General features: G+C 50.6%; 50 protein-coding genes and 2 pseudogenes. 15 read left to right on the top strand and 37 right to left on the bottom strand.

The window, feature by feature from the left end; genetic code table 11:
* Positions 1 to 17 precede the first annotated feature (17 nt).
* Together DXA74_RS13015 and DXA74_RS13005 are read right to left on the bottom strand one after the other, a co-directional pair.
* Entirely contained in the window at positions 18 to 524 is a 507-nt protein-coding gene (locus DXA74_RS13015) for a hypothetical protein (RefSeq protein ID WP_147401113.1), read from the bottom strand.
* A 1,249-nt stretch (positions 525 to 1,773) separates the two neighbouring features.
* Complete coding sequence (locus tag DXA74_RS13005) at positions 1,774 to 2,070, bottom strand: hypothetical protein (protein ID WP_075317796.1); 297 nt, start codon at positions 2,068 to 2,070, stop codon at positions 1,774 to 1,776.
* Between the two features lie 30 nt (positions 2,071 to 2,100).
* Between DXA74_RS13005 and DXA74_RS13000 the strand changes: the two genes are divergently transcribed.
* From DXA74_RS13000 to DXA74_RS16235, 10 genes and pseudogenes are all read left to right on the top strand, one after another.
* Entirely contained in the window at positions 2,101 to 2,322 is a 222-nt protein-coding gene (locus DXA74_RS13000) for a hypothetical protein (RefSeq protein ID WP_005650250.1), read from the top strand.
* 18 nt (positions 2,323 to 2,340) lie between these two features.
* Complete coding sequence (locus DXA74_RS12995; RefSeq protein ID WP_118528270.1) at positions 2,341 to 2,598, top strand: hypothetical protein; 258 nt, start codon at positions 2,341 to 2,343, stop codon at positions 2,596 to 2,598.
* Positions 2,599 to 2,605: 7 nt separating this feature from the next.
* On the top strand, positions 2,606 to 3,016 hold the full coding sequence (locus DXA74_RS12990) for a PcfK-like family protein (RefSeq protein ID WP_118528288.1): 411 nt from the start codon (positions 2,606 to 2,608) through the stop codon (positions 3,014 to 3,016).
* Between the two features lies 1 nt (position 3,017).
* Positions 3,018 to 4,298 (top strand): PcfJ domain-containing protein, encoded by a 1,281-nt coding sequence (locus DXA74_RS12985; RefSeq protein WP_118528268.1) that lies wholly within the window; start codon positions 3,018 to 3,020, stop codon positions 4,296 to 4,298.
* Between the two features lie 26 nt (positions 4,299 to 4,324).
* The gene (locus DXA74_RS12980) at positions 4,325 to 4,582 is read left to right on the top strand and encodes a hypothetical protein (protein ID WP_022232584.1); all 258 of its coding nucleotides are present in this window, start codon (positions 4,325 to 4,327) and stop codon (positions 4,580 to 4,582) included.
* A 12-nt stretch (positions 4,583 to 4,594) separates the two neighbouring features.
* Positions 4,595 to 4,816 (top strand): annotated as a pseudogene (locus DXA74_RS12975) (DUF3873 domain-containing protein).
* Positions 4,813 to 5,052, top strand: coding sequence for a hypothetical protein (locus DXA74_RS12970; protein WP_005650234.1), 240 nt, complete (start codon positions 4,813 to 4,815; stop codon positions 5,050 to 5,052). The pseudogene DXA74_RS12975 and the gene DXA74_RS12970 overlap by 4 nt, the downstream one beginning before the upstream one ends.
* Before the next feature lie 62 nt (positions 5,053 to 5,114).
* Positions 5,115 to 5,318, top strand: a complete 204-nt coding sequence (locus DXA74_RS12965; RefSeq protein WP_021908424.1) for a hypothetical protein — start codon at positions 5,115 to 5,117, stop codon at positions 5,316 to 5,318.
* Between the two features lie 53 nt (positions 5,319 to 5,371).
* Positions 5,372 to 5,677 (top strand): hypothetical protein, encoded by a 306-nt coding sequence (locus DXA74_RS12960; RefSeq protein WP_005650230.1) that lies wholly within the window; start codon positions 5,372 to 5,374, stop codon positions 5,675 to 5,677.
* A 263-nt stretch (positions 5,678 to 5,940) separates the two neighbouring features.
* Entirely contained in the window at positions 5,941 to 6,504 is a 564-nt protein-coding gene (locus tag DXA74_RS16235) for a hypothetical protein (RefSeq protein WP_147401111.1), read from the top strand.
* 60 nt (positions 6,505 to 6,564) lie between these two features.
* On the opposite strand, the gene DXA74_RS12950 is transcribed toward DXA74_RS16235, so the two are convergent.
* From DXA74_RS12950 to DXA74_RS12855, 20 genes are all read right to left on the bottom strand, one after another.
* Entirely contained in the window at positions 6,565 to 7,083 is a 519-nt protein-coding gene (locus DXA74_RS12950) for a lysozyme (protein ID WP_118528264.1), read from the bottom strand.
* A 7-nt stretch (positions 7,084 to 7,090) separates the two neighbouring features.
* Complete coding sequence (locus DXA74_RS12945) at positions 7,091 to 7,609, bottom strand: DUF3872 domain-containing protein (RefSeq protein ID WP_118528286.1); 519 nt, start codon at positions 7,607 to 7,609, stop codon at positions 7,091 to 7,093.
* Between the two features lie 5 nt (positions 7,610 to 7,614).
* On the bottom strand, positions 7,615 to 8,538 hold the full coding sequence (locus tag DXA74_RS12940) for a toprim domain-containing protein (protein ID WP_118528262.1): 924 nt from the start codon (positions 8,536 to 8,538) through the stop codon (positions 7,615 to 7,617).
* Positions 8,535 to 9,428 carry a DUF4116 domain-containing protein gene (locus DXA74_RS12935; protein ID WP_118528260.1) on the bottom strand — a complete coding sequence of 298 codons (894 nt, stop codon included), beginning with the start codon at positions 9,426 to 9,428 and terminating at the stop codon, positions 8,535 to 8,537. The genes DXA74_RS12940 and DXA74_RS12935 overlap by 4 nt, the downstream gene beginning before the upstream one ends.
* 8 nt (positions 9,429 to 9,436) lie before the next feature.
* Entirely contained in the window at positions 9,437 to 9,994 is a 558-nt protein-coding gene (locus DXA74_RS12930) for a conjugal transfer protein TraO (RefSeq protein WP_118528258.1), read from the bottom strand.
* Positions 9,991 to 10,989 (bottom strand): conjugative transposon protein TraN, encoded by a 999-nt coding sequence (traN, locus tag DXA74_RS12925; RefSeq protein ID WP_370448512.1) that lies wholly within the window; start codon positions 10,987 to 10,989, stop codon positions 9,991 to 9,993. The genes DXA74_RS12930 and traN overlap by 4 nt, the downstream gene beginning before the upstream one ends.
* Positions 10,990 to 11,052: 63 nt before the next feature.
* On the bottom strand, positions 11,053 to 12,375 hold the full coding sequence (gene traM, locus DXA74_RS12920; RefSeq protein ID WP_118528256.1) for a conjugative transposon protein TraM: 1,323 nt from the start codon (positions 12,373 to 12,375) through the stop codon (positions 11,053 to 11,055).
* The gene (locus DXA74_RS12915) at positions 12,350 to 12,652 is read right to left on the bottom strand and encodes a TraL conjugative transposon family protein (RefSeq protein ID WP_199666176.1); all 303 of its coding nucleotides are present in this window, start codon (positions 12,650 to 12,652) and stop codon (positions 12,350 to 12,352) included. Before DXA74_RS12915 ends, traM begins: the two co-directional genes overlap by 26 nt.
* Before the next feature lie 4 nt (positions 12,653 to 12,656).
* Complete coding sequence (gene traK / locus DXA74_RS12910) at positions 12,657 to 13,280, bottom strand: conjugative transposon protein TraK (protein ID WP_118528254.1); 624 nt, start codon at positions 13,278 to 13,280, stop codon at positions 12,657 to 12,659.
* A 92-nt stretch (positions 13,281 to 13,372) separates the two neighbouring features.
* Positions 13,373 to 14,401: a conjugative transposon protein TraJ gene (gene traJ / locus DXA74_RS12905; protein WP_005650205.1), complete on the bottom strand. Its 1,029-nt coding sequence runs from the start codon at positions 14,399 to 14,401 to the stop codon at positions 13,373 to 13,375.
* 3 nt (positions 14,402 to 14,404) lie between these two features.
* A complete protein-coding gene (locus DXA74_RS12900) occupies positions 14,405 to 15,043 on the bottom strand; it encodes a DUF4141 domain-containing protein (protein WP_117673135.1) in 639 nt (212 codons plus the stop codon).
* A gap of 38 nt (positions 15,044 to 15,081) precedes the next feature.
* Positions 15,082 to 15,504: a DUF3876 domain-containing protein gene (locus DXA74_RS12895; protein ID WP_005650202.1), complete on the bottom strand. Its 423-nt coding sequence runs from the start codon at positions 15,502 to 15,504 to the stop codon at positions 15,082 to 15,084.
* A gap of 95 nt (positions 15,505 to 15,599) precedes the next feature.
* Positions 15,600 to 16,277, bottom strand: coding sequence for a hypothetical protein (locus DXA74_RS12890; RefSeq protein ID WP_118528252.1), 678 nt, complete (start codon positions 16,275 to 16,277; stop codon positions 15,600 to 15,602).
* A 43-nt stretch (positions 16,278 to 16,320) separates the two neighbouring features.
* Positions 16,321 to 18,837, bottom strand: coding sequence for a TraG family conjugative transposon ATPase (locus tag DXA74_RS12885; RefSeq protein ID WP_118528250.1), 2,517 nt, complete (start codon positions 18,835 to 18,837; stop codon positions 16,321 to 16,323).
* On the bottom strand, positions 18,834 to 19,166 hold the full coding sequence (locus DXA74_RS12880) for a DUF4133 domain-containing protein (protein WP_018709714.1): 333 nt from the start codon (positions 19,164 to 19,166) through the stop codon (positions 18,834 to 18,836). The genes DXA74_RS12885 and DXA74_RS12880 overlap by 4 nt, the downstream gene beginning before the upstream one ends.
* 36 nt (positions 19,167 to 19,202) lie before the next feature.
* Positions 19,203 to 19,514, bottom strand: coding sequence for a DUF4134 domain-containing protein (locus tag DXA74_RS12875; protein WP_018709713.1), 312 nt, complete (start codon positions 19,512 to 19,514; stop codon positions 19,203 to 19,205).
* 178 nt (positions 19,515 to 19,692) lie between these two features.
* Positions 19,693 to 20,391 carry a conjugal transfer protein TraD gene (locus DXA74_RS12870; protein WP_118528248.1) on the bottom strand — a complete coding sequence of 233 codons (699 nt, stop codon included), beginning with the start codon at positions 20,389 to 20,391 and terminating at the stop codon, positions 19,693 to 19,695.
* Positions 20,392 to 20,394: 3 nt separating this feature from the next.
* Complete coding sequence (locus DXA74_RS12865; protein ID WP_118528246.1) at positions 20,395 to 20,583, bottom strand: hypothetical protein; 189 nt, start codon at positions 20,581 to 20,583, stop codon at positions 20,395 to 20,397.
* Between the two features lie 29 nt (positions 20,584 to 20,612).
* Positions 20,613 to 21,023, bottom strand: coding sequence for a DUF3408 domain-containing protein (locus DXA74_RS12860; RefSeq protein WP_018709710.1), 411 nt, complete (start codon positions 21,021 to 21,023; stop codon positions 20,613 to 20,615).
* A gap of 4 nt (positions 21,024 to 21,027) precedes the next feature.
* Positions 21,028 to 21,789 (bottom strand): ParA family protein, encoded by a 762-nt coding sequence (locus tag DXA74_RS12855; protein WP_018709709.1) that lies wholly within the window; start codon positions 21,787 to 21,789, stop codon positions 21,028 to 21,030.
* Between the two features lie 89 nt (positions 21,790 to 21,878).
* Here DXA74_RS12855 and DXA74_RS16230 point away from each other — a divergent pair, with 89 nt between their 5' ends.
* The 4 genes from DXA74_RS16230 (at position 21,879) to mobC (ending at position 26,291) form a co-directional block, all read left to right on the top strand.
* Positions 21,879 to 22,373 carry a hypothetical protein gene (locus DXA74_RS16230; protein ID WP_147401110.1) on the top strand — a complete coding sequence of 165 codons (495 nt, stop codon included), beginning with the start codon at positions 21,879 to 21,881 and terminating at the stop codon, positions 22,371 to 22,373.
* A gap of 155 nt (positions 22,374 to 22,528) precedes the next feature.
* The gene (gene mobA, locus DXA74_RS12845) at positions 22,529 to 22,981 is read left to right on the top strand and encodes a conjugal transfer protein MobA (protein WP_118528280.1); all 453 of its coding nucleotides are present in this window, start codon (positions 22,529 to 22,531) and stop codon (positions 22,979 to 22,981) included.
* Positions 22,978 to 24,249, top strand: coding sequence for a conjugal transfer protein MobB (gene mobB, locus DXA74_RS12840; protein WP_118528242.1), 1,272 nt, complete (start codon positions 22,978 to 22,980; stop codon positions 24,247 to 24,249). The genes mobA and mobB overlap by 4 nt, the downstream gene beginning before the upstream one ends.
* A gap of 32 nt (positions 24,250 to 24,281) precedes the next feature.
* The gene (mobC, locus tag DXA74_RS12835) at positions 24,282 to 26,291 is read left to right on the top strand and encodes a conjugal transfer protein MobC (RefSeq protein WP_118528240.1); all 2,010 of its coding nucleotides are present in this window, start codon (positions 24,282 to 24,284) and stop codon (positions 26,289 to 26,291) included.
* 178 nt (positions 26,292 to 26,469) lie between these two features.
* Here the strand turns inward: mobC and DXA74_RS12830 are convergent, their stop codons facing one another.
* The 14 genes from DXA74_RS12830 to DXA74_RS12770 all read right to left on the bottom strand — a co-directional run bounded on the left by DXA74_RS12830 (position 26,470) and on the right by DXA74_RS12770 (position 40,271).
* A complete protein-coding gene (locus DXA74_RS12830) occupies positions 26,470 to 27,075 on the bottom strand; it encodes a GNAT family N-acetyltransferase (protein WP_087405814.1) in 606 nt (201 codons plus the stop codon).
* A 2-nt stretch (positions 27,076 to 27,077) separates the two neighbouring features.
* Entirely contained in the window at positions 27,078 to 27,236 is a 159-nt protein-coding gene (locus DXA74_RS16470) for a hypothetical protein (RefSeq protein WP_164470529.1), read from the bottom strand.
* A gap of 89 nt (positions 27,237 to 27,325) precedes the next feature.
* Entirely contained in the window at positions 27,326 to 27,943 is a 618-nt protein-coding gene (locus DXA74_RS12825; protein ID WP_118528238.1) for an RteC domain-containing protein, read from the bottom strand.
* Positions 27,944 to 28,162: 219 nt separating this feature from the next.
* A complete protein-coding gene (locus tag DXA74_RS12820) occupies positions 28,163 to 28,606 on the bottom strand; it encodes a dihydrofolate reductase family protein (protein ID WP_233550546.1) in 444 nt (147 codons plus the stop codon).
* A gap of 296 nt (positions 28,607 to 28,902) precedes the next feature.
* Complete coding sequence (locus DXA74_RS12815) at positions 28,903 to 30,213, bottom strand: sigma-54 dependent transcriptional regulator (RefSeq protein WP_118528234.1); 1,311 nt, start codon at positions 30,211 to 30,213, stop codon at positions 28,903 to 28,905.
* Complete coding sequence (locus tag DXA74_RS12810; protein WP_233550545.1) at positions 30,201 to 32,144, bottom strand: hybrid sensor histidine kinase/response regulator; 1,944 nt, start codon at positions 32,142 to 32,144, stop codon at positions 30,201 to 30,203. The genes DXA74_RS12815 and DXA74_RS12810 overlap by 13 nt, the downstream gene beginning before the upstream one ends.
* Before the next feature lie 346 nt (positions 32,145 to 32,490).
* Positions 32,491 to 33,294, bottom strand: a complete 804-nt coding sequence (gene tatC / locus DXA74_RS12805; RefSeq protein ID WP_118528230.1) for a twin-arginine translocase subunit TatC — start codon at positions 33,292 to 33,294, stop codon at positions 32,491 to 32,493.
* Positions 33,287 to 33,490 (bottom strand): twin-arginine translocase TatA/TatE family subunit, encoded by a 204-nt coding sequence (locus DXA74_RS12800; protein ID WP_118528228.1) that lies wholly within the window; start codon positions 33,488 to 33,490, stop codon positions 33,287 to 33,289. Before DXA74_RS12800 ends, tatC begins: the two co-directional genes overlap by 8 nt.
* A 2-nt stretch (positions 33,491 to 33,492) precedes the next feature.
* A complete protein-coding gene (locus DXA74_RS12795) occupies positions 33,493 to 34,002 on the bottom strand; it encodes an ECF transporter S component (RefSeq protein ID WP_118528226.1) in 510 nt (169 codons plus the stop codon).
* A 15-nt stretch (positions 34,003 to 34,017) separates the two neighbouring features.
* Positions 34,018 to 35,925, bottom strand: coding sequence for a TonB-dependent receptor (locus DXA74_RS12790; RefSeq protein ID WP_118528224.1), 1,908 nt, complete (start codon positions 35,923 to 35,925; stop codon positions 34,018 to 34,020).
* A 14-nt stretch (positions 35,926 to 35,939) separates the two neighbouring features.
* Complete coding sequence (locus DXA74_RS12785) at positions 35,940 to 36,347, bottom strand: DUF1893 domain-containing protein (RefSeq protein ID WP_118528222.1); 408 nt, start codon at positions 36,345 to 36,347, stop codon at positions 35,940 to 35,942.
* Positions 36,348 to 36,359: 12 nt separating this feature from the next.
* Complete coding sequence (locus tag DXA74_RS12780) at positions 36,360 to 37,883, bottom strand: 4Fe-4S binding protein (protein ID WP_118528220.1); 1,524 nt, start codon at positions 37,881 to 37,883, stop codon at positions 36,360 to 36,362.
* On the bottom strand, positions 37,880 to 39,298 hold the full coding sequence (locus tag DXA74_RS12775) for an aldo/keto reductase (protein ID WP_233550544.1): 1,419 nt from the start codon (positions 39,296 to 39,298) through the stop codon (positions 37,880 to 37,882). The genes DXA74_RS12780 and DXA74_RS12775 overlap by 4 nt, the downstream gene beginning before the upstream one ends.
* A 70-nt stretch (positions 39,299 to 39,368) precedes the next feature.
* On the bottom strand, positions 39,369 to 40,271 hold the full coding sequence (locus DXA74_RS12770; protein WP_118528218.1) for an NAD(P)-dependent oxidoreductase: 903 nt from the start codon (positions 40,269 to 40,271) through the stop codon (positions 39,369 to 39,371).
* Between the two features lie 270 nt (positions 40,272 to 40,541).
* Between DXA74_RS12770 and DXA74_RS12765 the strand changes: the two genes are divergently transcribed.
* On the top strand, positions 40,542 to 41,291 hold the full coding sequence (locus DXA74_RS12765; protein ID WP_233550543.1) for an AraC family transcriptional regulator: 750 nt from the start codon (positions 40,542 to 40,544) through the stop codon (positions 41,289 to 41,291).
* A 195-nt stretch (positions 41,292 to 41,486) separates the two neighbouring features.
* Here the strand turns inward: DXA74_RS12765 and DXA74_RS12760 are convergent.
* A pseudogene (locus DXA74_RS12760) lies at positions 41,487 to 42,488 on the bottom strand (DNA methylase); the annotation flags it as partial.

Here is a 42,488-nt window from a genome sequence, read left to right as displayed (position 1 = left end):
GCAGGGTTAAGTATGCGCTAAATTAATTCCGCCAACGGGTACTCTTTAAATAAACTCCCAGTAAAATCAAGATAAACAATATCAAATTTCGTATTCTGTAATTCTGCAAAGTCTTCAATCTTACCCTTGTAAATTTTTAATAAAGGATATGTATTATGGAGTGATTTTACAGCCTGATTAAACAAACTTGAATCACATTCAAAAGCATAAATATTCTCTATTCTTACACCTAACCCAAGCAAATGTTTTACATCATTCTCTGGTTCATTACCGCAGAAGAAAGCAATTTTGAGTTCTTCCGGCTTCTTGGTCTGGTAACAAATATCTGCATATTGCTTCCACTGAATAAAAGCTTCAATATCTAGTTTTTCATTTAATTGCTGCTGACAATACAGCCACAAATGCTCCATATAGGTTGTATTCAAGATGCGATTACTATCCCTGAGAGAAGTCAGCGATTCTACAGCATGATTCCATAATAATATACGGGATTTATCTTTCTCTGGTTGTTTATATGTTGTCATATAAAATTACAAAATGTTTAAGTGATTGAAAATAAATTACAGTTATCAACTCATAGCAGTAATAGGTTATAAATTAATTATCAGCTACTTTATTTTTATGTGTGTGTTGCGCAACCTTTAAACTCTTCGTACACAAAGGTACAAATTTTAATGGCACATATTGAAATAAAATCTAATTTTTGAAGCTCTACAAACAAGTTTTTCCCTAAAATCTTCTTGAACTGTAAGAGCGTCATCATCAATCAATTGACGACCATGTTCCTACTACTATATTGCATAAGCATAGAAAAAAGTTTGCTTCACACCTAAGCAATATTCAGACTGATAAAGCAAGCCCCCTTTCTTTTTTGTTTATGCTACACACAGTAATCTTACGTCTGTTTCCTACCGATATTCTTTTTCAGTTTTATTTAATCAAAAACGGAACTCATTGCCAACCACATATCCTATAAATGAAAAGCGCCATACCCATGACTGCAAACCGAAAATAATTGCAACCGCATATCTAAATTAGTTTAGACTAATTCCCTTCTGAAAACCACTTCTGCCTGATGCGCAAAAGCCGATTTCAGAAACAGTACAAGCAAAAGAAAAGCCCACAGCGACCACAATGTCATAAATGACACTGCCATCGCCGTGGGCACTTCTTTTATATGCTTGTACTAAAACGGTAAAACCGTTCTTATAGTCATTATTTCATCCATATACAAGTAGCCGAAAATGCCACTTCTACAGGACACTCCAAGCGTGGATCTGTTCTTGTGACCATTTTCGGCTACAATGCCCGTGTCATAAAACCAGTTTGCCTTCCATTGCAGACAAAGCAACGGCAGACAATCCCGTTTTACGACAATGTACCACCGGAGGAACACCAGTAACCGCAAGCCATGCACGCATGACAATGACGGTTACAGGACTTCCACACGGCGGTCGGAAAGCCAACTTTCCCCTTATTTGTAGCACAGCCCTTAATCTATCCACATGGCGCTGATGCCAATACATCTGTTCCCTTTTCCTTTCCGCCTCTCTATGCGTATGCCTCTGTTTCCATGCCGCCATCCAGGACGGCATCTGGTGTCATTTTCGTTGCTTGGGGCAAAGGTAAAGACGGGATTAGGAACTCAAATTTTTTGTCGAAAAATCTCCACACCCTTTCAGGGGTAGTATTTTGTCTAAAAAATTTGCTAATCCTAGTCCCTAACCTTTGAGAAGCCCCCGAAACGAAAACGACCAATGCGGTCGGAAGACGTCACAAGAAAACATCGGACATACAGAGAGGCGAAAAGAAAAAGAAACCGCCCACTCCAAATCCGAACAAGGTAATCAACAATCTAAAATCGGAAAATATGAGAATGATATTGAGTGACATCGGAAAGGTATTGTGGAAAGCATTATCCGCAGTAGTAACGACAACATCAAACATAGCCTTTTGTGCTGGCAGTTTGGTAGTAGGTATCATAGGAGAAATCCTATTCGGCATGTTGAGCATCATGTTCGGCATCCTAATCTCCCTATTTTCAGTAATGGCGGCAATCGGCTTTTTCATTTGGTTATTAACTATTTAACAAATAAGGATATGGCAAGAAGATACAGCAAGACAGCAGCGCAGCAATGCAGGTTTTACGAAGTGGACAACATCTTTGAGTATATGGTGGAAACCTACATCAACGGCAACCATTCAACCCTAAGAAGGCTATATCACGAACTCAACAAGGAAGCGAGAAAGGACTTTATCGGTTTTCTTTTGGTGGAATGCCCCCCACAATACCACACAGAGATTTTACAAGAGATTGTCTGACCACATAAAGGAACGGATATGAACAGGACAACGGAAAAGATACCCACATGGAGTTTAGCCTATATCATCAATGGCGATGCAACCGCACTCACAGACGATGAAGTTCAGACAATAGACAGATGGATGAAGCAATGGCAAGTACAAGATGTTTCACCCCTCACAAATGAAGAAGGGAACGCACAGCCTTATTTCACCCATTACCCCCTTTTCGGACTTCCCACAGAAGTGGAAGATTGCGAGATACTTTATTTGAGCGACAACCCGACTAAAATTTGAGATTATGATGAAAGGAACAGACCATTTCAAACGAACCATACAGATGTTTTTGGAGCAGAGAGCAGCGGAAGATGAACTATTCGCCAAAAGCTACCGCAACCCAGCCAAGAACATAGACGATTGTGTCACATACATTCTGAACTATGTGCAGAAAAGCGGTTGCAACGGCTTTTCAGACGGAGAGGTTTACGGACAAGCCATTCACTATTACGATGAAAACGAGATTGAAGTAGGCAAGCCTATACAATGTCAAGTAGTTGTAAACCATGTGGTGGAACTGACAGAAGAGGAAAAGCAGGAAGCAAGAAGAAAGGCGGTTGCCCAATATCAGCAGATGGAACTCCAAAAGCTACAGAACCGCAACAAGCCGACAGCGAAAAAAGAAACACAAGTCCAACCCTCATTATTTGATTTTTGATATGAAACCGAGAACACGCATACAAAAAGAAGTAGTCCGTTTGTCAAGCGGACTGCCCGAACTGACAGACAAGCAGAAAGCATACGCTTTTGAACATTGCTTCAAGCATCATGCCTACCGCACAAAAGGCGGAACTATCACTTGTTCGGAATGTGGACACCGTTGGAAAGGCGGACACACTCTTGCAGAAACTATATGTGGCTGTAGCTGTCCCCATTGCGGAAAGGAACTTGAAATACTTGATACCCGAAAGAGAGTTTTCAGGGACAGCGCATATTATGAAATCATTACGACCCGAAAAGGCTATCAAGTGTTGCGCTACTTTATGGTAGGAGCAACATACAAGGTGGGACAGAAGGCAGAGTATTCCATAAGGGAGGTGGTGCAATGGTGGATTGCCCCAAACGGAAAGACCGAAGTTATTGCCCGACTGAGAGCCATGCACACGATGTACTATGACCTTTGGACTGAATGGAGCGATATGGATTTGCGCAGCAACAAGATGCTGAAAGCATACAACATAGACGCATACAAGACTTATCCGGCAATGCGCATCATTCCCGAATTAAAACGAAACGGCTTCAAGGGAGCATTCCACGAACTGACCCCATACGAATTTTTTACCGCCATTCTGACCGACAGCAAAAAAGAAACATTGCTTAAAGCGGGACAGACAGAAATGTTCAGATATGCCGTCATATCAAATATCAATTTACATGAATATTGGAACTCCATAAAAATCTGTATCCGAAACGGCTATCATATTGCAGATGCCTCCATGTGGTGTGACCTTGTAAGACTGCTCCGACATTTTGGGAAAGATACCCACTGCCCAAAATATGTTTGTCCGACAGACTTGAAAAAGGCACATGACCGACTTGTCAGAAAACGCGAAGAACAGATTGAAAGGGAAAGAGCGGAGCAACGCAGGGAGCAGTTGGTCAAGGACGAAAAGAATTATCTGAAGTCCAAAGGCAAGTTCTTCGGACTTGTGTTTACCGACAACCTTATTCTTGTAAAGGTCATTGAGAGTGTGGCGGAAATGCAACTTGAAGGAAAACTGATGCACCATTGTGTGGGAAGCTATCACAAGAGGACAGACTCTCTTATACTTTCCGCAACCATTGACGGCAAACGCATTGAAACGGTAGAGGTTTCACTGACAACATTCAAGGTGGTACAGAGCAGAGGTGTATGCAATTCCAATACCGAATACCACGACCGCATCATCAGCCTTGTAGAGAGCAATGCCGAACTTATCCGCAAACGGATGAGTGCTTGATTTATAGACTTCAAAATATACATGATATGGAAATAAAGATAGAAAACATACTGATATTATGGGACGAGAAAGTTACCGACATCTTTGTCAGTCTGATAAACACCTTGTCCTTGAGTTTCAGTGAAAAGGAAATCCGCAATTCAATGGCGAAACTTTCAGAAAACGAGAACTTCGGAAGGCTGTTCGCCTACGGCTTCGGAGCGCATCACCTTTGGGTAGCCCAAAGGATGATAACCGACCCCGAAAAGGTAATGGAGAACCGACTGCTGATTGTTGAATTTTAATAAATGACTACCATGACAACAAGAATGACCATCAACGGAGTGAGTACCTGCTAGACGGCAGGTACTGAGAAGTACGAAAAGTACCAAACGACTATCAGACGGAAAAGAACAACCCTTTTCCAGTATGACTACCGACACACGGACGGAGAACTTTTCTCTTGCGTGAGACCGACATTGAAGGAGTGCAGACACCTGCGTGATGAATGGATAAAAGGAAAGGAGGACAGATTATGACAGCATACTATGATACTTTGATTGTGACATTCAGCGACCCTATCAGAATTTTGGATATGATGTGTACCGATACTTGTGATGTGGCAACACTAAAGGAATGGATAGAAAGCTACGAAAGTACAAGAATGACTCCGATAAACGAACATACGGCAGTCATTACTTCCGAATACAACATGGTGCATGTGGTGGAATGGCTCAGAAAATATACCCCCATTGCCGAAATGAAAGAATACTAAAGGTGTGGCGGTACACAATACCGCCCGCACCCGAAACAGATAACCCATAAAACAGAAAGAGCATGAAATACTATTTTATATTGACAGACAGCAGGGACGCATGGATGCAGTTCGTTTACCTCCCTACGGGAGATTATGTGTCCGGCTATATCCGTGACTTGCAGAGTGTGGGAATATCCGTACATGACTATGACCTTTGGACGGAGGAAACACGACCCATTGCCGAGCGCACATTGGAGCATATAAGGCAGAGCATGAACGTATAAAAAAATCGGGTGGCAAAAGCCACCCATTGACAATAACTTAAATTCATATACAGATGATAGCGAATACAATCTTACAGCAGTTGGGTGGTCATGGATTTACAGTCATGACGGGAAGCCGTAACTATATCAATTTGGGCAACGGACTACAAATGAGCCTTGCAAGGAACAAGACGTCAGCCAACAGACTGAAAATCATATTGGATGAGGACACAGATACATACACCATGTATTTCTATCGTCAGACACTGACGAAGTATGCGGACATCAAGGTCAAGGAGATAGCCAAATATGAGGGAGTGTACTTTGATATGCTCCAACAGATTTTCACGGATGTAACGGGACTTTACACCCGACTTTAGGCAGAGGCGGCGAGAGCCGCCCTACTTTCTTTCGGTGAGCAGAAGGCGGACAAAGAAAGTAGCAAAGAAACCGCTGTTTCAAAGACTTCCACTAACGGAAGTCTTTTTCATGGTTCAGCATTTTTTCTACCTTTTAAATGTCAATATGGCACATCGCATGTCGTGTTGTCACTTTTTAAAGGTTTTATATGTCAATATGACATATCTTTTAAAATGGTATTATTTTTGTTTTTTATTAAATATAACTTTAAATGTGTTTAAATATGAAAGCATACGTTCAATACAATGATTTTTTAGGAACAGCGGCAGCTGATATTAGCGATTACACAACATTAGAAAAATACCTTAATGGAATTAATGTTGATACCAATAGATACCACCCTATTGGGGCTAAATTTTATACTTCGTATGGTGATTATTTTTGTAATGTTGAAATTTTATGTCAAGATAGAGAAAAAAATAACTCCTTATCAGCTCTTGTAATAGAGGATATGTCTATACAAGATTTTTTCATATTATTTAAAAGATTTGAAGTTGTTTTGCACTCAAAAACAATCAACATTGATGATTGTGAAGTTGAAGATCACGTTTATGTAAATACAGATCCAATTCTTGAGCAAGAGCTTTTAGATATGGGATTTCTTGAATCGAGTGATAAAACTTATACAAAAGATATTACTCAAAATACAACTTTGACTTTATTTAAAGAAGGGGATGGATTTATTCCTAGCATAAACAAAAACGGGAAATATATACCATGCTCAATACAAAGAAAAATGAAGAACATTAAGGAACTAATAGAAGAAATAGAATTAGGTAAAATCTAAAAAGGAAGAGGGGAAGCGACATTATGAATGTGTTTTTATGACGTTTCCCCTCGTTCGAAGTCATCTCTCATACAGCAGCAAAAACTCCATCTTCCGTCGCCGCTCTATCGAGCGGATTTTCCGTCCCTTGTAGTGGCAGTAGGATATATACTCCTTATAGATGTCCCTGTCACCGGCTTCCAGCTTTTTCAGCAGACGGCTTTTCGGGTGTTTCCCATATCCGAGCAGAGTTCCGTGACCCACATTGTAGCTGAGTACGGTCAGGATCAGGGCATCTTTCCCATACTTGCTGAACAACCTGTAACGCTTCTCCAAATCCCTTATCAGCAGTTTTTCCGCTTCCGCCTCCGTCATATCATAGGACAGTTCCTCTCCCGGAAGTTTACAATGTCCGTAACCGTAGTACGGATAATCAGAACGGTCATGGAGTCCTTCGTATTTCTTAATCAGCTCGACGGCTAACTCCGCCTTCGCTTCATCTTTGAACGAGGCGGGTGTCCCAACCGTACCCGTATTCTGCGCCGGCAGGCTGGCGGAAAAAGCAACCGCCAGCACCGCCGGAGCAAGCAGCCTTTTCATTACCCCCTTACTGATAGACACCTCCTTTCACCGTATTCAGCGTATCGTTCCCGGACGGAACCTCTTCCGCATCCGAATCGTTGTTGAAGTCCGTTTCCCATTCAAAAGAGTTCCCGAAATTATCCTCCACCGTAATGGTCAGGCTCTGTGACTCGTCACACTCCGATGTGTAGTACAGGCGGAACTTCTCGTTCTCCAGCAGATAACGGTCGTTGGGCTGGAACACCAGCCCGTTGTCGAGCTTCAGCGTACCTTCGCCGTCAAACTGGAAATATCGGATGGTATAGACCGCCCCGTCAAACTCGCCCTCACGTACCAATTCGCAGCGGATTTCAGCCGTTTCACCCTTTGCCAGCTCCTTCGGTACGGGCATCGTTTCCACCGTAAACGGATAAGCCTGCGTCACGTCCAGCCCATCATCACAGGCCGTCATGCCGATAGAAAGCAGTCCGGCGCAGAAGACTGCCAGCATTTTTACTGTATTTACCTTTACTCTTATTCCATCTTTAAGTCTGTTCATGTCCATAATCATTATAATTTTATTCCGTTGTTTTTTCCTTTCTTTTCGTTTTCCCGCCATGCCTGCCTTTCGGCAAGCGTCTTTTGCAGATAGTCGTTCAGGTCCTTGCAGCCGCCGTACAGTCCGGAGCAGTCCGTCACCTTTCCGCCGTACCGTGCACGCAGGGCTTCCAGCGTCCTCCGTCCGGCTTCATCATTGTCAAAGTGACATTGCAGCTTCCCGTAACCGTCCAGATGCCTGTATGCCTTCGTCAGGTTCGACACCGAGTTCAGCACGAGGTGGTCTTCACCGTTTCCAATTCCAAGCACACGTGCCGACAGATAGTCCATGAAACCCTCGTACAGGTTGCAGCTTGCCGAACCGTAAGCCAGCAGTGTCACATCCTTGGGCGGCAGGCATCCCTTGAAGAAGCGGTTGCGTATCTCATAGCCGCCCCCTCCGTTACCGAATGCCACGGCAAAATACCGCTTCCCGTGTGTGGTGTAGTGTATCTCCCTGCATCCGCCGATGGCCACCCCCGACGATATGCCCCTTTCCTGCATGTAGCTGAGCAGCGCCCGGTTCTGGAGCGGCATCAGCTCCACGTTCTCGAAGGACGGCTCTACCGGCCGCCTCGCTTCGCATGGGTGGTACACCTTCTTTTCCGGCAGCGGCATACCCGCCACTTCCGCCACATACCTTACCTGCGAGAGGAAATCATCGCAATGGATGAACTCCCCGGCAAGGGCGAAGATATTGCCGCCCTTGCCCAGTCCGTAGTCATACCACAGGTTTCGCTCCATGTTCACCTTGAACGACGCCGTGCGTTCCTCCCTGTACGGAGCCTTGTACCACAGCGCGTTTGTCCTGCGCTGCACGGGCGAATGGCCCAGCCGTGCGAGGAACTCCTCAATCGGTATCCTCTTCATTCTGTCTATTTCCGTTTCCGTACTCATGGCTTCATCCCCCGTTTTATCATCCTGTTCTTATGAGGCTGGTCATACTGGAAACGGCTGTTCTCCTTCGAGAAGCGGATAACCGTATCGTTCATCACTCCTGTCGGTGTGGTGAACTGCTTCACCCGCAGCGGCTTGCCTTCATAGACCCGCTTTACCGTACCTGCATCGAATCTCTCACCGCAGGCCTTTTCCAGCAGATTCCCCAGCGTATATATGTTGCATCCGTTCCTGACCGCCTCCGGTATGGAGTCCGGCCTTGCCCGTACCACGTCCGGATACAGCTTTTCCGCCACGAGGCATATTTCCGGCGTGCGTCTGTCCGGCGGGATATGCAGGAACGACTGGAAACAGTCCTCTTCCATACCTGCCATATAGACCTTTTCCGTTTTGATGTCCTCACGTACGCTGCGGTGCAGCAGCGCCGCATTCCCCGATGTCCTGACTGCCATCAGCGCAAGCTCTTCCGTCTGCAGGTGCACGGGTACATACTGCAGGCAGTGCCCGTCCTTCCCGACAAGAAAACCGGCAATCTCCCTGTCCATGACTTCCGGGCGGACAGTCGCCGCAAGATCCGTCATGTCCGTTCCTCCGGCGGAGTCCTTCAGGCATTCGAGTACCACGTCCGCAAAAGGCATGAAGCCGATGATGGCGCAATGCCCATAATCGAGGTCGGGACTGGCGTTGAACGCTTCCCGGCACATCTCGCGTGTCTTCATTTCTTCCGGCACTATTCCCAGATTGTATCCCCATCCGCGCACCGCCTCCAGACAGAGCTGCGGGCTGCGGTATTCGTGCGGAACGTTATAGAAGGTCTCCGGCTTTTCCCGTACCTGGGCATGGTACTTCTCCGGTACATGCCATTCCTTTTTTATCGCTTCCTTCTTCATGATTGCCGTCAGTTGATGATGAACTTTATACCTATCCCGTACTCCGTGCGGCACACGCCCGTACTGCCGCCCCATAGGAAACGCTCCCTTACCGAAGCCGTCAGTGCGATGAAGTCCGCAAGATACAGCTCCATGTCCAGTGTGGCGGCGCAGCCATAGACGAAGCCGTCCCTGTTGTTCAGCCTTGCCCCGTCATACAGCGTCCTTTCTCCCCAGTTTACCGTCTCGTATCCGGCAAGGGCTGACGCCCCCGCGTAGAAGAACACCGTCTTTTTCACATCCGACAGGAAGTTGTAGTAGAAACCTCCCTCCGCCGTGAACTGTGCCACGGGAACATTCACGCTCCTGTACGGATGGTTGGTCTGCAGGTATTCTGCCCCGTACACCCATTTGTTGCCGCCCCTTGCATAGCTCGACAGTGCGGCTCCCAGCCAGTATCCGTCCGACCCGGTCATTCCGGCTTTCATCTCAATGCCCCGCATCTTCGGCAGGCATCGCTGGGCTTCCGCCCGTCCTGCAAGAAGGACGGACAGAAGCATTGCTAAAAACACTGCCTTGCCTTTCATCGTACACGCAGTTCGTTGATGGTTTCAGCCTGTACCAGGTCTTCGTTCTCCACGGTGAACGTCTGGTGACGCCCGCCGTTCTTCTCGTTCATTTCCACCACCAGCTGCTTGCCGTCGGGGATGGTGAACTTCTGCAGGCAGAAAACCGTGCGCTCGGACTTTTTCCCGGCCACACGCACCGCATAGTTGTACGCGCGGAGCGGAAACAGCACCTGTTCCTGGATGGCGGTTCGTTTCGCCACCTTCTTGTCCACAATCTTGAACGTGATGTAGTCCACGTCAAACGGCACGTTGCTCTGGTTCTTTATCTCCGTGTGCAGGTAAAGCAGGTCGTTGTGGACATATATCCCTTTCAGCAGATACTGGATGCCGAAACGCTTGCAGCCGATGTGCTTCACCTTGCGCTTGTTCTCCTTGTGCAGCGACTTCATGATGAGATGCACCAGCATGGGGCTTTCGCTTCCCAGTTCCTTCAGATAGATTTCCTGCGCGTTGTTCGGACGGTTCACCGTGCTGCCGTCATGGATGAAGTCCTTCATCTCCACATTGAGCAGCAGCGGTTCATCGGCGTATTTCACGTTGAACGAATAGTAGGACCCGTCCTCCGTGATGACGCTCATGTTCGTCTCCGTGCGGAAGTTCCTTACCGTCGCCTTTACGCGGATGACGTTCTCCGCACCGTCAGCCTTGCCCGCTATGAGGTTGGGAGAACCCAAGTCCACATAGCGCACTGCCGAGGGAAACAGGATATGTACCGTCTTGTCATACGTGACCTCCAGACCGTGCGGCGGTATCATGCGGTCAAACATCAGCTTCCTGGTCAGTCCGTGATACAGGTCGCCGTTTTCCTCCGTCTGCGGATAGACATCCTTTACCAGTTTCAGCTCCTCCGCCTTTGTGGTGGCGGTGCTGTCGTTTTTCACTTCCTGTGCGTGTCCTGCACAGACAATGCCCGTCATAAGGGCAAACTTCATCATTACTTTTCTGATACTCATTTTTACGTTGGATTTAGTGGTTGATAAAATTTGACTGTTCTTTTTCCTTTCGTCTCTTGTTGTCTATTTTTCCTGATACAGCAGCACCCTGTATCCCGATTTCAGATGCACCCTTACCGTGCGCATCCTCTTCGATATATACTGCGAGACTCCCTGTATCACTCCCTTTCCCAGATCGGAGGCGAGTTGCGCCCCCGCGTCGGTCGAGATGTTGATGCTACTTCCGAGCGAACTGCCCATGTTCGCCCCGATTTCCTTTGCCGCGTCCGTTTCCATCGAGCCGGGCACAAAGATGCCCGCCTGTCCGTCGCTGTCGTACACCGCCAGTTCCACACCTACGATGGTTCCCTCATGCTCCAGCGAGCCGATGCCTATCTCCAGACGCTCACCCTGCAGGCGTGCCGTCCCCACAAGGGGCGTGTTCCTTGGTATTGTCCGTCCAGACACCCGCATCGGCTCCAGCAGCCGCAGCCTTACCGTCTGTCCGTCCGTTACCGTCTGGTCGCCTTGCACGCAGGCTGCTATGGTGTTCTTTCCCGGTGCCTCCGTACTGCCGATGGCAGTGTAGAACCCGTAGTTCCTTTCGCCCCCGTAGTCCGCTATAAAGGCGGAATCTGTCAGGGGCTGCGGCAGGGCGGACACCGTTGACGGGCGCACGCCGCTCACTGGTTCAGCCTTCATTTTATTTTCGCCGGCATTGCTTTCCGTCATTTCCGTCCCATCGGTACGTGCGGTCTGCCCGGCATTGTTTCCTCCGTTCTGGTACTTCGCCGCCAGCTCGTACGACTTCTCCAGCAGGGCGACCTGTTCCTCCATCCTTGCGGGCTGTTTCTCCTGTTCCATGACCATGCGTTCCAGTTCGTCGATGCGCTGCCTGAGCTCCTTCTTCTCGGCGTCCTCTTTCGGCGGCTCATAGAACGTACCCAGCGAGGTGTTCAGCCGCTCGTTGGCGGCAGCCGAGGAGCGGATGCCTGTCTGTATTCCGCTTCCGCCCGTCTTCGGCAATGTTTCCGGTTGTGCCAGGCGGCAGTCGTCCGTTCCGTCTGCCGTGTCCATTCCTTCCGTCTTGTCGTCCCAGAATGCGGACAGGTCGCCCACCATGCCCCGGCGTTCCTTCTTCCTGTTCTCCAGCTGCTGCTGTTCGTATGCCTTCGCCTTGTCGCCGATGATTCCGGAGTTTTCCGGCAGGGGCATGTCCGTGTTAAATCCCAGTCCCTGCCGTTCCTTTCCGCCGTCCTTCTGCGAGGGGGCAAAGATGAGCCACATGCACCCCAGAAAGGTCAGCACCATCAGCGGATAGACCAGCATCTTCTTTCTCCGCTGGCGCTGTTCCTCCGTCAGCGGTCTTTTCTCTTTTGTCTCATTCCTTTTCTGTTCCTTTTCCATATATCCTGTTTTTATGATAATGTTCATACGCTTCCTGCAAATCCGCTTTTTGCGGCAGTTCCGGTTTCTTCATGTGCCGTATCTCCATCGTCCCGTTTCCTTTCCCGAAGCCGGCAATGGCGGTGGCGGTCATGTACAGACAGCCTGCGGCAAAGGCGGCAGACATCACTGCCACCGTCGCCAGCCTTGCCTTCGGCGACAGTGCGTCCAGTCTCCTGTGCAGTTTTTCCCTGAGAACGGCAGCGCATTTTCCCGTCAGAATATTCATCTTTCCCATACGCCTATCTCTCCATGCTTCTGATGTTCCTGTTCTCCAGTATCGTGAATCCCTCTATGGTGAACCCGTTCGGATTGTCATCCGAGCGGCTCGCGTTCAGCAGCCGGCAGGTCGTTACCAGCGTGCGCTCCGTCACGTTGCTTTCCCTGATGATCATCTGCCTTGCGTAGGTGCGTGCCTCGTAGGGATAGCGGTCGAAGTTGCAGACCACGCTGTCCACCTGGAGCACCTGGTTGATGTTCCCCGCGATGATGCGGTTGTAGAATCCCTTTTCCGCAAAGTCGGCATAGTAGTTGTACGCGCTTCTGTCCGCCAGCAGCAGCGCACGCTTCACGTTGTGCTCGATTGCGCTTTTCTCCGGCGAGAGGGTGAAGAACAGCTCGTGGAAGCGGCGCACATGCTCCCTTGCTTCCGCCGGACGGTTCTGCGACAGATCCTGCGAGAGGGCGAGCATCAGGCTCTTTCCCCCGTCAAGTACGTATATCTTCTGCCTCTGCGCTTCGGCGAAGCGGAAGGCGCATACCACCGAGCAGATGACGATGGCGGCACATACCGCCGTGTAGATGATTCCGAACAGACGTATCTGCCGGAAACTCGTTTCTATGTTATTCAGGCTCTTGAACTCCATTCTTTCTGTTTTTTATGGTTTGTAAAATCATTTTGGTATGCTTTCCCGGGGTGGCACAGCAGCTATGCCAGGGTACCGCCCCGGTTATCAGGCTATTTTCTTTTCAGCAGCCGTCCTGCCTGTTTTCTGATAAACTTGCCCGTGCGTCCCGCCACGTTTCCGGCTGCCGCACCCGCCAGACTGCCGCCAAGGGCGCCCGCAGTACCGATGTTCTTGTTGTAGCTGCCCACTCCGCCACCGGCCTGGATTATCCATCCGGCTACCGTCGGGATGGTGAAGTATCCCACGATGCCGATAACGAGGAACACGATGTACACCCCGTTGCTCGCCTCTACCGAGAAGTTCGGGTCTGCCTGCATCGCCTCGATGTCATTCTGGAGCATCAGTATCTGTATCTTCGCCAGTATCGTGCTGAACAGGTCGGAGACGGGCAGCCACAGGTAAATCTGTATGTAGCGGCTGAACCATGCCGAAAGCGTGGAGTGGAAGCCGTCCCATACCGAGAAGGCGAAGGCGACGGGTCCCAGTATCGACAGCACCACCAGGAAGAACGTCCTGAGCGTGTCGATGACAAGGGCGGCAGCTGCGAACATCAGCTCCAGCAGCTCGCGGAACCAGTCACGCACGCTCTTCTTGATGTTGTACGCCGCACGGTCCATGTACATGCCCGTCATGGTGATCATGTCCGACGGCGACCAGCCCAGCTCGTCTATCTGGCGGTCGAACTCCTCGTCCGAGGCGAGATAGGCGGTTTCCGGGTTGCGCATCATCGCCTCGTATTCCAGCCTGTCTTTCTGTTCCCTGTACTTCTCCATGTCAAAGGTCTGTTCCTCCAGTATCGAGTGCGTCCCCTGTACGATTACTCCCAGAACGGAGTTCATCGTTCCCAGCACGATGGTCGGGAAGAAGAGGATGCACAGTCCGATGGCAAACGGCCGCAGCAGCGGGTACACGTCTATCGCCTCGGCACGGGCGAGCGACTGCCATACGCGCACCGCCACATAGAACAGGGCGCCCAGTCCGGCAAGCCCCTTTGCCACTCCTGCCATGTCCGAGCAGAGCGGCATCATCTCCTCATACAGCGAGAGGAGTATCTGGTGCAGGTTGTCAAACTCTCCCATAGGCTACCAGTATTTTTCGTTGGAGTTCCCGTAGAGTGCCATCACCCGGTCCATGTCGTTCTTCTTTCTCGCCCGCAGGTACGACACCGATATGGTCTTGTTCGTGTAGTAGCGCACGAGGTTGCGGTAGTTCATCAGGCTGCGGTAGGCATTGTCTATGACGGCGAGCCTTTCCGCATCCGTCAGTGACATGCCCGTCACGTTCACCACATTCTTCAGGTCCTGCAGCACGTCCGAGCTTTCGTCTATCAGCATCGCATAGCCCGACGAGATGGCGGCAAGCTCCTCCGGCGTGTAGTTCTCGTCCGAAAGCATCTTCTGGTAGTTGTCCACATAGATTTCCGATATTTCCATTACCAGAGAGATGCTTTTCGCCACCTTCGCACCGCCCTTTACCACGTCGTGCACCGATTTAAGTGCGTCGTAATACGCCTTTCCCTGCTCGAACACCTTCTTCGTTTCCAGAAAGCCGTTCAGGGTGTTGGCTTTCGTCCCGGCTGTCTCCACCATCTCCTTGGCGGAGTTGATGATGCTCTGCGCAAGATTTCCGGGGTCGGACACCACCCATTGGGCATTTGCCCCGCCTGTCCCCGCAAGGCACAGGCAGACCGCAATCAGCGGTATTTTCAGTTTCTGTCTCATTCTCATTCTTTTTTTGGATTTAGTGGTTCGTTAAGTTGCTATTGCATATTCTCTTTCTCCTTTGTCCTTTCGCCGTCACCTGCATCCGTGTTCACCCGGACATAGTCACCGCCCGGCGAAAATGTCAGCACATCCGTCTCCTCGTTGTATGCCACGTCAATGCGGAACCCCGTGTTCATATACAGGTTGCCGTTCTCCTCCCTCTGCAGCAGATAGGTCTCCGGTCTCAGTACGCGGCGTACGCCCTTGCGTCTGAACAGTGTCACCTTATATGATTCTCCCTCCCTGTACACCAGTATGTCGGGACCGGCTTCCGCGTTTTCCCAGTTTCCGCAGATTCTGTCGCGGGTGTCGCCGTCTTCTTTTGCCATTATATCACAGGCTTGCAGCATCAGCGATGCCATGCCTATCAGACCGCCGCACAGCAGCAGCCTTTCGGTCTTTGTCAGTTTGATGTTCATTTTCTTGTCTTCTTTAAGTTTTGTTCTTTCATTTTTTCAATCCTTTTTTCTTTTCGTCTTTTCCGTAGCCGGAGTCCGCCCGGTTTCCTTTTCCGTCAGAATCCCGGTCTTCTGCCTTTACGCCTGCACATGCGGTTTTCCCTTGCGCCATTCTCCGGCGCCTCCTTCTGTGCAGGTACCGACTGCCGTACTGCGGGTTTGCCGAACAGTTCGTCCGCATCCGGCTTCTTGCCCGTCATCCGGCAGAATCGGGCATCCAGTTCCCTGTATGCCTTTTCCACCTGCTTGAGCACCGTTTCGCGCGGTCCCTTGTGGTCAATGCCGTATTTGTTCAGGATTTCCGGCTTGTACCACATCGGGTCGTCATAGTCTTTCCGGTACACCATACCTCTCAGATAGAGCAGTTCCTGATATTTTTCTTCCAGATAGTCCCTTGCCGGAGCGGGGCAGATGCTTTCGTAAGCCTTTTCCACCGCAAGAGTGATTTTTCCCTTGGCTCTTCCTGCCTCGCACAGTTCTTTCATGCGTTGCTCCTTCCCATATCCCCTGCAGTCCTGTTCAGCAGGCATCCGGTGAACCTGTATTTCCAGTTTCTTGTACCGCTGGTAGTCTTCTTCCAGTCCGTATCGCCTTCTGATATGTTCCGGTAGCGAAGTCCCGAATGTCAGGAACTCACGGAACCATGAGATATGCTCTCGGATTTCCTCCCGTTTCCGCAGCGCTTCATCGCTGTATCGGTCATCAATGTACATGTTGTCAGTCTTTTGGTTCATAAATCATTTTCTATTTTTCATTTACTGTATATTTCCTGCCGGTTCATTGTCCCGTCCGTTCCTCCAGCCGTCGCTCCGCCACCTGACGGATGGCAGCTTCCATGTCGCCTCCCAGTTTCTCCGCCAGTTCGCGCACTTCCATCTTCTCCGTCTCCTCCGTCGTATAGGCGAGATACTCTTGCATCGACACCTCCGTGGCATATACCGCCGAGTGCGTGCCCCCAAGTCCTATCCACACCTCCTTGTACCGCCTCGACGGGTCGTTGGACTGGTTGATCGAGAGTATTTGCGACTTCTCCTTTTCCGTCAGACCCAGCAGCGACTGTATCTGGTCGAACTTGTTCATGTACTTGCGCTGGTCCAGCAGGATTTTGCAGTCCGAGTTGTTGATGATGCTTTCCTTCACGATGGGCGAGCTGATGATGTCGTCCACTTCCTGTGTCACCACAATCGCCTCCCCGAAATACTTTCTCACCGTCTTGTACATGTAGCGCAGGTAATCAGCCATGTTTGCCGAAGAAAGGGCTTTCCATGCCTCTTCCACAATCAGCTGTTTCCTTACGCCTTTCAACCGGCGCATCTTGTTGATGAACGCCTCCATGATGATGATGGTCACCACCGGAAACAGCTCGGCATTGTCCTTTATCGAGTCAATCTCGAAGACCACGAACCGTTTGTGCAGCAGGTCGATGTTCTCCGCCGAGTTGAGCAGGAAGTCGTAGCGTCCGCCCCGGTAGTACTGCCTCAGGGTGGTCAGGAAATTGTCGATGTTGAAGTCCGACTTCTCCACCTTGATGTAGCGTTCCTCCATTTCCTTGCGGTACACGTCCCGCATGTATTCGTAGAACGAGTCAAACGACGGCACGATACCCTTGTCCTGACCGAGCAGCTGGATATAGGCGTTCACCGCGCTTCCCAGCTCCGCCGATTCCGTTTTCGTGGCGGGTTCGTTCTCGCTTTTCCACAGCGTCAGCAGCAGCGTCTTGATGCTGTCCTTTTTCTCCACGTCGAACACCCCGTCATCCGTGTAGAACGGGTTGAACGAGATGGGCTTCTCCTCCGTATAGGTGAAGTAGATGCCGTCCTTTCCGTGCGTGCGGCGGTGTATCATCTCGCACAGTCCCTGATAGGAGTTTCCCGTGTCCACCAGTACCACGTGCGTGCCCTGCTCGTAATACTGCCTGACCAAGTGGTTCATGAAGAACGACTTGCCGCTTCCGCTCGGTCCCAGCACGAACTTGTTGCGGTTGGTCGTGATGCCGCGCTTCATCGGCAGGTCGGATATGTCGATATGCAGCGGCTTGCCGCTGATGCGGTCTGCCATGCGGATGCCGAAAGCCGAGGGCGAGTCCCGGTAGTTGGTCTCTCCGGCGAACAGGCATACCGCCTGCTCGACAAACGTGTGGAACGATTCCTCTGCCGGGAAGTCCGCCGCATTGCCCGGTATGCCCGCCCAGAACAGCGTCGGGCAGTCCGTCGTGTTGTGGCGGGGCACGCATCCCATCGAGGCCAGCTGGCTCCCCACGTCGTTCCTTATCCGTTTCAGCTCCTCCGTGTCGTCGCTCCACGCCATCACGTTGAAGTGGGCGCGGACGGACTTCAGCCCCTGTGAGTGGGCTTCGTTCAGATATTCCTCTATCCACTCGCAGTTGATGGCGTTCTGGCGGCTGTAGCGCGAGAGCGACTGCATGTTCCTTGCCGACTTCTCGAAGCGGCGCAGCTCCTCGTCGCTGTTGCCGACAAACACGTACTGGTTGTAGATATGGTTGCAGGGCAGCAGTAGTCCCAGCGGGGCGGCAAACGACAGGCGGCAGTCCGAACGGTCGGTCGAGAGCCGTTCGTAACGGCTGTCCGTGGCTACCGCAGCCGGCAGGTCTTCCGTGTCCGACAGCGTGTGCAGGCACAGGCGTTTGTCGCCGATGCGCATCTCCTCCGCGCTCATGGCGATGTCTTCCAGACACGCCGTATCCTCCGTCGTCAGTGCCAGGTATCTGCCTATGATACCCGTTTCCTTTTCCGTTCCCGTAATCTCATCGTCCCTCAGGCGGCGCAGGCGGACGTGTCCCGAATCGTTCAGGATGCGGGCGAACTGTTCCACCGCCTCCATGAACTTCACCGCCGTTTCCCTGTCCTGTATCTCCTTCGGGATGATATGTCCGCGGCACAGCGTGCTCCAGTTGCTCTGCCGCCTCATGCGTTCCTTCGTCGTCTTGGTCAGGAACAGGTAGCTCCTGTGGCTCAGAAACGGGCGCTCGTTGAAGTGCATCCCGTTGCTCCGTGCCAGGAAGCCCGTACCTTCCTTCTCCCAGTCGGGGCGGTACAGCTCCTTTATATACCAGTCCTGCTTGTGCAGTACCGAATAGTCGGGCAGTACCTTGATTGCCTTGCACCACGTGGCATGGATACTCTCGTATTCTTCCGCCGTTACGGTATAGACCTCCGGCAGCTCCACCTCGAAGGCTGCGGTGATGTCTGCATCCTTCGAGATGATACACCCGTGTTCCACCGCCAGCAGCGGGAACCGGCTCTCCAGTGTGGTGGCTTTCATTACGTTTCTCATTCTTTCCTTCCTTTCCTTTTTCGTCTCAACAGATGGGACACCCGTCTGCGGTGGAGCAGGTAGCGCGGGCGCATCCGTGCTGCGCCCAGCTTCATCAGTCCGTGCTGGCCGTACTTCGCGTTCAGCCGGAACGTGAGCCATACCACGGCGGAAGCCGCCGTGACTCCCAGGCCGATGCAGACCCACTGGCTCACGCCCGCCATGTACAGGATGACAAACAAGAGGAAGGCGGCAAGCAGCCCGCCCGCAAACACGAACAGGTACTGCGCCTTCAGCCCCTTGAACTCCACCGGACGACCGATGCCCTTGTTTACCGGGTATTCAGCCATTGTCCTTTTATCTTATTTTATAATGGAAATGCCTGTTTAGAGGAAGAACGAGCGCAGGATGGTTGCGCTTACAATCAGGAAGATACAGGCTCCGAACCAGCTTGCGGCAGTCTTGCTCGTGTCCGGATCACCGGACGAGAACTTGCCATAGACCTTGATGCCTCCTATGAGTCCCACTACCGCGCCGATGGCATAGATGAGCTTTGTCGCCGGGTCGAAATATGAGGTCACAAGATTGGTTGCCTCCGTGATGCCCGCCATGCCGTTGCCCTGTGCAAAGGCGGAAATGTTTGCAGCCGTCAGAAGGACTGCCAGAATGATTTGTTTTTTCTTCGATGTTTCTGTCATAATCTTTTCTTGTTTTTATGCCTCCGGGCGGGATATTCCCTTCGGCGGTTGATACTTTTCTTTAATTTTTGCGGCTTCGGATAAAGCCGGCTTCTGGATTTAGCGGTCCGGTGGCTGGCCGGGATTTCAGCCGTAGTCAATTTTCTTTTTTCGCATCTTCGTTACGTTTTTTACAGTGTTATACATAGTCGCGGATATTGAAATCCTCAAAGTTGTCCGGTACGGCAGGAACTTCTTTCCGTACTGTTGCCCGGACGGGAGCAGCTTGTACAACCGTTACGGAGTCCAGATAGTAGTCCATCAGTTCGTCCAGTCTCCTGCGTGTCGCCTCCGAGCTGCGTTCTATCAGGGCAAACAGCTCGTTGCCCTTCATTTCGCAGAATACCATTCCTGCATGGCGCCGTTCATCTCCCGTGGCGTCCGCTTTCTTCACCGTGCGTACGGCGAGGTCGATGTCCTCAAACGTGAACCCTTCGGCAGTATCCGGTTCCGCATCCGGCTCTTCGTCCCCGTCATATCCGGCTATGTCCGACACCCGTCTGTCCGTAAACACCTCGTCCAGCTCCTCGTCCGGTATCCGGCGGCGGTGTGCGTCCGTGCCGTCCTCCTGTGCTTCGTCGGCAAAGGTAACGTCCTTCTCGTCCACCTCTTCGCTTCGTATTTCCGTGGCGGCATTTGGCGCAGGTATGGCAGTCTGTGGCTTCGTTTCCGGCATCCTGAAGCGGCTTCTGCCCACGATCTCGGAAGCCGCCGTCCTGTTCCCGCCGTCCTTTCCGTTCTTCTCTCGGGTTGTGTCTCCCGTTCTGCGTTCCCAGGTCAGGTAGATGACCATCCACATGTTGAAGGCCATCAGCAGCACTATCAGCAGCGTCGCCATAGGCTAAAGCGGTTGCGGTTTTTCCCGGCACATCAGGGAGGCGGTCCCGTCCCCGGATGTCTGCGGGTGTTCTTCCGGTATGTTCCCTCTCTGTCCGCCTGTGGTGCTGCCGTCACCGGCCAGGGCACGCACGGGGAGCGTGAACCTGCCGTGTGTCTCCTTTTTCCTGTCTGTCTTGAAAAATCTTCCCATTGTCTTTTCCTTTCTTTTTGGATGAATAATCAGTAAATGTCCTCATAGCTCTTTTTGTAGAGCTTGCGTATTACTTCCTCATACTCGCGGAAGTGCTCTTCCAGTACGCGGTCCACATAGACCGACAGGGTAAGCCCGTTCTTGCCGATAACCTGCACGATGCGCTGTATCCGCTCGTGGTAGCTCTTGCGTATATAGGCTGTCTTGCCGGAGCATACCGGAATTTTCGGGGCGTTCAGGAAGCGTTCCAGATATTCCTCTTCCTTTCCCTTTCCGGTCCTTGGGGTCTTCTGTGGAGCCTTTGTCCTCTCTGCTGCGGGTTTTCCGCCTGCATTTGCTTCTGCCTTGTCCTCCACCTCGGGGGCGGACGCGGGCATCTCCGGACGGAACGAGTCCAGAAACTTGCCGGGATCAATATCGACATCGAGTTTCTTTGCCATCCGTTCAGCGGTTTACTATTTCCAGTATCTCTTCCGCCAGTGCGTCTATGCCGCTGCCCTTTGCCAGTGTCCTGTCCGGAGGCAGCAGCGTCGAGCGGAACAGCGGGCGGTCGCCTTCCTCGGCACCTTCCTTGCGGAAACGCTTGCTGTCCGGCAGGCTCGTCTTCAGCACCTCAAGCCCCATTCCGGCGATTACCTTCTCGTAGATGTCGTACAGGTCGGTCTTCTCGCGCCGGTCCACCATGTTCCACAGCAGGCGGATGCCCTTTATGTTCGACTTTCCCGTCGTCACCAGCGTGTCGTTCAGTATGCCCGCATATTTCAGCGAGCTTTCCATGATAAAGCGGTCGGCGGCTATGGGACAGAATATGTAGTCCATCGTCGCCACCGTCTTTATCAGTCCCATGTTGTTTACCGTACCCGTCAGGTCGAAGAATACAAAGTCGGGCGGTGTCTCCGATTCCACAAACGGCCTTGCCGCTTCCACCGCATGGTCCGGACGGCTCCCGACTATCGGGTACGCACGTTTGCCCAGGCGTTTGAACTGCTCGTAGGCAGCCCTGCGCAGGTGCGGGTTGCGTTCGATGTTCTTCAGGTCACGCTCGCGCATGTCCTTCAGGCTGAACTGGGGATAGTCGCAGTCCACGACTGCCACGTCGTATCCCTTCACATAATACAGGTAACTCGCCATCAGCACGGTGAGTGTCGTTTTGCCGGCTCCTCCCTTCTGGGTGGAGAAGGCGATGAACAGGGGTTCTTTCTTCATGCTTCCTTGTCTTTTGTTCGTTATACATCAGTTTGTTTTCCCGGCAGGCGTCCCTGCCTCCGCACTGGCGTGTCCGCTTGGCGGCCGGGATGCCGGCCCTTGCGCACGCCGGGCTGTCTCCATGCCCGTCAGCCTGTGTGTACCATTGCCGGCGTGCCGGTTCCCCGGTCTGCCTGTCCGTGTTCCCGCCGGTATGCCTGCGTGCCGGCAGGCAGGCATACTGGCAGTGTGGCGGACAATGCGGCGTGCCGGCTGGTGGGCGTGCCGGTTTTCCTGTCCGCAAAGGAAGGGGCATTTTCCCGTATCTGTATCACTTCGGGTCTTCGTGGCAGCATTTGGCACCGATGTGGAAGTCTGTGGCTTTTTCCGGCGGTTCCGCGGCTCTGTCCCGTACCCTAACTTTGCACCCACGACGGCAGACTGACGCCTCTGGTGTATGCCGGGCTTCCGTTTTCTCTTTTGGGCAGCTCCGGGGTACCGGTTGGCCGGTACCCTGTCCCGTGGGTGATGGCAGGTTAGCTTTCCAATCCGTCGCGGACGGATTCTTATTAGCAACCGCTAATAGCAAGGTGTCCTTTGAGTAACTCAAAGGGTTTCCGGTTACTCCCGGAAACGACCTTGCCCCATGCGGGGAGGGGCTTCCTCTCCGGAGTCGGGAAGCCTGTCTCCCGGCTGCGCCGTGTCTGCGGATGCTGCCGTCCGGCACATTTTTATACAAACCACTAAATCCTTATGTAAGATGAACAGAAATGGTAAAGGAAACGGAGCGGAAGGCTCCAAATGGGGGCGGCATCCCAAGGAAAGCCGCAAGTCGCACTGCGTGATGGTGCGTTTCGACAATGAGGAATGGCTGAAGTTCCTCTCCATGCACGAGAAGTCCGGCGTATATGCAAGGGCGGTGTTTCTCAAAGCGCACTTTTTCAGGCAGCCCTTCCGGGTACTGGTCACGGACAGGACGCTGCTGGATTACTGTACGAAGCTCTCCGCTTTCCATGCGCAGTACCGCATGGTAGGCAACAACTACAACCAGGTGGTCAGGGAGCTGCGCTGTCATTTTTCGGAGAAGAAGGCGATGGCATTGCTCTACCGTCTGGAGAAGTGTACCGGGGAGTTGGCCGCCCTGACGCAGCAGGTCATGGAACTGTCACGTGAGTTCTGGCAGAAGCTGTCGGAAAAGGAGGAAAAGTCATGATAGCGAAAATTACCGTAGGCACGTCACTGTACGGTGCGCTTGCCTACAACGGGCAGAAGGTGAACGAAGGCGAAGGCAGGCTCCTTGCCGTAAACCGGATTTTCGACGACGGCAGCGGACATGTGGACATAGCCCGTGCCGAGCAGGACTTCATGCGCTTCATGCCGGAGCAGGTGCGCACTCGGAATAAGGTCATCCATATTTCCCTCAATCCGCACCCCGACGACCGCCTGACCGACGTGGAGCTGGAACAGCTCGCACGCGAGTATCTCGACAGGCTGGGCTACGGCGACCAGCCTTACCTTGTCTTCAAACACGAGGACATCAGCCGCCACCACCTGCATATCGTCTCCGTCAATGTGGACGAGCAGGGACGACGGCTCAACCGCGATTTCATCCACCGCCGCAGCAGGCGCATCACCTCCGAGCTGGAAAAGAAATACGGGCTGCACCCGGCAGACCGCCGGCAGCACCGTACCGACAATCCGCTCCGCCCGGTGGACACCTCGCAGGGCGACGTCAGGCGGCAGGTATCGAATGTCGTCAAGGCTGTCATGGCAGGCTACAGGTTCCAGACAATGGGCGAATATCGTGCCCTTCTCTCGCTCTACAACGTCACCGTGGAGGAAGCCCACGGCATCGTGAACGGGCGCGAGTACCACGGGCTGGTCTATTTTTCGCTATCGTTCAACAACCCGTCCGCCACCGGCGATTCCGGCAACAGGACCGGCACTCCCTTCAAGGCTTCCCGCATCGGCAAGTCTGTCGGCTACGAAGCCGTGCAGCGCAGGTTTGAATTTTCCAAAGGACAAATTCGGGATAAACGTCTGGCGGAGATAACCCGTAAGACCGTCGCCGCCGCGCTCGCCCGGACATACCGCCGCGAGGAGTTTGTCGCCCTGCTCAAAGCGAAAGGTGTGGATGTGGTGTTCCGCCATACCGACGAAGGGCGCATCTACGGGGCGACCTTCATTGACCACCGCACGGGCTGTGTGCTCAACGGCTCGCGCTTGGGCAGGGAGTTTTCCGCCAATGCCCTGCAGGAGCATTTCACCCTGCCGTATGCCGGCACTCCGCCCATACCGTTCACCATCGCCGTGGACGGGCAGCAGCCCGACACCCGTCCCGCCGTGGAATACGACGAGGGGTATTCCTCCGGCTTGGGCTTGCTCGGTGGCGATGCTTCGGGCGCACAGGCCGAGGAAGCCGCCTTCGAGCGCGACCTCAGGCGCAGGCAGAAAAAACGCCGCAAGGGGCAGGGATTATAATTCAGTCATTCACTTGAAAACAGAAACAGATTATGTCACAACAGGAAGACGATTTGAGGGCACTGGCGAAAATCATGGATTTTCTCCGTGCCGTAAGCATTATTCTGGTGGTCATCCACCTTTACTGGTATTGTTACGAAGCCGTAAGGCTGTGGGGCATCGGCATAGGTGTCGTGGACCGGGTACTGATGAACTTCGACCGTACCGCCGGACTGTTCCATCACATTCTCTACACGAAGCTCTTTGCCCTTCTTCTGCTTGCGCTCTCGTGCCTCGGCACGAAGGGTGTCAAGGAGGAAAAAATCACCTGGCGCCGGATCTGGGCGGTACTTGCCGCGGGGCTGGCGCTGTTCTTCGGCAACTGGTGGGTGCTCTCCCTGCCGCTTCCGGTAGAGGCGGTTGCGGGTCTTTACACCGCTTCGATGGCGGCGGGCTATGTCTGCCTGCTCATGGCGGGCACATGGATGAGCCGTCTTTTGCGTACCAACCTCATGGAAGACGTGTTCAATGTCGAGAACGAGAGTTTCATGCAGGAGACCCGCCTCATGGAGAACGGGTATTCCGTCAATCTGCCCACACGTTTCTACTACAGGAAGAAGTGGAACAATGGCTATATCAATGTGGTAAACCCGTTCCGTGCCACTATCGTACTGGGTACGTCGGGCAGCGGAAAGTCCTATGCCGTGGTGAACAGCTTTATCAAACAGCAGATTGAGAAGGGCTTTGCGATGTACATCTACGACTTCAAGTTCAGCGACCTTTCCACCATCGCCTACAACCACCTGCTGAACCACATGGACGCATACAGGGTCAGGCCGAAGTTCTACGTCATCAACTTCGACGACCCGCGGCGCTCGCACCGCTGCAATCCCATCCATCCGGATTTCATGGAGGACATCACCGATGCTTACGAGAGTGCCTACACGATAATGCTCAATTTGAACAAGACCTGGGTGCAGAAGCAGGGCGACTTCTTTGTCGAGTCTCCGATTATCCTGTTCGCCGCCGTGATATGGTTCCTCCGTATCTATCAGGACGGGAAATACTGCACCTTTCCCCATGCCATCGAGCTGCTCAACCGCCGTTACGAGGACCTGTTCCCGATTCTCACCAGTTATCCCGAACTGGAGAACTACCTTTCTCCGTTCATGGACGCCTGGCAGGGCGGGGCGATGGAACAGCTCGCCGGTCAGATAGCCTCGGCGAAGATTCCGCTCTCGCGCATGATTTCCCCGCAACTCTACTGGGTCATGTCCGACAGTGAGTTCACACTCGACATCAACAATCCCGACGAGCCGAAGATTCTATGTGTCGGCAACAATCCCGACCGCCAGAATATCTACGGGGCGGCGTTGGGGCTGTACAACTCGCGCATCGTCAAGCTCGTCAACAGGAAGGGCAGGCTGAAGTCCTCCATCATCATCGACGAACTGCCCACGATTTACTTCAAGGGGCTGGACAACCTGATTGCCACCGCCCGAAGCAACAAGGTTTCCACCCTGCTGGGTTTTCAGGACTTTTCCCAGCTCAAGCGTGACTACGGCGACAAGGAGGCCGCCGTGGTCATGAACACCGTCGGCAACATCTTTTCCGGTCAAGTCGTGGGCGAGACCGCCAAGACCCTCTCCGAGCGTTTCGGCAAGATTCTCCAGAGGCGGCAGAGCATCACCATCAACCGCGAGGACAAGTCCACTTCCATCAATACGCAGATGGAGAGTCTTATCCCGGCGAGCAAGATTTCCACGCTCACGCAGGGCATGTTCGTGGGAGCCGTCGCCGACAACTATGACGAGCGTATCGAACAGAAGATTTTCCATTGCGAGATTGTGGTCGATGCCGAGAAAGTGAAGCGTGAGGAACAGGCTTACCGGCCTATACCCGTCATCACCGACTTTACCGATGCCGGCGGCAACGACCGCATGAAGGAGATGATCCAGGATAACTACAACCGTATCCGTGCCGAGGTCCGGCAGATTGTCGCTGATGAGTTGCAGCGCATACAGTCCGACCCCGAACTGCAATACCTCCTCAGCGGCAGATAACCGGATATACGGTCAGATGAAAAGAGAAAATCCGTAGCACGTACAGCCTTTCCCTGTCGTGTTACGGATTTTCCTTTTTTGTCTGTTCCCGTTATAAATAAAGAACGCCCCCCAAGTATGCTGCCTTTCAGCTCGCCTGGGAGGCTTATTGTCTTTTTAGTCAGGTGATTGCCTTTTCTTATTCTTCCACTTCACCGACCAGTCCGATGAGGTCAAAATACATCAGTCGGGTCCTCAGTTTCGTGTCTTTGTCAAATCCCGTATTCTCCGCTTCCTGACTTTCCGTTGAAAACAGAAATGTGAAGCCGTTCTTTAGATAATATCCCAATGGGATTTCTTCATTATAGGCATCCACGATAAGGAAACGGCATCCGGTCTTGTTACCTGTGTCGATAAACCATGATTTGATAAACTCCATCAGTTCGCTTCCTATCCCACGGTGGGCAAATTCCACATTGATGCCCAACCGTCCAATCAGGACACCGGGATAACGGCGCATCTGTTTGGAATAAGGAATGCTTTTCTGCACTTTTTTCTCCCGGCTGTTGGGCAGCATATCTACACGGATGCTGTCATTCGACAGCGTAAAGGCACACACTATCACGGATGGGTCCTCGTCCAGCCTGAAGCAGTAACTCTTTCCCAGCATCTGCCTGCTGTAAAGCGGGGCATCATGCTGAAAGAACTCGTCCAGGTCTGCATTTCCGCATGAAAAAGGACTGCAATCTGCAATGACTTTTTCGTCCAATGGAGAGAAACTGCATTTATCTAACAGGAATCCCATACTTACAACATATTGGCTTTTTTCAATATGGCACGGGCTATTTTCACCTGCTTGCTGAAATCTGTTTTCTCCTTCTTTTGGTAAGCCTTGTCCGCTTCCTTCACGAAACGTTCGGCTTCTTTCCCTTTCAGCGTAGGAATTGCTTTGATTTCTAATGCCATGACTTGTTAATGATTTGGTTCTCTGCTGCAAAGATAAGAATTTTTCGGCAAATCCCTTTTTCGGATACCTGTTTTTCTGACGAACGGCTTCACCGCCTCTTCCGTTCCGCCTCCTCGTCCCGCATCATCCTGCGGTTCAGCCGTTCCGCCGCCCTGTCAAAGAAATACGTCCGGCTCTCGTTCTTCCGCCGCTTGATATCCGCATAGGTGTTGTAGCACTGGTTCTCCTTTATCTCCACACCGAACATGCGGCAGAATCTCGCCAGCAGTTCCTTGATGCCCGTTTCCCCTCCGTTGATGAGCTTCATCTCGTCCAGACCGTAAATCAGTTCCACCAGCTCGGCCGTGCTTCCCGTCCACTGCATCGCTGGGACTTCGTCCTGCCTTTGGTTTGTCTTTTCGCCTCCGTCAAAGGCTCCGCCTCGATGCAGCCCTACCTGATAATATTTCAGCATCTTGCGCACAAACGACAGCGCCTTTCTCACATACATGCTGCGGCTGGAGTCCGTCTCCTGCATGGCATCGTGATATTGCAGTTCCGTTTCCGCATAGCTCAGTGCGAAAACAGTCCGGCAGATACTTTCCTTTTCCTTGCACAGGGATACGACTGTGGTCGTGAACTCGTTGTATGCGGTTCCCAGTCCGGTAGAGCCGGGGTTGTCTATCAGACGGAAGAAGTCTGTTTCTGTCAATATGAGGTGTTCCATTTTCTTTCAGTTTTATGTTATTACACTTGGTTTGAAGTGTGCGCACATAAAACTATGGGACAAATTGCGGTCCTGTGGGAGCGTTTTTCTTTTAGCGTACGTATATCTTACTGATATTCAGTGTAATATTTGCTGAAAATATTTTTTGGAGCTTCTCCCGACACCTCATTTTTTGTTCAGAATCTGAACGTACGTTCACTTTTTGAACGTACGGAACGTTCATTTTCCGAACGTCACCACCCGTTGGCGGGGTGTTTTCCGTCCGTAGGCTATCCTTACCATACCATCCTTCCATTGTCTGCTTTCCGTACATGTCCATTCGCTTTCGGGCAGCGACGACTGGAACAGCCTGCTGCCGTTTCCCGCAATGACGGGAACCATGTAGAGGATGATTTCATCTACAAGCCGCATCCGTATCATGCCGTTGATGATGCCTGCCGTCTTTTCGGTTGCTTCTATCAGATAGTTCAGGGAATCGCCGGTGTTTTCCATCCGGCTGGAGAGGAGTGTCAGCGACGTGTCTTCTGTCAGGACGCAGGTAGCAGCCTCTTTCAGCGCACCTATCCCGTACTGGTCGGAACCAAGCCATCGCCCGGACAGACCGGTTGTTTCTGCCGGACAGCCGTCCATTGTCAGGACGGCGAGTAATCGGACTTTTGCCATAGCGGTCATTCTGTTGCGACCGGAAGCCGTAAAATAAAAAAATAGCGTGCAATACACGTTATTTCTAATGGAGGCTCTGGTAAAGCCAATCGGGAAATATACGCGAATGCACGCTATGCCAAGGCATAGCATAAGCATCACGCAATCGCTCCCGATGTCGAAATTTACCAGATTTCCATTAGAACGCCTTGCGGTCTTATTCTATACTATATCTTAATCGGTACGGGAAACCGTGTTTCTCCGTACCGTTTTTCTCCTATGTTCATGCAAAGATAGGATTTTCAGTCGAAATTTTCTCATTTTTCGCTCTTTTTCTGCATGATACCGTATTCTTTCATCTTGTTGTACAGGGTCGTGCGGCTGATACCCAGCAGTCCGGCAGTCACTTCGCGGTTCCCGTCCGCCTGTGCCAGTGCCCGCACGATGCGTTCCCTTTCCTCATTCCCGTCTTTCAGCAGCAGGGAGCTGCCTGCCTGTGCCGTACTTTCCGCTTCCAGCCTGTCGGCTCCTATCAGCCTTCCTTCCGTCAGCAGGACGGCGGAACGCACCGTCTGTTTCAGTTCCCTCACATTTCCTGCCCACATCCGCCTCATGAGTTCCTTTTCCGCCTCCTTGTCGAATCCTTCCGTATGCCGTCCCAGTTCCTCGTTGGCAAGCTCCCGGAAAAACTCCGCAAGGGGCAGTATGTCCTCCCGGCACTCCCGCAGCGGCGGTATCTTGATGACAAACTCCTTCAGGCGGTGATACAGGTCCCGCCGGAAACGTCCTTCCTCCACTGCCTTCTCCAGATTCTCGTTGGTCGCCGCCACGATGCGCACATCCGCTTTCCGCTCGCGGGTGCAGCCCGTCGGACGGTAGCATTTGGTCTGCAGCGCACGTAGCAGTTTCTGCTGTACCTCAGCGGGCAGGTTGCCCACCTCGTCCAGAAACAGCGTGCCGCCGTCAGCCTCCGCCATGCAGCCCTTCTTTCCGGTTATGGCTCCCGTAAATGCGCCTTTCTCGTATCCGAACAGCTCGGATGCCGCCAGCTCCCGTGTCAGCATACCGCAGTCTATCGCGACAAACGGACCTTTCTGCCGGGTACTCTGCGCATGTATCTTTTCTGCTACGTGTTCCTTGCCCGTGCCGTTTTCTCCAAGTATCAGCACCCCTATGTCCGTCGGGGCTACCAGTGAGATACGCCGGTCGATTGTTCGGAATGCGGCACTTCTGCGCTCCAGTATGGGCATGGTATGCCTTCTTTCCGATTTGCGTACCAGCTCATTTATCCTCGGAAGCAGCTTTTCCTGCAGCAGGGTCTTGGGGATATAGTCCTCGGCTCCCAGCCTCATGGAGCTGACCGCCGACGCGACCTGCGCATAGTCGGTCATGATGACAAACGGGTTTCTGATACCCGCTGCCCGCATCCGCTCCAGCACTTCCGTACATTCTCCGTCGGGCAGACGCAGGTCCGACACGATGATGTCCCCATCCTCCAGTTCCTCCAGCAGCCTCCGTGCCCCGGCACAGTCGTATGCAGTGCGGGTCTCGTAGCCTGCCTTCTCCAGCATTCCGCAGACATGATCACGGAATACCGGGTTGTCCTCTATCACTATTATTCTTCCCATACCGTTCTCTCCATTTCCTTTCGAGCGAGCCGGATGATCGTTTCGCCTTGACTGATTACCTTTCCGGCATACTCCCTGATTTCTTCTGCTGTCCCGTTTCCGTGGAGCACGTCATACAGCTCCTGCAGCGGCCCTTCGGCATGTATCAGCATCCACGAGCTGCGGATATGGTGTATCCAGTAGTCCAGTCTGTCCCTGTCACACCTTTCCGCTTCCTCCCGTATGGCGGCCATTTCCTTCTCCGTTTCCCTGACCAGACATTCCAGCCTCTGCCGCTTCTCGCCGTATGCAAACAGCGGGCCGAGGTCTACGCGTGGGGGACTGTCCTCGCTGATACATTCTTCTGCGGCTGCCAGCAGTTCGTCGATGGAGAACGGCTTGTACAGTACCGAGCCGAAGCCCGCACCTGCCAGTTCCTCTTTTGTGATACTTTTCGAGCCGGTCACCACCATCACGGGGATGGTGCGCGAGTTTCCTATGTCCGACGTACGGAGCAGTTCCAGAATGTCATAGCCGCTGAAATTATGCATCTTCAGGTCGGTCGTCAGCAGGTCATAGTGGTTATCGCGTAGTTTTTCCGTGAGCCGGCCCATGTCTGTACAGATTTCACAATGCACTCCGCTTTGCTCGAACATGTCATGCAGCATGTCAAGTATCATCCGGTCATTGTCTATGGAAAGCACGGAACAGCCGGAAAGATTGTGCGTTATGGTATAGGGTTGTCTTTCTGTTTCGGTCGCCTTTTCTAGCGGCAGTGTGACGGTAAACCGACTGCCTTTTTCTAGCACGCTTTCCACCCTGATGTTACCCCCCATCAGCTCCGTAAGACTCCTTACGATGGCGAGTCCCAACCCAAAACCGTCCTGCGTGGCGGCGTTGCCCAGCCGCTCAAATGGCTTGAATATCTGTTCTTGTTTCTCCTTGTCTATCCCTGTACCGGTATCGTCCACTACCAATATGAAATTACCATCAGAATATTTGGTAATTAATTTGATCGAACCTTTCTGCGTAAACTTCAGCGCATTGGACAGCAGATTGCTGCCGATGCGAAGTATTAGGTTTCGGTCACCCATGACCACCTTGTCCACCTCATTGACTGTTTCAAATGCCAGCCGCTTCTTTTCCATCTGTGGCATAAACTCTATCTCCAATGTGTCCGCAATGCTTTTTAACCTGAATGGAAGGGAACGAACAGTTTCCTTTCCGCTGTCCAAATGAAAATAATTCAGCAGTGTGTCTATCATTCCTGCCATCCGCCCGGAAGCTTCACCTATGATATTCGCATGGCGGATACGGAGAGAACTTTCTTCATCAGTAACTATCATTTCCGCATATCCGCGTATAGCAGATAGCGGAGAACGTAGTTCATGGGTGATAGTTTGCATGATGTTCTGTCTTTCTTTTGTCAATTCCTCGTTCTGCCGGATGGTTTCCTGTAATTTTTCGATTAGTTTCTCGCATTTTCTTTTTTCGTCAACATTGCGCTTGATTTCACGGTGAATGGTGAGGTAAGACAGAAACAGCAAGCCAATTGCAACTGACAAGGTTATTGCTAATAGCCAGAATGATTCATTCCAAGTATCCTCTATTTTCTGTTCGCTTTTGCTAAATAAAAGATATGCCTGCCTGTCAAGGTCTCTTAATAGACTGTTCAGTGTTCTGTTCAATTCCCTATTGCGAATACGCAGACTGTCAGCGTATGTATCCATTTTTTGTGCCTGTCGTTGCTGTGTGGCTATCAGGCTGTCGCTGAAAGCGTGCAGTTCTTTGTTGGATGGCATTATCCGTATTTCTTCCTTCATACCGAAGAATCCGGCAATTCCTTTTTTCTTTTGCTCAACAGTACGGACTCTTGTTGCCCGTTTTGCCACTTCAGGCAGCTGGTTTGCCAGCATTTCCTCCCTTTCATTTCGTTGTTTGATATTCTGCATAATATGTAGCAGATGTGTTTCTTTTTCAGCTAACAAATAACGTAGGGTATCTATCTGATTGGATTGTACATACTCCCGACAAAGAGGCTCCAATGTTTGTAGTATACTGTCTGTCTGTAGGCGATGATGGAGATAGTTTTGATAGTCTGCTTTATCCCATACAACTACACTTTCACCACTAATAGCAAGCTCCATTATGTTGCGATGCATCTTGTTTATGCCAAGACGTACCGAGCGAATCTTTGCCGTTTCTAGTTCTATGTCTCTTAATTGATGTCGTTCATGTATAAAAATAGCTATTACACCACCCAATACTGTCGTTAATATTAAATATCCAAGCAGAATCTTATATTGTAATAGTAATTTCATTTTTACACGTTGTTGCTATTTTTACTATATAAATACTTATCTCATACAAAATCCACATTGGCAGGGAGACAAGCAATAGAGTGAAAATGTCGGAAGTCGGTGTAATAATAGCTGCAATAATTAGAATGATTATGACAGCATGTTTACGATAACGACACATAAAATCCGCTGAAAGGAATCCTAGTTTGGCAAACAGCCATGACAGGACCGGCATCTCGAAAACAATTCCCATCGCCAGCGACATAATTACAAGTGTCGATATATAGGATTGTAATGTTATCATATTTTCAACCTCTCCGCTTACTTGGTAAGTTCCTAAAAAGCGGAATGTCAGTGGAAAAATCATATAATAACTGAGTAGTACTCCCACAACAAACATCAAATAGCCGCTACCTACAACCCGTGTAGCATATTTACGTTCATTGGTATATAAGGCAGGAGAAACGAATCTAAATAATTGATAAAGAATATAGGGAGAAGCGCATAATACTCCTGCATACATTGCAGTTTTCATATGTATGATAAACTGCTCCGCCAATCCAGTATTGATGAGCCTTATGGAAAAATCAGTAATATAAGAATCTGTTACCATCCCATTTATGACATCAAACAATCGGTAGGTTATGAATCCGGAATCTTTTGGAGCAAGAACGACAGCGAACAGTTGTTCCTTAAAAAAGAAAGCCAAAACTCCGAATATAACGGTTACGGCGACGATTCTGATTATCGCCGCACGTAACACATCAAGATGATCCCAAAACGATTGCTTGTCATTATCCATTACTATTTCTTTTTTCCGTGTTAGCAGAAACCTCTTCAGACCCATTTGCATCTTTCTCGATATTATTCATTCCGTCTTTAAATGAACGCACACCTTTCCCAAGACCCTTCATCAGTTCCGGTATTTTCTTGCCTCCGAAAAACAACAATACAATCAGTAATATAAAAAGAATTTCTTGTGTTCCAATTCCAAACATAGTTATTTTCGTATTAAGCGGTTAATAAAAAAATATCCTCCAAAGACCTGCAACAACATACCCGGTATGCCGATGCGGAAATCCTGTACGGCAAGATAAAAATTCCCTTTTATTATCAATTCGCCCAGTGTTCCGATAGTCTGATACGACAGCACGACTACCAACAAGAGATACACGGAAACTTTCCGATAGCGGTGTGCCGTGAATCCCGCTGCCAAAGCCAGTAATCCTGATTTAAGCAAAATGGCCGGAAGAGCAGTAGCCGGAGGCATACCAAACAGTGCAGAATTGACCAAAGGGGAAAGCACGGCGGTAAGCAGCCCCACTTTCCAGCCGTATTTGTAGGCTCCTACCAATGTAAAGAAATAGATGGGAAGCCATGTCACCCCGCCCTGTGGAAAGAGATGGAAGAACTGGGGCAAGGCGATATTGCCCAAAACGAACAAGGAGGCTGCAAGGTAAGTCCTGACTTCCCGGTAGCCATAAACGTAAAGTTTTACTGTGGTCTGCATAATTTATTTGTTTAATCAGAAGTTAATGTTTATACCGCCCATAACCGTAGCTTGCGGCATGGGATAACCCGCCATGATTTCATAGCGTTGCGCCAACAGGTTCTCTCCACGCGCCCAAATGTCGAGCCATTTTGATGCACGGAAGAAAACGCGCAGGTTCCAGAGGACAAAGTTTTCCTTCGTTTCCTTTTTGCCGACCGATGTGTAAAGTCCTTCAACGTACTGCAATCCGGTAGAAACCGTCCAGCGTCCTTCCGAGAAGTTCACCCCGGTATAAAGCTTGTGTTCAGGTGCGGCGATGACAGGATTCTCCATGTGCAGGAAACTGTAGTTGGCATCCACCGACCAAACTGGACTGATATGGTATGCCGCTTGTAGTTCCACGCCCGTATTGTCGATTTTCCCCGAATTTTGGTTCAGCATTCCGCTCCCATTTGGATTAGGCAAGGTCTGAATCAAGTTTTTGCCATCGATATAGAAAAGGTTTATTCCGTATTGAAAGCGGCCGTCGAGCAACCGTTGCGAGAAAGCCAGCTCATAGTTCCACATCGACTCGGGCTGCAGGTCGGGATTCTGTGGCGGGAACATGTACATCTCACGGAGAATCGGGTAACGGAAACCTTTCGAAGCCGATGCCTTCAGTTCGATGGAACGGGGCAGATGAAACGCCAGCCCCATCTGCGGCACCCATTCTGTACCCACACGGGAGTGATGGTCCACGCGCAAACCGGCATTGAGCGTCAGCCATCGTCCGAAGTCCTGACGTATGTCCATGTAACCCGCCACCTCGTTTTCATGCCTGTCCACGATGTCGCTGCATGTTCCTGCCTTCTCGCCACTTACATATTCGCTCCATGCGTGTCCCCCGTAACGAAACCAGTCGAACCCGAAGGTGATGCGGTTGCCCTTGAAGAAGCGTGTACTCTGGTACAGGGAAAGTCCCATCATATCGTCGGATGAATTGAAACGGTCATCCTGCGGAGTTTCACCGGCAGAGGGCGTATATCCGTCGTTTATCCAATGGTCTCCCCAGTTGTAGAAGAAACTCAATGCGCCGGAAGTCTGGTCGTAGTTATTCTCCACGGCCAGCGAGGTCATACCGCGTGTGATGCGCTGGTCACCGTCCAAAAGCAGAGCAGATACGGGACCGGGATAGGAGGCGTTGAAATGGGTCACGTTCACGTCGCCCCTCAAATTCCAGTTGTCGGTCAGTTCGTATCCTAACTTGGCGTAGCCGCCGTACTGCTCGAAGTCCATATCAGCACGATGCCCGTCTGTGCGGTTGTACGAACCGCTGACGACGGACGAGAAACGGCCCTTGCAGATGCGGTTGGTCAGTTCCGTTTCCAGCGTGTTGTAAGAGCCGTAGCCCAAATGCAGGTTCGTCCGCACACCGTCTTCCCGCATTTTCCGGGTGACGATGTTGATGACACCGCCCATCGCGTTAGAACCGTAGAGCACGGAAGCCGGACCGCGCAGTACCTCCACCCGGTCGGCAAGCAGTGTCTGGTAAGCGTCGGCTATCGGGTGGCCGAAGATGCCGGCATACTGCGGATGCCCGTCTATCAGCACCATCAGCCGGGCGTTGCCTCCGCTCAGCCCACGCAACGAGATACCGCCCGCCGCACCGTTCGACACGCCGTAGCCCATCACGCCACGTGAGGTGACGAACAGTCCCGGCACTTGTTCCGTCAGCACAGGCAGCAGGGAGGACTGCATCGTCTGTTCGAACTTGCTCCGGTTTACCACCGAAACGGTCTGTGAGAGATGTCGCACATCGGTCTCACTGCGTGTTCCCGTCACGACCACCTCGCCGATGGAGTAAGTCCTGTCTATGGAAGTCGTGTCGGCTACCTGTGCCTGTACCTGAAATGCAAGCGGTAAAACGGCACCTGTCAGCAAATATTCTTTGAGGCTTTTCATTCCTGTTGTTTCTTCTATTGTCTGGTTGAGTTCATAAATTCTTCTATCAAGGGCAGGCATTCTCCTGCCGTTGCCGCATTGCGGCAGAGTGCTTCCACTGGGCAGATGCCGGTTTTCGTGCGGTTCTGGATTTGTGGGACTTTTTTATCATAGGAAACCCGTATCCGGCTTATCCTCAGCAGGAGCAGGGCAGGTTCACTGATTAGGCAGGCATGGAGCCGGCTCACGCCGCCGAGAACCATCAAAGCCGCTGCCCCTTTGCCCACAACCTTGTCGGCTACGAAGGCTCCTTGCAGAAATCCGGCATCGTCACGGAGCAAGTGGTAAAGGTCGGATATGCCACGACCTTGAAAAGCGCAGACCTCACCGTTCGCCACAACCAGCGTATTGCCGTCATGCAACAGTTCGATTAAATCTTTCATTGTTCCCGTGGTTTACAAGATTCTGTGATTTTCGTGTCCTTCCACGTATATGGCACTGAACGGACGTGCCGGACACACGTATTCGCATGCGCCGCAACCGATGCACCGTTCGGCATCCACTATCGGGATTTTCAGCGAGTCGGGGTTATCCTTGTCCTTCGCCACCATCATGATGGCCCCGTTGGGACAGTGACGCTCGCAGTTGCCACAACTTACCCCGTCGGTATTCACTACGCAGTTGGCTGCAATCCACACAGCATGGCCCACTTGGACAGACGCTTTTTTTTCCAACGATATGGGACGTATGGCCCCTGCAGGGCAGACCTGCGAGCACGTGTTGCAATTACTTCGGCAAAAACCATGCTCGTAAGACATGACGGGTTGCATGAATGTTTCCAACCTGTCAGATGGTTGGAGCACCTGATTGGGGCAAGAATTTACACAGAGTTGACAGGCAGTACAATGGTTAGCCATGTTACGAGCATTCAACGCCCCTGGAGGTACAATCTGTTGTTTGCGTCTAGCGATACTTTTGCGTTCCGTAGCCGCTACAAATTCTTTTGTGGTTTGTTTGGCTTGTGCCAATATAGATGTTCCTGCCAGCGTTGCCGTAAACATCAGCATCTTGCGGCGGCTCTCATTCACCTGTCCTTCTGTTTCTTTCTTGACTTCCGGTATATCTGCCTCATTATTTTTCCTAAACGGAAGGTGCAATTTGTAAGACAACGCTCCTTTCTTGCAGGTTTCGATACAGTTGAAACAGGTGATACAACGGCTACCATCGATGCTATGCTGTTTGGTATCGATGCAGGCAGCCTTGCAATTGCGGGAACACAATCCACAACTGTTGCATTTGGTTGTGTCCACCGTAATGCGTAGCAGCGAATGACGACTGATAAAACTCAACAGTGTGCCAACTGGACAAATTGTGTTGCAATAGGTCCGTCCATGCTTCCATGCTAGGAAACTGATCCCGACGAAGATAAGGCCTGAGACGATGAAAGTAGTTAGTCCTTTTATCCAGATATCCACGCGGTAGAAGGCATAGCTGTCTGCTTGTTCCGATAAGTAAGCCAGCACGTTATTCATTCCCCGCCAAATCGGTGCGAACCAGTTGGTAGCTATCCTTCCATACGAAGAATACGGAGCAAGCGTTGTGTATATGACAGTCAATCCTACAAAAACTGCGATGATAAAAGCCACAAGCACACTGTATCTTAGTAGTTTTTTTTCGGGTGAATAGGAGAAACGATACTTATGCTTCTTCCGTTTGCCAGAGAAATAGGAAACGATATCTTGCATCACGCCTAGCGGGCAGACGACCGAGCAGTAAATACGCCCAAACACAAAAGTCACGACCGCCCAGAGCAGAACAACCAACACGTTAGCAGCCAATAATGCTGGTAAAAATTGCAACTTGGCAAGAAAACCAAAATAGGGATGCAATGTTCCAGTAAAGTCGAGGAATAATCCCGTAATGAGAGACCAGCATATAATCGCTGCCCAGACCCTTATGATTTTATATCTGTTTTTCATTTCTCAAGCTTTAATTTTTCCACAAAACGATCTATCTTCTGCATTTCTTTTGGGATGTTGATCCACTGCGGACACTTCGACACACACTGCCCGCACTGAATACAGCGGTTAGCCTGCTGTAATTCAGGTACGCTGCGGTCGTAACCTATTAGGAACCGCCTACGTGCGCGGCGATAGTCCTCATCCATACGATCTTTAGGCATCTGCTCTTCGTTCACGCACTTATTATAGTGGGCAAAAACAGCAGGAATATCCACTCCGTAAGGACAAGGTGTACAATATTGGCAACCGGTACACGGTACGGTGCGGTTGCCTAAAAAGACATCCAGAGCTTTATCTAGTACCTTGTGTTCCTCCTCCGATAGTGGTTGTAGCGGTGAAAACGTACATATATTCTCTTGAAGGTTCTCCATATAGGTCATACCACTCAGTACACAAAGAATGTTGGGTAATGATCCGACAAATCGAAAAGCCCATGACGCAATGCTTTGCTCTGGTGCAGCCTGTTTTAGTATAGCAATCGCACTACGGCTTAATCGTGTCAGACGACCGCCAAGCAGTGGCTCCATCACGGTAATGGGAATCTGCTTCTCAGTCAGTTTTTCATACATCCACCGTGCTGGGACCCGTTCGCTTTGTTGCATCCATGCCGGAAGTTCGGCACCTCGGTCCCAGTCGTGGTAGTTACACTGGATCTGCACAAAGTCCCATTGCAGGTCGAGATTCAGCAGATACTCCATCAGCGAACGGGTGCCGTGGAACGAGAAACCTAAGTTTCGAATACGTCCTTTTCGTTTTTGTTCCAGCAGATAATGCAGTATGCCTCGGTTTTCATAGATTTCTTTATATACCTCAATTGTCTGAAGGTTGTGTAGTAGGTAGTAGTCAAAATACTCCACTTGACAGTCCCTAAGTTGTTTCTCAAAGATTTCCTTTGCCTGCTCCAGTGTTGGCATATGGGGTGTCGGCATCTTGGTAGCAAGAAAAAATTTATCGCGCGGGTACTTTTTCAACGCCTTGCCGATAGCTATCTGCGACATTCCTTTATGGTACGGATGCGCTGTATCAAAGTAGTTGATACCGTGTGCGATAGCATAATCCACCAGCTTGTTCACCATGTCTTGATCCACTTCGTCCGAGTTCGGATTGGCTCCCTCCTTTACCGGTAGACGCATCAACCCGTAGCCCAGCAAGGAAACCTTTTTCCCCGTATGCGGATCGGTTCGATAAGTCATTTTGTCAGTAGGAATAATCTCCGGCATGACTCCTGCCGTAGAATATCCATCCTTCCCGCAAGACATCGTCCGCCGCCAGCCATAACTCCCAGCTACAGCTGAGATAGTCCCTGCTGCCAGCCATTTCAGCATATTTCGGCGGGACATTCCCTTATCATTTTTCTGTTTTTTATCGTCCATTTTAGCTCTTAATTTTTCTGATACAAAATTAGTATGAAAAAAAACTGTCAGGTTATCTCATAAGCCCCAACTACTTACCTGAAAAGTCCATCGTGTATTTCTGCATATTCTGAAGTACTTTCTGACCAAGTCTTTCCACACTTTGGCGTGCAAGTCCGGCTATATATGGAGTATATATAACCTGTTTGTGATTGGACAGAACCGTCATCATGTTACCCATACCGACCGCATCACACAAATAAAAATTTTGTGGACTTTTATTCAACCAAATTTTAAGTGCTTCTATATCGAAAGTTGCTCCAACGGACGTATTAATCAGAATCTTACGATTGCCCATTATGTTAAACTCCTCTTTTCCCAACAATATAGTGTTGCGCGGAAGGCATGTACAAATAATATCACATTTTTTAAGAAGTTCGTGCAAAGGCATATAAGCATACTCGGATATATCAGTTTTGGCCGTGCGGCAATAATAAAAAACCGACGCCCCAAAGAAGTGCAATGCATCCGCAATCATACGGCCTGTTTTACCCAATCCAACGATACCAATCCTCTGTTTTGTAAGTTCAAGACTTTCCTCCTGCCATCTTTGCCCTCCAAAGCCGTGCAGTAACCTTATAAGCTCGGAAACCACGTACTCTACAACACCTTCGTCACCATAATCTTTTATCCCCGTTACCATAACTCCTTTTTTAAAGGCTTCTTGAAGATCCACATTACAGCATTGAGGTTCATAGATGGTACAACACATTCCGATATAACGAAGAGAAGGACAAGCGTCAAGGATAGTTTTGTCAATTCGAGTACGATATGACACCAACAAGCAGTCTGCATCTCCGATACGTTTCTTTATTATTTCTTCATCATCAGGGAAATCGTGATATACGATAACTTCTTCACCTTGTTTGTAGAGTTCCTGCAAGGCATTTTCATCCAGCAGAGTTTCATCTATTACTACAATTCGTTTGAACATGATTATGTGAATTTTATATCTGGTACAAAGGTAAATAGTATTAAATCGTATAGACTTACACCAAAAGACCAAACTGCTTGTCTTAAAAGTCCGACAGTAATAAAAAACTAAAAATCAATTGTATTATATGATAAAAGAGAATTATCTTTGCTTATAATTTATAACTTTAATCATATTAATATGACACTTGGACCTGAACATATTTCGTTCAATTACTCGGACGTATTTTTCTGTTATCATTCAGTAAAAAGTCGAGTATTTGATAAATTTATGAATTTTCATTACCTTATATATATATACTCCGGTGAAATGCTCATTACGCAAAACAAAAAGACAACTGTTGTCCGTAAAGGTGAATGTGTATTTCTGCACAGAGACCAGCGTATATTAGTAGTCAAACAGCCGTCGTCCAATGGGGAAGAATATCGAGGTGTATTTCTCGTGTTTCGTCGTAACTTTCTGAAAAGCAAAATGGGGATATTGGCAGATTACGCTTCTGATTTTTTTGAAAACAGCAAGTTGGATGTTCAACCCATTATACAAGTTCCATTGAAACCGAACCTAAAAAGTTTGTTTCTCTCCCTACAACCTTATTTCGAGTTTAATGTGAAACCAACACCCGAACTAATGGAATTGAAACTATATGAAGGTCTTCTTGCCCTGTTACAAACAGATAAGGTATTTTACAAGTACTTATTCAATTTCCATCAGTCATATAAGATAGACATAGAAGAGTTCATGAATGAAAACTATATGTGCGACATGTCGCTGAACCAATTTGCTCACTCCACTGGACGTAGTCTGACTTCTTTCAAGCGGGATTTCCGAAAAATCAGCACTCTTTCACCAGAAAAATGGCTCATTAATAAGCGATTGGAAGAAGCGTATAACCTGATAATCAATCATCACAAGAAGGCCTCAGATATCTATCTGCAAGTTGGATTCAAAAGTTTGGCACATTTTTCAAGAGTGTTCAAAGAGAAATACGGAATAAACTCTTCTCAGCTTCCAATAAAATAATAATTGACTCTGACATTCTTAGGCAATGTAATAGAATTCTATAAGAGCCAATGACAAAATCATTGCCACTGGCTCTCTTTCTTATAGTTTAATCTCATTACTTTTCTTAGATATAGCTATCGTGACACAGCCTTTTCCTTCATTATTAGGTTTAGCAACCTTTTTAGGCAAAACTTGTACATTTTCCTGATGTGCTTGTTCTAGTGTTTTTTCGTTTGGCGGAGCCAGCTCCAGCTGTATCTTGCGGTCCAGTGCGGCGAGTTCGGACTTCAGCCGTTTCAGCTCGTCCTCCTTCTTCCATGTCTTTCCGGCTATCTCCTGCAACTGCGGGATTTCCCGCTCCAGCACCTCGTTCTTCTTCCTGTACTGGTCGATGATACCCGGTATCCTCTCCAGTGCGTTCAGAAAATTCATGGCGGCGGCGTGTGTGTCAGCCATCGCCAGATGCCCGTTGTTGTAGCTGTACCTGTAGTTGCCTGCCACCACAAAACGGTTGTCGCAGAACTCCAGCCCGTCTTTGAGCGTCCTTTCGCTGACCACCTCAATGGGGAAGCCGTACAGTTCTCCCACGCGCTTGTACTGTCCGCCAGTCGTGGCATTCCTGGCTATCTCCTGCAGGCGCTTGCCGATTGTCTTCTCGTCGGTGGAATCCAGCCCGTCAATCCTGAGCAGGTTCAGCCGGTTGCCTTCCTGGTCTGTCCGGGCGGCAGCGGTGAATTTCTCCCAGTCCTCCGTCATGGCGACTATGGTGGCCTGGTTGTTCCTCAGTTCTCCAGTCTTGCCCTCCAGTTTCAGTTCGGACTCGCGCTTGCCCTTGCTGAAGGACTTGCGTTCACCCTCCAGCGAGGCAATCTTCTTCTCCAGCTTCGCCTTGTCCAGCAGGTCGGTGTTTCCCGACAGTATCGCCATGTATTCCGAAAAATTCATGCCCGACTTCTCGTCCATCGCTCCCTCGTCTATGGTTCTCGCGCCCATCGCTCCGCTCTTCAGCTGACTGATGAACGTCTGCTTGCAGTGCAGCAGGTTGAACTTGTACGAGTCCAGCGATTTTTCCACCGCATAGATGATGACATCCACCCGGTTGTCGGCGTACAGCTTCGCTATCTCGTTGCCTTTTCTCACCGCCCGCCCGTCACGCTGGGCGAGGTCGGACGGACGATCGGGTAGGTCAAGGGCATTACTGCCCTCTTCCCCCCT

This window comes from Bacteroides sp. OF04-15BH, assembly GCF_003477995.1.
In the GTDB taxonomy this organism is placed as follows: domain Bacteria; phylum Bacteroidota; class Bacteroidia; order Bacteroidales; family Bacteroidaceae; genus Paraprevotella.
The sequence above is the reverse complement of the archived record's forward strand: the minus strand, read 5'-3'. Positions and strand labels throughout refer to the sequence as shown.

Excerpts from the sequence above, each read along its gene's own strand:
- DXA74_RS12890 (WP_118528252.1), bottom strand. The coding sequence starts at position 16,277 with ATGAACCAAAAGACTGACAACATGTACATTGATGACCGATACAGCGAT.
- DXA74_RS12990 (WP_118528288.1), top strand. The coding sequence starts at position 2,606 with ATGAAAGGAACAGACCATTTCAAACGAACCATACAGATGTTTTTGGAG.
- DXA74_RS12800 (WP_118528228.1), bottom strand. The coding sequence starts at position 33,490 with ATGTTTGGAATTGGAACACAAGAAATTCTTTTTATATTACTGATTGTA.
- mobC (WP_118528240.1), top strand. The coding sequence starts at position 24,282 with ATGTCACAACAGGAAGACGATTTGAGGGCACTGGCGAAAATCATGGAT.
- DXA74_RS12930 (WP_118528258.1), bottom strand. The coding sequence starts at position 9,994 with ATGAAAGGCAAGGCAGTGTTTTTAGCAATGCTTCTGTCCGTCCTTCTT.
- DXA74_RS16230 (WP_147401110.1), top strand. The coding sequence starts at position 21,879 with ATGCCGGCCCTTGCGCACGCCGGGCTGTCTCCATGCCCGTCAGCCTGT.
- DXA74_RS12815 (WP_118528234.1), bottom strand. The coding sequence starts at position 30,213 with ATGGGAAGAATAATAGTGATAGAGGACAACCCGGTATTCCGTGATCAT.
- DXA74_RS16470 (WP_164470529.1), bottom strand. The coding sequence starts at position 27,236 with ATGGCATTAGAAATCAAAGCAATTCCTACGCTGAAAGGGAAAGAAGCC.
- DXA74_RS12915 (WP_199666176.1), bottom strand. The coding sequence starts at position 12,652 with ATGGGAAAGATGAATATTCTGACGGGAAAATGCGCTGCCGTTCTCAGG.
- DXA74_RS12775 (WP_233550544.1), bottom strand. The coding sequence starts at position 39,298 with ATGGACGATAAAAAACAGAAAAATGATAAGGGAATGTCCCGCCGAAAT.
- DXA74_RS13015 (WP_147401113.1), bottom strand. The coding sequence starts at position 524 with ATGACAACATATAAACAACCAGAGAAAGATAAATCCCGTATATTATTA.
- DXA74_RS12870 (WP_118528248.1), bottom strand. The coding sequence starts at position 20,391 with ATGGCGACGCTGCTGATAGTGCTGCTGATGGCCTTCAACATGTGGATG.
- mobA (WP_118528280.1), top strand. The coding sequence starts at position 22,529 with ATGAACAGAAATGGTAAAGGAAACGGAGCGGAAGGCTCCAAATGGGGG.
- DXA74_RS16235 (WP_147401111.1), top strand. The coding sequence starts at position 5,941 with ATGAAAGCATACGTTCAATACAATGATTTTTTAGGAACAGCGGCAGCT.
- DXA74_RS12770 (WP_118528218.1), bottom strand. The coding sequence starts at position 40,271 with ATGTTCAAACGAATTGTAGTAATAGATGAAACTCTGCTGGATGAAAAT.
- DXA74_RS12855 (WP_018709709.1), bottom strand. The coding sequence starts at position 21,789 with ATGAAGAAAGAACCCCTGTTCATCGCCTTCTCCACCCAGAAGGGAGGA.
- DXA74_RS12865 (WP_118528246.1), bottom strand. The coding sequence starts at position 20,583 with ATGGGAAGATTTTTCAAGACAGACAGGAAAAAGGAGACACACGGCAGG.
- DXA74_RS12940 (WP_118528262.1), bottom strand. The coding sequence starts at position 8,538 with ATGAGTACGGAAACGGAAATAGACAGAATGAAGAGGATACCGATTGAG.
- traK (WP_118528254.1), bottom strand. The coding sequence starts at position 13,280 with ATGGAGTTCAAGAGCCTGAATAACATAGAAACGAGTTTCCGGCAGATA.
- DXA74_RS12970 (WP_005650234.1), top strand. The coding sequence starts at position 4,813 with ATGACAGCATACTATGATACTTTGATTGTGACATTCAGCGACCCTATC.
- DXA74_RS12960 (WP_005650230.1), top strand. The coding sequence starts at position 5,372 with ATGATAGCGAATACAATCTTACAGCAGTTGGGTGGTCATGGATTTACA.
- traM (WP_118528256.1), bottom strand. The coding sequence starts at position 12,375 with ATGGAAAAGGAACAGAAAAGGAATGAGACAAAAGAGAAAAGACCGCTG.
- traN (WP_370448512.1), bottom strand. The coding sequence starts at position 10,989 with ATGAGTATCAGAAAAGTAATGATGAAGTTTGCCCTTATGACGGGCATT.
- DXA74_RS12995 (WP_118528270.1), top strand. The coding sequence starts at position 2,341 with ATGAACAGGACAACGGAAAAGATACCCACATGGAGTTTAGCCTATATC.
- mobB (WP_118528242.1), top strand. The coding sequence starts at position 22,978 with ATGATAGCGAAAATTACCGTAGGCACGTCACTGTACGGTGCGCTTGCC.
- DXA74_RS12965 (WP_021908424.1), top strand. The coding sequence starts at position 5,115 with ATGAAATACTATTTTATATTGACAGACAGCAGGGACGCATGGATGCAG.
- DXA74_RS12820 (WP_233550546.1), bottom strand. The coding sequence starts at position 28,606 with ATGGCAAAAGTCCGATTACTCGCCGTCCTGACAATGGACGGCTGTCCG.
- DXA74_RS12765 (WP_233550543.1), top strand. The coding sequence starts at position 40,542 with ATGAATTTTCATTACCTTATATATATATACTCCGGTGAAATGCTCATT.
- DXA74_RS12945 (WP_118528286.1), bottom strand. The coding sequence starts at position 7,609 with ATGGACATGAACAGACTTAAAGATGGAATAAGAGTAAAGGTAAATACA.
- DXA74_RS12985 (WP_118528268.1), top strand. The coding sequence starts at position 3,018 with ATGAAACCGAGAACACGCATACAAAAAGAAGTAGTCCGTTTGTCAAGC.
- DXA74_RS12885 (WP_118528250.1), bottom strand. The coding sequence starts at position 18,837 with ATGAGAAACGTAATGAAAGCCACCACACTGGAGAGCCGGTTCCCGCTG.
- DXA74_RS13005 (WP_075317796.1), bottom strand. The coding sequence starts at position 2,070 with ATGAAAAAGCCGATTGCCGCCATTACTGAAAATAGGGAGATTAGGATG.
- DXA74_RS12790 (WP_118528224.1), bottom strand. The coding sequence starts at position 35,925 with ATGAAAAGCCTCAAAGAATATTTGCTGACAGGTGCCGTTTTACCGCTT.
- DXA74_RS12780 (WP_118528220.1), bottom strand. The coding sequence starts at position 37,883 with ATGAAAAACAGATATAAAATCATAAGGGTCTGGGCAGCGATTATATGC.
- DXA74_RS12860 (WP_018709710.1), bottom strand. The coding sequence starts at position 21,023 with ATGGCAAAGAAACTCGATGTCGATATTGATCCCGGCAAGTTTCTGGAC.
- DXA74_RS12950 (WP_118528264.1), bottom strand. The coding sequence starts at position 7,083 with ATGAAAAGGCTGCTTGCTCCGGCGGTGCTGGCGGTTGCTTTTTCCGCC.
- traJ (WP_005650205.1), bottom strand. The coding sequence starts at position 14,401 with ATGGGAGAGTTTGACAACCTGCACCAGATACTCCTCTCGCTGTATGAG.
- DXA74_RS12810 (WP_233550545.1), bottom strand. The coding sequence starts at position 32,144 with ATGCAGAATATCAAACAACGAAATGAAAGGGAGGAAATGCTGGCAAAC.
- DXA74_RS12875 (WP_018709713.1), bottom strand. The coding sequence starts at position 19,514 with ATGACAGAAACATCGAAGAAAAAACAAATCATTCTGGCAGTCCTTCTG.
- DXA74_RS12795 (WP_118528226.1), bottom strand. The coding sequence starts at position 34,002 with ATGCAGACCACAGTAAAACTTTACGTTTATGGCTACCGGGAAGTCAGG.
- DXA74_RS12935 (WP_118528260.1), bottom strand. The coding sequence starts at position 9,428 with ATGAAGAAGGAAGCGATAAAAAAGGAATGGCATGTACCGGAGAAGTAC.
- DXA74_RS12830 (WP_087405814.1), bottom strand. The coding sequence starts at position 27,075 with ATGGGATTCCTGTTAGATAAATGCAGTTTCTCTCCATTGGACGAAAAA.
- tatC (WP_118528230.1), bottom strand. The coding sequence starts at position 33,294 with ATGGATAATGACAAGCAATCGTTTTGGGATCATCTTGATGTGTTACGT.
- DXA74_RS12785 (WP_118528222.1), bottom strand. The coding sequence starts at position 36,347 with ATGAAAGATTTAATCGAACTGTTGCATGACGGCAATACGCTGGTTGTG.
- DXA74_RS12980 (WP_022232584.1), top strand. The coding sequence starts at position 4,325 with ATGGAAATAAAGATAGAAAACATACTGATATTATGGGACGAGAAAGTT.
- DXA74_RS12900 (WP_117673135.1), bottom strand. The coding sequence starts at position 15,043 with ATGAGACAGAAACTGAAAATACCGCTGATTGCGGTCTGCCTGTGCCTT.
- DXA74_RS12825 (WP_118528238.1), bottom strand. The coding sequence starts at position 27,943 with ATGGAACACCTCATATTGACAGAAACAGACTTCTTCCGTCTGATAGAC.
- DXA74_RS12895 (WP_005650202.1), bottom strand. The coding sequence starts at position 15,504 with ATGAACATCAAACTGACAAAGACCGAAAGGCTGCTGCTGTGCGGCGGT.
- DXA74_RS13000 (WP_005650250.1), top strand. The coding sequence starts at position 2,101 with ATGGCAAGAAGATACAGCAAGACAGCAGCGCAGCAATGCAGGTTTTAC.
- DXA74_RS12880 (WP_018709714.1), bottom strand. The coding sequence starts at position 19,166 with ATGGCTGAATACCCGGTAAACAAGGGCATCGGTCGTCCGGTGGAGTTC.